The 56716-nt window shown below is 63.9% G+C and carries 55 protein-coding genes, 1 pseudogene and 1 riboswitch (1 of these 57 cut by a window edge); of the genes and pseudogenes, 37 read left to right on the forward strand and 19 right to left on the reverse strand.

The genetic code is table 11. The annotated features are described in order from the left end of the window. The first annotated feature begins 270 nt into the window (after positions 1–270). Complete coding sequence (locus IAE33_RS15890; protein ID WP_028631902.1) at positions 271–663, forward strand: DUF1090 domain-containing protein; 393 nt, start codon at positions 271–273, stop codon at positions 661–663. Between the two features lie 56 nt (positions 664–719). Here the strand turns inward: IAE33_RS15890 and IAE33_RS15895 are convergent, their stop codons facing one another. Continuing rightward, a complete protein-coding gene (locus IAE33_RS15895) occupies positions 720–1169 on the reverse strand; it encodes a c-type cytochrome (protein ID WP_028631903.1) in 450 nt (149 codons plus the stop codon). A 119-nt stretch (positions 1170–1288) separates the two neighbouring features. On the opposite strand from IAE33_RS15895, the gene mltA reads away from it, so the two are divergent. Beyond that, a complete protein-coding gene (gene mltA, locus IAE33_RS15900) occupies positions 1289–2440 on the forward strand; it encodes a murein transglycosylase A (RefSeq protein ID WP_028631904.1) in 1152 nt (383 codons plus the stop codon). Positions 2441–2458: 18 nt separating this feature from the next. Here the strand turns inward: mltA and IAE33_RS15905 are convergent, their stop codons facing one another. Next, complete coding sequence (locus tag IAE33_RS15905) at positions 2459–2845, reverse strand: MAPEG family protein (protein ID WP_028631905.1); 387 nt, start codon at positions 2843–2845, stop codon at positions 2459–2461. A gap of 281 nt (positions 2846–3126) precedes the next feature. Between IAE33_RS15905 and IAE33_RS15910 the strand changes: the two genes are divergently transcribed. Continuing rightward, positions 3127–4362 (forward strand): cation:proton antiporter, encoded by a 1236-nt coding sequence (locus IAE33_RS15910; RefSeq protein ID WP_028631906.1) that lies wholly within the window; start codon positions 3127–3129, stop codon positions 4360–4362. A gap of 46 nt (positions 4363–4408) precedes the next feature. Here IAE33_RS15910 and IAE33_RS15915 read toward each other — a convergent pair whose 3' ends face one another. After that, positions 4409–4810 (reverse strand): acyl-CoA thioesterase, encoded by a 402-nt coding sequence (locus IAE33_RS15915; RefSeq protein WP_028631907.1) that lies wholly within the window; start codon positions 4808–4810, stop codon positions 4409–4411. A 178-nt stretch (positions 4811–4988) separates the two neighbouring features. Beyond that, positions 4989–5085, forward strand: a riboswitch (S-adenosyl-L-homocysteine riboswitch). A 21-nt stretch (positions 5086–5106) separates the two neighbouring features. Between IAE33_RS15915 and ahcY the strand changes: the two genes are divergently transcribed. The 5 genes from ahcY to IAE33_RS15940 all read left to right on the forward strand — a co-directional run bounded on the left by ahcY (position 5107) and on the right by IAE33_RS15940 (position 11658). Further along, positions 5107–6516, forward strand: a complete 1410-nt coding sequence (gene ahcY / locus IAE33_RS15920) for an adenosylhomocysteinase (protein ID WP_201164225.1) — start codon at positions 5107–5109, stop codon at positions 6514–6516. 188 nt (positions 6517–6704) lie between these two features. Next, on the forward strand, positions 6705–7550 hold the full coding sequence (gene metF, locus IAE33_RS15925) for a methylenetetrahydrofolate reductase [NAD(P)H] (protein WP_201164226.1): 846 nt from the start codon (positions 6705–6707) through the stop codon (positions 7548–7550). A gap of 92 nt (positions 7551–7642) precedes the next feature. After that, the gene (locus IAE33_RS15930) at positions 7643–8713 is read left to right on the forward strand and encodes a hypothetical protein (RefSeq protein WP_201164227.1); all 1071 of its coding nucleotides are present in this window, start codon (positions 7643–7645) and stop codon (positions 8711–8713) included. 63 nt (positions 8714–8776) lie between these two features. Next, positions 8777–9565 (forward strand): substrate-binding periplasmic protein, encoded by a 789-nt coding sequence (locus IAE33_RS15935; protein WP_201164228.1) that lies wholly within the window; start codon positions 8777–8779, stop codon positions 9563–9565. Between the two features lie 218 nt (positions 9566–9783). Then, positions 9784–11658, forward strand: coding sequence for a DEAD/DEAH box helicase (locus tag IAE33_RS15940; protein WP_201164229.1), 1875 nt, complete (start codon positions 9784–9786; stop codon positions 11656–11658). Positions 11659–11706: 48 nt separating this feature from the next. On the opposite strand, the gene IAE33_RS15945 is transcribed toward IAE33_RS15940, so the two are convergent. From IAE33_RS15945 to IAE33_RS15955, 3 genes are all read right to left on the reverse strand, one after another. Then, positions 11707–12285, reverse strand: a complete 579-nt coding sequence (locus IAE33_RS15945; protein ID WP_201164230.1) for a YceI family protein — start codon at positions 12283–12285, stop codon at positions 11707–11709. A 33-nt stretch (positions 12286–12318) separates the two neighbouring features. After that, complete coding sequence (locus IAE33_RS15950; protein WP_028631914.1) at positions 12319–12870, reverse strand: cytochrome b; 552 nt, start codon at positions 12868–12870, stop codon at positions 12319–12321. Positions 12871–13078: 208 nt separating this feature from the next. After that, complete coding sequence (locus IAE33_RS15955) at positions 13079–14986, reverse strand: flavin monoamine oxidase family protein (RefSeq protein ID WP_201164231.1); 1908 nt, start codon at positions 14984–14986, stop codon at positions 13079–13081. A 208-nt stretch (positions 14987–15194) separates the two neighbouring features. Between IAE33_RS15955 and IAE33_RS15960 the strand changes: the two genes are divergently transcribed. Both IAE33_RS15960 and IAE33_RS15965 read left to right on the forward strand, forming a co-directional pair. After that, positions 15195–16601 (forward strand): adenosylmethionine--8-amino-7-oxononanoate transaminase, encoded by a 1407-nt coding sequence (locus tag IAE33_RS15960; protein ID WP_028631916.1) that lies wholly within the window; start codon positions 15195–15197, stop codon positions 16599–16601. A gap of 65 nt (positions 16602–16666) precedes the next feature. Further along, the gene (locus IAE33_RS15965) at positions 16667–17386 is read left to right on the forward strand and encodes a 16S rRNA (uracil(1498)-N(3))-methyltransferase (protein WP_201164232.1); all 720 of its coding nucleotides are present in this window, start codon (positions 16667–16669) and stop codon (positions 17384–17386) included. On the opposite strand, the gene trhA is transcribed toward IAE33_RS15965, so the two are convergent. Genes trhA through IAE33_RS16000 form a run of 7 tightly spaced genes read right to left on the reverse strand, consistent with a single transcriptional unit; the run spans position 17383 to position 26956 of the window. Next, positions 17383–18000, reverse strand: a complete 618-nt coding sequence (gene trhA, locus IAE33_RS15970; RefSeq protein WP_201164233.1) for a PAQR family membrane homeostasis protein TrhA — start codon at positions 17998–18000, stop codon at positions 17383–17385. The genes IAE33_RS15965 and trhA overlap by 4 nt on opposite strands. A 52-nt stretch (positions 18001–18052) precedes the next feature. Beyond that, positions 18053–18547, reverse strand: a complete 495-nt coding sequence (locus IAE33_RS15975) for a chemotaxis protein CheW (RefSeq protein ID WP_201164234.1) — start codon at positions 18545–18547, stop codon at positions 18053–18055. After that, a complete protein-coding gene (locus IAE33_RS15980) occupies positions 18540–23489 on the reverse strand; it encodes a hybrid sensor histidine kinase/response regulator (RefSeq protein WP_201164262.1) in 4950 nt (1649 codons plus the stop codon). The genes IAE33_RS15975 and IAE33_RS15980 overlap by 8 nt, the downstream gene beginning before the upstream one ends. 14 nt (positions 23490–23503) lie before the next feature. Continuing rightward, positions 23504–25528 (reverse strand): methyl-accepting chemotaxis protein, encoded by a 2025-nt coding sequence (locus IAE33_RS15985; RefSeq protein ID WP_328804884.1) that lies wholly within the window; start codon positions 25526–25528, stop codon positions 23504–23506. A 47-nt stretch (positions 25529–25575) separates the two neighbouring features. Beyond that, positions 25576–26130, reverse strand: coding sequence for a chemotaxis protein CheW (locus tag IAE33_RS15990; protein WP_028631922.1), 555 nt, complete (start codon positions 26128–26130; stop codon positions 25576–25578). Then, positions 26127–26492, reverse strand: a complete 366-nt coding sequence (gene pilH / locus IAE33_RS15995; RefSeq protein WP_028631923.1) for a twitching motility response regulator PilH — start codon at positions 26490–26492, stop codon at positions 26127–26129. The genes IAE33_RS15990 and pilH overlap by 4 nt, the downstream gene beginning before the upstream one ends. Positions 26493–26539: 47 nt before the next feature. Beyond that, positions 26540–26956: a response regulator gene (locus tag IAE33_RS16000; protein WP_028631924.1), complete on the reverse strand. Its 417-nt coding sequence runs from the start codon at positions 26954–26956 to the stop codon at positions 26540–26542. 239 nt (positions 26957–27195) lie between these two features. Between IAE33_RS16000 and gshB the strand changes: the two genes are divergently transcribed. From gshB to IAE33_RS16075, 15 genes are all read left to right on the forward strand, one after another. Next, positions 27196–28149: a glutathione synthase gene (gene gshB, locus IAE33_RS16005; protein ID WP_201164236.1), complete on the forward strand. Its 954-nt coding sequence runs from the start codon at positions 27196–27198 to the stop codon at positions 28147–28149. 110 nt (positions 28150–28259) lie between these two features. After that, positions 28260–29162: an energy transducer TonB gene (locus IAE33_RS16010; RefSeq protein WP_201164237.1), complete on the forward strand. Its 903-nt coding sequence runs from the start codon at positions 28260–28262 to the stop codon at positions 29160–29162. A 101-nt stretch (positions 29163–29263) separates the two neighbouring features. Beyond that, the gene (locus tag IAE33_RS16015) at positions 29264–29854 is read left to right on the forward strand and encodes a hypothetical protein (RefSeq protein ID WP_201164238.1); all 591 of its coding nucleotides are present in this window, start codon (positions 29264–29266) and stop codon (positions 29852–29854) included. Positions 29855–29941: 87 nt separating this feature from the next. Then, complete coding sequence (locus IAE33_RS16020) at positions 29942–30511, forward strand: YqgE/AlgH family protein (RefSeq protein ID WP_028631928.1); 570 nt, start codon at positions 29942–29944, stop codon at positions 30509–30511. Beyond that, on the forward strand, positions 30511–30948 hold the full coding sequence (ruvX, locus tag IAE33_RS16025; RefSeq protein WP_028631929.1) for a Holliday junction resolvase RuvX: 438 nt from the start codon (positions 30511–30513) through the stop codon (positions 30946–30948). The genes IAE33_RS16020 and ruvX overlap by 1 nt, the downstream gene beginning before the upstream one ends. A gap of 50 nt (positions 30949–30998) precedes the next feature. Next, the gene (gene pyrR / locus IAE33_RS16030; protein ID WP_028631930.1) at positions 30999–31517 is read left to right on the forward strand and encodes a bifunctional pyr operon transcriptional regulator/uracil phosphoribosyltransferase PyrR; all 519 of its coding nucleotides are present in this window, start codon (positions 30999–31001) and stop codon (positions 31515–31517) included. A 12-nt stretch (positions 31518–31529) separates the two neighbouring features. After that, positions 31530–32534 carry an aspartate carbamoyltransferase catalytic subunit gene (locus tag IAE33_RS16035; RefSeq protein WP_060480747.1) on the forward strand — a complete coding sequence of 335 codons (1005 nt, stop codon included), beginning with the start codon at positions 31530–31532 and terminating at the stop codon, positions 32532–32534. Beyond that, positions 32531–33802 carry a dihydroorotase gene (locus IAE33_RS16040; RefSeq protein ID WP_201164239.1) on the forward strand — a complete coding sequence of 424 codons (1272 nt, stop codon included), beginning with the start codon at positions 32531–32533 and terminating at the stop codon, positions 33800–33802. The genes IAE33_RS16035 and IAE33_RS16040 overlap by 4 nt, the downstream gene beginning before the upstream one ends. Before the next feature lie 175 nt (positions 33803–33977). Beyond that, complete coding sequence (hslV, locus tag IAE33_RS16045) at positions 33978–34508, forward strand: ATP-dependent protease subunit HslV (RefSeq protein ID WP_023533032.1); 531 nt, start codon at positions 33978–33980, stop codon at positions 34506–34508. A gap of 76 nt (positions 34509–34584) precedes the next feature. Then, entirely contained in the window at positions 34585–35928 is a 1344-nt protein-coding gene (hslU, locus tag IAE33_RS16050; RefSeq protein WP_201164240.1) for an ATP-dependent protease ATPase subunit HslU, read from the forward strand. A gap of 193 nt (positions 35929–36121) precedes the next feature. Then, positions 36122–36499, forward strand: a complete 378-nt coding sequence (locus IAE33_RS16055) for a gamma-butyrobetaine hydroxylase-like domain-containing protein (protein ID WP_028631934.1) — start codon at positions 36122–36124, stop codon at positions 36497–36499. 268 nt (positions 36500–36767) lie between these two features. Continuing rightward, a complete protein-coding gene (gene phaC, locus IAE33_RS16060; protein WP_201164241.1) occupies positions 36768–38447 on the forward strand; it encodes a class II poly(R)-hydroxyalkanoic acid synthase in 1680 nt (559 codons plus the stop codon). A gap of 61 nt (positions 38448–38508) precedes the next feature. Next, positions 38509–39360, forward strand: a complete 852-nt coding sequence (phaZ, locus tag IAE33_RS16065) for a poly(3-hydroxyalkanoate) depolymerase (RefSeq protein ID WP_060480751.1) — start codon at positions 38509–38511, stop codon at positions 39358–39360. A 44-nt stretch (positions 39361–39404) separates the two neighbouring features. Next, the gene (gene phaC / locus IAE33_RS16070; RefSeq protein WP_201164242.1) at positions 39405–41087 is read left to right on the forward strand and encodes a class II poly(R)-hydroxyalkanoic acid synthase; all 1683 of its coding nucleotides are present in this window, start codon (positions 39405–39407) and stop codon (positions 41085–41087) included. A gap of 13 nt (positions 41088–41100) precedes the next feature. After that, positions 41101–41730, forward strand: a complete 630-nt coding sequence (locus IAE33_RS16075; RefSeq protein ID WP_201164243.1) for a TetR/AcrR family transcriptional regulator — start codon at positions 41101–41103, stop codon at positions 41728–41730. A 125-nt stretch (positions 41731–41855) separates the two neighbouring features. Here the strand turns inward: IAE33_RS16075 and IAE33_RS16080 are convergent, their stop codons facing one another. Both IAE33_RS16080 and IAE33_RS16085 read right to left on the reverse strand, forming a co-directional pair. Continuing rightward, on the reverse strand, positions 41856–42518 hold the full coding sequence (locus IAE33_RS16080) for a phasin family protein (protein ID WP_201164244.1): 663 nt from the start codon (positions 42516–42518) through the stop codon (positions 41856–41858). A 168-nt stretch (positions 42519–42686) separates the two neighbouring features. Continuing rightward, a complete protein-coding gene (locus IAE33_RS16085; RefSeq protein WP_028631940.1) occupies positions 42687–42962 on the reverse strand; it encodes a polyhydroxyalkanoic acid system family protein in 276 nt (91 codons plus the stop codon). A gap of 124 nt (positions 42963–43086) precedes the next feature. On the opposite strand from IAE33_RS16085, the gene ubiE reads away from it, so the two are divergent. The 12 genes and pseudogenes from ubiE to IAE33_RS16140 all read left to right on the forward strand — a co-directional run bounded on the left by ubiE (position 43087) and on the right by IAE33_RS16140 (position 53203). Further along, complete coding sequence (gene ubiE, locus IAE33_RS16090; RefSeq protein WP_028631941.1) at positions 43087–43857, forward strand: bifunctional demethylmenaquinone methyltransferase/2-methoxy-6-polyprenyl-1,4-benzoquinol methylase UbiE; 771 nt, start codon at positions 43087–43089, stop codon at positions 43855–43857. Beyond that, positions 43857–44480 (forward strand): ubiquinone biosynthesis accessory factor UbiJ, encoded by a 624-nt coding sequence (locus IAE33_RS16095; protein WP_201164245.1) that lies wholly within the window; start codon positions 43857–43859, stop codon positions 44478–44480. Before ubiE ends, IAE33_RS16095 begins: the two co-directional genes overlap by 1 nt. Next, entirely contained in the window at positions 44477–46096 is a 1620-nt protein-coding gene (gene ubiB / locus IAE33_RS16100) for a ubiquinone biosynthesis regulatory protein kinase UbiB (protein WP_201164246.1), read from the forward strand. Before IAE33_RS16095 ends, ubiB begins: the two co-directional genes overlap by 4 nt. A gap of 71 nt (positions 46097–46167) precedes the next feature. Continuing rightward, positions 46168–46560 (forward strand): phosphoribosyl-AMP cyclohydrolase, encoded by a 393-nt coding sequence (hisI, locus tag IAE33_RS16105; protein ID WP_201164247.1) that lies wholly within the window; start codon positions 46168–46170, stop codon positions 46558–46560. A gap of 1 nt (position 46561) precedes the next feature. After that, positions 46562–46897: a phosphoribosyl-ATP diphosphatase gene (locus IAE33_RS16110; RefSeq protein ID WP_028631945.1), complete on the forward strand. Its 336-nt coding sequence runs from the start codon at positions 46562–46564 to the stop codon at positions 46895–46897. A gap of 49 nt (positions 46898–46946) precedes the next feature. Continuing rightward, on the forward strand, positions 46947–47219 hold the full coding sequence (locus IAE33_RS16115) for a twin-arginine translocase TatA/TatE family subunit (RefSeq protein ID WP_201164248.1): 273 nt from the start codon (positions 46947–46949) through the stop codon (positions 47217–47219). 3 nt (positions 47220–47222) lie between these two features. Beyond that, positions 47223–47600, forward strand: a complete 378-nt coding sequence (gene tatB / locus IAE33_RS16120) for a Sec-independent protein translocase protein TatB (protein ID WP_028631947.1) — start codon at positions 47223–47225, stop codon at positions 47598–47600. Beyond that, on the forward strand, positions 47597–48385 hold the full coding sequence (gene tatC, locus IAE33_RS16125) for a twin-arginine translocase subunit TatC (RefSeq protein WP_028631948.1): 789 nt from the start codon (positions 47597–47599) through the stop codon (positions 48383–48385). The genes tatB and tatC overlap by 4 nt, the downstream gene beginning before the upstream one ends. After that, entirely contained in the window at positions 48382–49089 is a 708-nt protein-coding gene (locus tag IAE33_RS16130) for a 16S rRNA (uracil(1498)-N(3))-methyltransferase (protein WP_201164249.1), read from the forward strand. Before tatC ends, IAE33_RS16130 begins: the two co-directional genes overlap by 4 nt. Positions 49090–49306: 217 nt before the next feature. Further along, positions 49307–50251: pseudogene (locus IAE33_RS24975) on the forward strand (methyl-accepting chemotaxis protein); the annotation flags it as partial. Between the two features lie 141 nt (positions 50252–50392). Next, positions 50393–51106, forward strand: coding sequence for a methyl-accepting chemotaxis protein (locus IAE33_RS24980; RefSeq protein ID WP_442967382.1), 714 nt, complete (start codon positions 50393–50395; stop codon positions 51104–51106). 153 nt (positions 51107–51259) lie between these two features. Then, complete coding sequence (locus IAE33_RS16140; RefSeq protein WP_201164251.1) at positions 51260–53203, forward strand: methyl-accepting chemotaxis protein; 1944 nt, start codon at positions 51260–51262, stop codon at positions 53201–53203. A gap of 133 nt (positions 53204–53336) precedes the next feature. Here the strand turns inward: IAE33_RS16140 and IAE33_RS16145 are convergent, their stop codons facing one another. The 4 genes from IAE33_RS16145 to mdoH all read right to left on the reverse strand — a co-directional run. Next, positions 53337–54071: an amino acid ABC transporter ATP-binding protein gene (locus IAE33_RS16145; protein ID WP_201164252.1), complete on the reverse strand. Its 735-nt coding sequence runs from the start codon at positions 54069–54071 to the stop codon at positions 53337–53339. Then, positions 54064–55026: an amino acid ABC transporter permease gene (locus tag IAE33_RS16150; RefSeq protein ID WP_201164253.1), complete on the reverse strand. Its 963-nt coding sequence runs from the start codon at positions 55024–55026 to the stop codon at positions 54064–54066. The genes IAE33_RS16145 and IAE33_RS16150 overlap by 8 nt, the downstream gene beginning before the upstream one ends. A gap of 99 nt (positions 55027–55125) precedes the next feature. Further along, a complete protein-coding gene (locus IAE33_RS16155) occupies positions 55126–55926 on the reverse strand; it encodes a transporter substrate-binding domain-containing protein (protein ID WP_201164254.1) in 801 nt (266 codons plus the stop codon). Between the two features lie 278 nt (positions 55927–56204). Continuing rightward, positions 56205–56716 carry the 3' end of a glucans biosynthesis glucosyltransferase MdoH gene (mdoH, locus tag IAE33_RS16160; protein ID WP_201164255.1) on the reverse strand. It continues 2056 nt past the right edge of the window, so 512 of the gene's 2568 nt are visible here — the last part of the coding sequence; its start codon lies beyond the right edge, outside the window; the stop codon is at positions 56205–56207.

The following is a 56716-nucleotide window of genomic DNA, read 5'->3' on the forward strand; positions in this document are numbered from 1 at the left end:
GTAGGAGCGAGCAAAGCTCGCGATGCGCCGCGCGGGCGGCGCTCGATTTCACAAGCGCTGCATCCTTCAAGGCGAACACTCTGCGCCCCAACCGAATTCTTCGTTAAAGCCCCCCGCTCCATCACCAAGCAATGAATTCTTACCAATTTCCCTGTCGGAAAAACCCGATAGTTGCAGTGAAATTTCCGGTTAGGGTTTCTTAATCCGCAAAACCAAGGCAGGATTTCCGTCTTACTTTTTCGCTACTACGCCCCGTCCTGGAGGCTTTTCATGAAACGCGCTTCAACTTTCATCCTGCTCGCCACCCTTGGCCTGGCCGCCAGCAACCTGCAGGCAGCCCAGCCCGATGCAGGCCTGACCGGTTGCGCCGCCAAGCGCAGCGCCATCGAGAACCAGTTGAAGATCGCCCGCGACCAAGGCAACAGCGGCCAGGTTGCCGGGCTGGAAGAAGCACTGCGCGGCGTTGCCAACTGCACCGACGCCAGCCTGCGCAAAGAGCGTGAGCAAAAGGTGCTCGATGCACGCCACGAAGTGGCCCAGCGGGAAAAAGACCTGAAAAAAGCCGAGAAAAAGGGCGACGCAGAAAAGATCAACAAGCGTAAAGACAAGTTGGCCGAGTCGCGCAAAGAACTGCAGGAAGCGGTAGACGACCTGGACCGCTGACAGCGGGCGACGCCAGCATGCGCCGCCCGCCCAGGCCCCTGAGCAGGCGCGGGCAATCAGTGGTTACGAAACTCGGTATGACAGGCCTTGCACGCCGCCTCCACCCTGTCCATCGGCGCTTTGAGCGGCGCTGCTTCCAGGGGCTGGGCGCGGGTAACGGCCACCAGTTCGCCAGTGGCGTGTTCCAACTGCCTTGCCAAGTCGTGGAAACGCGCCTGGCGCTCCCACACCTCGGCCCGGGCGCTGCTGTCAGCGGCATCGTCGCGCGCCTGCGGGAAGTGCTGCCACGGCTTGTGGGCCAGTTCATCCAGCTGCACCGCGCCGGCAGCGAATTTTTCGCTGTTGAACGGCAAGCGCCCCCTCAGCATGCCGCCCAGGTCTTCGCTGGTCTTCATCATGTCCTTGAAAATGACCTTGCGCTGGCCCAGCGGCGAGTTCGGGTCAACCCGATCGCAACCGCCCATGGCCAGGGTTACCAGCACTACTACCGTCAATCGCTTGTACATCACGCTCACTTCGGCCTCGGCAAATGGGCGTGCAGTATCGCGTTGCCAGGCACAAACACCAATAGCCACATGAAAAACAGGGCGAATATTCATGTTCGCCCTCTCTAGGAATGCAACCCATGACACATGCCCTGCGCCACCTGGCCTGGACGCTCCCGGTACTGGCCCTGCTGGCCGGTTGCAATGGCGGCGACAACGCAAAACCCGAACCCCACGCCGTCGCCACCTACGCCCCGGCCACTTGGCAAGACCTGCCTGCCGTCAGTGATGAAGACTTGCTGGCGGGCTTTTATGCCTGGCGCAGTGGCTGTGAAAAACTCAGGCGTGACCCGGTGTGGGCAGCCACCTGCGAAGCCGCCGGCAGCGACAGCGCAAGCGCTGCCCAGGTGCGTACATTCCTTGAGCAGAACCTGCAGGTGTATGGCTTGCGCTCTGCCGAAAACAGCGCCACCGGCCTGATCACCGGCTACTACGAGCCTGTCTACCCCGGTAGCCTGAGCCCGTCGGCCACCAACCATGTGGCTGTTTATGGGCCGCCGGACGACATGATCGTGGTGGACCTGGCCAGCATCTACCCCGAGCTCAAGGGCAAGCGCCTGCGCGGGCGCCTGGACGGCCGGGTACTCAAGCCCTACGACACCGCCGAGGTGATCAACCGGGACGGCGTGAAAGCACCGGTACTGGCCTGGCTCACCGACCCGATGGACCTGCAGTTCCTGCAGATACAGGGTTCCGGCAGGGTGCAACTGGAGGATGGCCGCCAGCTGCGCCTGGGCTATGCCGACCAGAACGGCCACCCCTACCGCCCCATTGGCCGCTGGCTGGTGGAACAGGGCCAGTTGAAAAAGGAAGACGTGAGCATGGGCGCCATCCATGCATGGGCCCAGGCCAACCCGCAGCGTGTGCCTGAACTGCTGGCCAGCAACCCCAGCTACGTGTTTTTCAGCACCCGCCCGGACAGCAATGAAGGCCCGCGCGGCTCGCTGAACGTGCCGTTGACTGCAGGGTACAGCGTGGCCATCGACCGCAAGGTGATCCCCCTGGGCAGCCTGCTGTGGCTATCCACCACACGCCCTGACGGCACCCCCGTGGTACGGCCGGTGGGCGCCCAGGATACCGGCGGGGCCATCACCGGCGAAGTACGCGCAGACCTGTTCTGGGGGACCGGGCCAGCGGCAGGCGAGCTGGCCGGCAACATGAAGCAGCAAGGGCAGATCTGGATGCTGTGGCCCAAAGGCATGCCATTGCCAGAAGTACCCAAGGTGCCGTGACACCCACCGCGCCTGGCGTCAGGCAGAGACCACGAAAAACGCCACGATGATCGCCAGGCCCGCGAACCACACCAGCGAACGCAATATTGCCCAGTCGGCCAGGTAGCAGATGATGTAGAGCAAGCGGCTGGTGATGTACATCACCCCCAGCACGTCCTGGGTGACCTGCTCGGCATTGCCGACGATGTCAGCCACCAGCACCGCGGCGGCGAACGCCGGAAACGCCTCGTAGCCGTTCTGCTGCGCGGCGTGCGCGCGGCGCGGCAGGCCGGACAGGGTGTCGAGGAAGGCACGCGGGTCATGGTTGTGCTTCGCGCCGAAACGGCCACTGGCAAGTTTGGCGATCAGCGCGCAGAGCGGCGGCAGGATCATCGCGATCAGGATGCACCACAGGGCAACGGTCATGGACAGGGTTCCTCGTTCAGTTGTCGGTTCAGAGCTTCATCACCAGCTTGCGGGCCAGTACCCGCCCGCAAGCTAGGAGTCCCGGCCGGCTGAAAGGTTCTTCGAGGCAGCGCGTGCCCTCACGCTTGCACAGCCGTTGACCATAGAGCAATGGGACCACGGCCTGGAACGTTTTCCAGCAATCCGGTCAAACCCTGTGTCCCGAACCCCTCGCCAGGTCATCAAAGAACTGCCCGAGCCATTCGGGTAAAGACTTGGAAGCCACTTTTACAGGAATTGGGATGCTCGAATTAGTTGCCGCGTTTATCTGCCTGACCACCCTGCTTACGTACGTCAATTATCGTTTCATCGGCCTGCCCCCCGCCATCGGCGTGATGGTGACGGCGCTGCTGTTCTCACTGCTGCTGCAGGGCCTGAGCCTCATCGGCTTCCCTGGCCTGGAAGCCCGCGTCGAAGGGCTGATGAACCAGATCGACTTCAATGACCTGCTGATGCACTGGATGCTGGCGTTTCTGCTGTTTGCCGGCGCCCTGCACGTCAACCTCTCCGACCTGCGCAACTACCGCTGGCCCATCGGCCTGCTGGCCACCGTCGGCGTGCTGATCGCCACCGTGGTGATCGGCTACCTGTCACACTGGGTGTTCGCCCTGTTCGGCTGGCAGGTACCGCTGATCTACTGCCTGCTGTTCGGTGCACTGATCTCCCCCACAGACCCTATCGCCGTGCTGGGTGCGCTGCGTACCGCCAATGCACCCAAGCCGCTCAAGACCACCATCGTGGGCGAGTCGCTGTTCAACGACGGCACGGCCGTGGTGGTGTTCACCGTGCTGCTGGGCATCATTCAGCTGGGCGAAACGCCGAGCATGGGCGACACGGCGATCCTGTTCGCCCGCGAGGCCATCGGCGGCGTGCTGTTCGGCGGCCTGATCGGCTACGCCACTTACCGCATGATCAAGAGCGTCGAGCAGTACCAGGTGGAGGTGATGCTGACCCTGGCGCTGGTGATTGGCGGCTCGGCCATGTGCTACGAACTGCACGTGTCGGCACCGATCGCCATGGTGGTCGCGGGCCTGATCATCGGCAACCTAGGGCGCAACCTGGCGATGAACGACATGACCCGCCGCTACATGGACGGCTTCTGGGAACTGATCGACGACATGCTCAATGCACTGCTGTTCGCCCTGATCGGCCTGGAGCTACTGCTGTTGCCGTTCAACTGGATGCACCTGGCGGCTGGCAGCGTGCTGGCACTGGCGGTGCTGCTGTCGCGGCTGCTCACCGTGGCCCCGGCGATCGTCCTGCTGCGCCGCTGGCGCCCGGTACCCAAGGGCACGGTGCGGGTGCTGACCTGGGGCGGCCTGCGCGGCGGGGTATCCGTGGCCCTGGCGCTGTCGCTGCCACTGGGCGAGGAACGTGACCTGCTGCTGTCGATTACCTACATCGTGGTGCTGTCGTCGATTCTGGTGCAGGGGTTGAGCATCGGGCGCGTGGTACGCAAAGTCAGCGCGCAGCCCTGACCTGAACTGACCTGAAGAACATCGCCGGCTTGCCGGCGATGGCCAGCTATTCCACCGCAGAGTCGGGGAACTGGTCCTGCACGTACTTGATCTCGGTACGCCCGTGCGCCGCCGGCAGGCCATCTTCGCCCAGGTTCACGAACACCATGCGCTCGACCGTGAGGATGCTCTTGCGGGTGATCTTGTTGCGCACTTCGCAGCGCAGGGTGATGGAGGTACGGCCAAACTCGGTGGCGGTGATGCCCAGCTCGATGATGTCACCCTTGCGCGAGGCGCTGACGAAGTTGATCTCCGACATGTACTTGGTCACCACCCGCTGGTTACCCAGCTGGACGATGGCGTAGATCGCGGCCTCTTCGTCGATCCAGCGCAGCAGGCTGCCGCCGAACAGGGTGCCATTGGGGTTGAGGTCTTCGGGTTTAACCCACTTGCGGGTGTGAAAGTTCATCTGTACTCCTGAACACACTGGCTTACGTGCAGCCATCATGGCAGAGCGGCCGGCGCCGCTCCATTGAACATCGACTATCGTCTCGATTAATCGACAGAAAACCTTGGGGATGGTGCCGCTCGCGGCTATAATCGTCGCCGTTTCACATGGCTGCCCACAGCGGGGCCATGCCCGCCACCTGTCCGAGGGGCGCTGCAGCAGGCTAGGCCTGTCAGGCTCGGATGGGGCGTTGTCCGCTCCTGCGGACGCTCAACGCACAACGGCGCCCATTCGCACACTACGAATGGAGGCTCTTGATGAGCGCTGCAAACATGCCTGCTGGTTTCACCGACTACAAAGTCGCCGACATCTCCCTGGCCGCCTGGGGCCGTCGCGAAACCATCATCGCCGAATCGGAAATGCCTGCACTGATGGGCCTGCGCCGCAAATACCAGGCCGAACAGCCGCTCAAGGGCGCGAAGATCCTGGGCTGCATCCACATGACCATCCAGACCGCCGTGCTGATCGAAACCCTGGTCGCCCTGGGTGCCGAAGTGCGCTGGTCGTCCTGCAACATCTTCTCCACCCAGGACCAGGCCGCCGCGTCCATCGCCGCCGCCGGCATCCCTGTATTCGCCTGGAAAGGCGAAACCGAGCAGGAATACGAGTGGTGCCTGGAGCAGACCATCCTCAAGGATGGCCAGCCATGGGACGCCAACATGGTGCTCGATGACGGTGGCGACCTCACCGAACTGCTGCACAAGAAGTACCCGCAAGTGCTCGAGCGCGTCCACGGCGTGACCGAAGAGACCACCACCGGCGTGCACCGCCTGCTGGACATGCTGGCCAAAGGCGAGTTGAAAGTGCCGGCCATCAACGTCAACGACTCGGTCACCAAGAGCAAGAACGACAACAAGTACGGCTGCCGCCACAGCCTGAACGATGCCATCAAGCGCGGCACCGACCACCTGCTGTCGGGCAAGCAGGCGCTGGTCATCGGCTACGGTGACGTGGGCAAGGGTTCGGCGCAGTCGCTGCGCCAGGAAGGCATGATCGTCAAGGTCACCGAAGTGGACCCGATCTGCGCCATGCAGGCCTGCATGGATGGCTTCGAGCTGGTTTCGCCGTTCATCGACGGTATCAACGATGGCACCGAAGCCAGCATCGACAAGGCCCTGCTGGGCAAGATCGACCTGATCGTCACCACCACCGGTAACGTCAACGTCTGCGATGCCAACATGCTCAAGGCCCTGAAGAAGCGTGCTGTGGTGTGCAACATCGGTCACTTCGACAACGAAATCGACACCGCTTTCATGCGCAAGAACTGGGCCTGGGAAGAGGTCAAGCCGCAGGTGCACAAGATCCACCGCACCGGCGCTGGCAACTTCGACCCGCAGAACGATGACTACCTGATCCTGCTGGCCGAAGGCCGCCTGGTGAACCTGGGCAACGCTACCGGTCACCCAAGCCGCATCATGGATGGCTCGTTCGCCAACCAGGTACTGGCACAGATCTTCCTGTTCGAGCAGAAGTACGCCGACCTCTCGGCCGAGAAAAAGGCCGAGCGCCTGACCGTTGAAGTACTGCCGAAAAAACTGGACGAAGAAGTGGCCCTGGAAATGGTCCGTGGCTTCGGCGGCGTGGTTACCCAGCTGACCAAGCAACAGGCCGACTACATCGGCGTCACCGTCGAAGGCCCATTCAAGCCTGATGCTTACCGGTATTAAGCGGCAAGCTTGAAGCTTCAAGCGGCAAGTAAAGGCAGACCGTGCCGTTGCTGCTTGCAGCTTGCAGCTTAAAGATTGACGAACGATGCCCAAGCCAGATCGGCCATAACCGATCTGGCTTTTACTTGCAGCTTGCAGCTTGCCGCTTGCCGCTTTCGGCTTGCCGCTCGCTGCCTGAGGAACGAGTGATGTCACAGGAACGCCGTTACAGTTTCGAGTTCTTCCCGACCAAGACCGACGCCGGTCATGAAAAGCTGATGGGCGTTGCCCGCCAGCTGGCTACCTACAACCCGGACTTCTTCTCCTGCACTTACGGTGCAGGGGGCTCCACGCGCGACCGCACGCTCAATACCGTGCTGCAACTGGAAAACGAAGTGAAGGTACCTGCCGCACCGCACCTGTCGTGCGTGGGCGACACCAAGGCCGAGCTGCGCGCACTGCTGGCCGAATACAAGGCGGCGGGTATCAAGCGCATCGTTGCCCTGCGCGGTGACCTTCCCTCGGGCATGGGCATGGCCAGCGGCGAACTGCGCTACGCCAGCGACCTGGTCGAGTTCATCCGCCAGGAAACCGGCGACCACTTCCACCTGGAGGTAGCCGCCTACCCCGAGATGCACCCCCAGGCGCGCAACTTCGAGGCCGATGTGGCCAACTTCGTGCGCAAGGTCAAGGCCGGTGCCGACAGCGCCATCACCCAGTACTTCTTCAACGCCGACAGCTACTTCTATTTCGTTGAGCGGGTACAGCAGCAGGGTGTGGATATCCCGGTGGTGCCCGGCATCATGCCGATCACCAACTACAGCAAGCTGGCGCGCTTCTCCGACGCCTGCGGTGCCGAGATCCCGCGCTGGATCCGCAAGCAGCTCGAAGCCTATGCCGATGACACTGCCAGCATCCAGGCGTTTGGCGAAGAGGTGATCACCCGCATGTGCGAAGAGCTGCTGCAAGGCGGCGCGCCGGGCCTGCACTTCTATACCCTGAACCAGGCCGAGCCGAGCATGGCGATCTGGAACAACCTGAAGCTGCCTCGCTGACACGTTTTGTCATAGCGGCTTAAGAAAAGATTAAGGCTTTGGCCATAGGCTGAAGCCTTCTTCTTTTCCGGGTTAAACAGGTCCTGCCTGCCATGCCGTATGCCCAGCCGCCACGCCCCCAACTCGTCTACCTGGCCTTCGGCCCCGCCACCTACCATCAGGAAGCCTGCTTCAGCATCGTCAGTGCCCTTGCCTGCCTGAACGCTGCCGCTGGCGAGTGCCTGGATATCCAGGTGTACACCGACAACCTGCAGCCCTACAGCGGGCTACCCATTACCACCCACTTCATCGACGACGCCACCCGCCAAGCCTGGAATGCACCGCACGGGTACCACTTTCGCAGCAAGCATGTGGTCTTGCGCCAGGTCTTGCAGCAGCACCCACTGGCAGTACTGATCGACACTGATACGTTTTTCCGCCAGTCGCCCATGCAGTTGTTCAACTGCGTGGCTTCGGGCCGCCTGCTTTGCAATGCCATCGGCCCGCGCTACGGCGCCGACAGGCACAGCGTGCTGTACCGCAAGCTGCACGCTACCCTGGCAGAACGCGGGCTGGCTGACGACAGCATGCCCATGGTCAATTCGGGTGTCATCGGCCTGGCCCGGGGCGATGCCGGCACCCTCGACCATGCGCTCGCGTTGATGGACGAACTGCACCCCGTGGCACCAGAAGCCTACGCACTGGAAGAATTCTGCCTGGCGGTGGCCGCCTACCGCAGGCTGGCAGTGCATGAATGCACCGACGTGATCCACCACTACTGGAGCCACAAGGCGCAGTTTCGCGCCAAGATCCAGGCCTGGCTGCGCAAGCATGGCCACGACCTGCTGAGCGCTGCTGCGCTGGCGGATGTGGCGAAGGTGAATGACCAATTGCCCCGCCCGCCAGTACTGCACCGCCTGGGCTACAAGGCCCTCACCCTCACCCTGCCCAGCCGTGAGCGCCAGTTCGCACGCGAGCTGCTGTACGGCTGTTACCCCTACCCCAACGAATTCGACCGGGCGTGCGCACCGGCGTGGTGGGACAAGGCACTGGAGAACCTCACCGGCCGGTGCGGCCACGTGGCGCCCGAGCATGTGCGCCAATGCCTGCGCCACCCGGGGCTGCGCCTGTCGCTGGGCGAGCGGCGCAAGGATGTCGAGGCCCACCTGACGAGGGCGCGTTAGAGCGCGCCGGGGGCTTGCCATCGGGTACTGGCCTTGGCCTGGCCGAGCGCGTAATCTCCGGCCATGCGCCATTACGCCTGCCTGTTCTGGACCCTGCTGCTTACCTGCCTCAGCCCTCTGGCGCTGGGCGAGCGGCTGCGTCTGGTAAGTGATGACTGGGCACCCTACGTGTATGAACAAGAGGGCCAACCACGCGGCATCGACGTCGAAGTTACCACCCAGGTGTTCGCACGCCTGGGGGTACAGGTTGAATGGCAGTTCATGCCCTGGAAACGCTGCCTGGCGATGGTCGAACAGGGCCAGGCCGATGGTGTCATGGATATTTTCCAGTCAGACGCGCGTCACCCCTACCTGCTGTTCCCGGCAGAACCCATGTCGGTGGTGGAATTCGTGCTGTTCCAGGCGAACGCACGCCGGCACTCGGTCGACAACCTCAACGACCTCGGCAACCTGCGTATCGGTACCTCACCTGGCTATGACTACGGAGCCGCGTTCAACCAGGCGTCGGCCTTTCAACGCGAGGCGGCACCCACCCATGAAGCCAACTTCGGCAAGCTGGTGCTGGGGCGAATCGACCTGGCGATCACCGACCGCAGGGTGGGCCAGTACCTGATCCAGCACATGGGCCTGCAACATCAGGTCGAACCGCTGCCCCTGGTGATCAGCCGCAAGGCGCAGTACCTGGGCCTGGTGCGCAAACCCGGCCGCGAGGCCCTGGCCCAGGCTTTTGCCGAGGAGTTGCGGCGTTTCAAGCAGGAGCCGGCCTATGCGGCCATCATCGCGCGTTACATAAACGACCCCAACAACATTCTTGACGCCGTTGAGCAGCAGGAAAGCAGCACAGCGCGCTAGCTCTGTTATACTCGGGCCTTCCCGCCCGGCTCACGCCCGGACGCTCGGCCTCGCAACAGGCATCCCGATCGGCATAGACGCACCCTGGCGTCAGCCTTCCGTTTCCCGGATGTGCAGTGAAAGCCCAGCTGGACCGGACGCGATCGCATCCTATAGATGCCCGTCGCGCCAGGCAGAACATCCCTACGGGCCCAGCCCACACGAGAACAGGATTGCCCATGTCCTTTGCTTCCCTCGGTCTCTCCGAGGCTCTTGTCCGCGCTATCGAAGCTGCGGGCTATACCCAGCCGACCCCCGTGCAACAGCGGGCCATTCCCGCCGTGTTGCAAGGCCGTGACCTGATGGTTGCCGCACAGACAGGTACGGGTAAAACCGGCGGTTTCGCCCTGCCGATCCTCGAGCGCCTGTTCCCTGCCGGCCACCCCGACAAGTCGCAGCGCCACGGCCCGCGTCAGCCCCGCGTACTGGTACTTACCCCAACCCGCGAGCTGGCAGCCCAAGTGCACGACAGCTTCAAGGTGTATGCCCGTGACCTGCCACTGGTCAGCGCCTGCATCTTCGGCGGTGTTGGCATGAACCCGCAGGTCCAGGCCATCGCCAAGGGTGTCGACGTACTGGTCGCCTGCCCAGGCCGCCTGCTCGACCTGGCAGGCCAAGGCAAGGTCGACCTGGCCCACGTTGAAATTCTGGTCCTCGATGAAGCCGACCGCATGCTCGACATGGGCTTCATCCATGACGTGAAGAAGGTGCTGGCACGCCTGCCGTCCAAGCGCCAGAACCTGCTGTTCTCAGCCACGTTCTCCAAAGACATCACCGACCTGGCCGACAAGCTCCTGCACAACCCGGAGCGTATCGAGGTCACCCCGCCCAACACCACCGTCGAGCGTATCGAGCAGCGCGTCTACCGCCTGCCCGCCAGCCACAAGCGGGCCCTGCTGGCGCACCTGATCACCCTCGGCGCGTGGGAGCAGGTTCTGGTGTTCACCCGCACCAAGCACGGCGCCAACCGCCTGGCCGAGTACCTGGAAAAGCACGGCCTCACCGCCGCGGCCATCCACGGCAACAAGAGCCAGAACGCCCGCACCAAGGCATTGGCTGACTTCAAGGCCAACACCGTGCGCGTACTGGTTGCCACCGATATTGCAGCGCGTGGCCTGGACATCGACCAACTGCCCCATGTGGTCAACTTCGAACTGCCCAACGTAGAAGAAGACTACGTACACCGTATTGGCCGTACTGGCCGTGCCGGCCGTTCGGGTGAAGCGATTTCCCTGGTTGCACCCGACGAAGAGAAGCTGCTCAAAAGCATCGAGCGGGTAACCCGGCAGAAAATCGCCGACGGCGACCTGATGGGCTTCGACGCCAGCCAGGTAGAAGCCGAAAAGCCGGAAGTGCGCGAGCGCCAGCAGCCCAACGGCCGCGGCGGGCGCAACCAGCAGGCCCGTGGTGAAGGCAGCAAGGACGCCAACGGCGGCCGCAAGGACAAGGGCAAGGACAAAGGCCGGACACGCCAGCAGGCTGCAGACAAGCCCGCCGAAAAACAGGCCAGTGGTGAGCGCCAGCAGCAGCCACGCAAACCGCGTGACAACAAGCCGCGCCAGCAGCAGGCCAGCAACGGCAGCACCCAGAAGGCGCCTGCCGACCGTGACCCGGAAGTGTTCCTGGATGACGATGTGGACAACTTCGGTAACCGTGCCGACTATGTCAGCCCTTACCAGAACGGCAAGGGCCAGGGCCGCAACCGTCGCCCTGGCGGTCAGGGCCAGGGGCAAGGCAATGGCCAGCAGCGCAGCAACGGAGGCGGCGGCGGCCAGGCCCGCAATGGCGGCCAGCCACGTTCCGGTGCCGGTGAAAAGCGCCCGCCCCGTGCCAACAATGGTGGCGGTGCCCGCCGTGATGGTGGCGCAGGCCGTGGCCGCCCAGCCCGCGAAGACGCCGAGCCGGCCGTACGCAGCCCTCGTCAGCCGCAGAGCCAGCCGGTGATCATCCGCAAGGAATCCAAGCTCGACCGTTTCCCGACGCCTGAGCAACTGGAAGACCTGCCCGCCCGCCCACGCGGTGAGCGGCCTGCGCTGTTGACGCGCAAGGGCTGACAACAAAAAAGGGGCCGCTTAGCGGCCCCTTTCTCATTCACACAGCAATTACTTCTGCTTCACGCCTTCAACACTGATATCCAGATCCAGGGTCTGCGAAGTCGGGCCTGGGCCTTTGATACCGAAGTCGTTCAGGTCAAGGGTAGTGGTGGCATTGAAGCCTGCGCGCTCGCCGCCCCATGGGTCCTTGCCCTCACCATTGAAGGTGGCCTTGAAGGTGACCGGCTTGGTCACGCCATGCAGGGTCAGGTCGCCGGTCACGTCAGCGGTTTTGTCACCCGTGGACTTGACGCTGGTGGAGACGAACTTGGCATCCGGGTATTTCTTCACATCCAGGAAATCGGCGCTGGCGATGTGCTTGTCACGCTCAGCGTGGTTCGACCACAGGCTGGCGGTTTTCAGATCGACGCTGATCTTGCTGGCTTCAGGCTTGGCGCTGTCCCAGCTGAAGTTGCCGTCGAAGTCCTTGAACGTGCCGTGAATGAAGCTGTAGCCCAGGTGGCTGATCTTCCAGTCAACGAATGCGTGCTGGCCTTCCTTGTCGATCTTGTACTCGGCAGCCATGACCTGGCCGGCGGAGAGCAGAGCGGTACCGAGCGCCAGAGCGGCAAAAGTCTTTTTCAACATCGTCACTTCCTTCCTTTGCAATTGAGTTGAGGATCAAGCTTTGCGGCCCAGCATGCGGGTGAGGGTCGCGTCACGGTCAATGAAATGGTGCTTGAGTGCAGCAAGGCCATGCAACCCCGCGAAGATCACCACGCCCCACGCCAGCCACAGGTGTACCACCCCAGCCACGTCGGCCTGGTCCGGCAGGTTGCTGACCAGTGCAGGCACTTCGAACAAGCCGAACACCGGAATGCCAACGCCATCGGCGGTGGAGATCAGGTAACCGGCAGTCATCAGCGCAAACAACCCCAGGTACAAGCCCAGGTGCCCAAGCTTTGCAGCCACCCGGGTAAGCGGGCCGTGGCTGGCAGGTGCCGGAGGCGGCGGGCTGACGAAGCGCCACAGTACCCGCAGCAGCATGACGGCCAACAACACCAGGCCGATGCTCTTGTGCAGGTCAGGGCCTGCCTTGCGCCACGGGCTGTAGTAGTCGAGACCGACCATCCAGAGGCCCAGACCGAACAACCCGAAAACGGTGAGCGCCACGCCCCAATGCATGACCATACTGACAACGCCGTAGCGTGAAGGTGAATTGCGCAGTTGCATGATGACCTACTTCCCCGTGAAAGCTGTGCACAGACTAGCGCGAAACGTATCGAATAAAAGCGGAAAAAATTGCTACGGATTATCGAGAAATCCGATAGCAATTGTTACGAGCCGTTATTAAGGAAACGTTAACGGAAGGCGTTGAATTACGGCTGCCAGCGCCGGCCCATCGCCGCTCACGGGCGATGGCACCGGCGCTGACTGCAGGTCAGCCCGCTTTGGCCTGGGTATCAGTCACTGCTTTCTTCGCAGGTGCTGCCTTGGCGGGGGCTTTTTTGGCGTCAGCAGGCTTGTGGGCCGGCTTGTGTGCAGGGGTGTGCTTGGCGGGCGCCGGCTTGCTTGCGGCAGGCTTGGCCGCAGCAGGCTTGGCCGCAGCAGGCTTGGCAGGCGCGGGCTTGGCCACCGGTGCGGGGGCCGCCGGCTGCGCGGGGGCAGGTGCTGGCGCAGGCGCATGCGCAGGGGCTGGAGCCGGCGCTGGCGCTACCTCATCCGCCTTGGCAGCTGGCTCGGGCGCTTTGTCGCCACCGCCAAACAGCCGCGAGAAGAAGCCTGGCTTGCCCTGCTCGGCCTTGTCAGCAGGTTTTGCGTCTGCCTTGGCCGGCGCCTTGTCCGCTGCATCGGCCTTGTCGGAGGAGCCACCGAACAGGTTGGAGAAGAACCCACCCTTGCCCTGCTTGGCTGCAGCAGCCCCGGCAGCCGCCGTCGCGGCCACTGGCGCAGCCTTGACCGGGTCGAACGACTTGCCGGCCAACAGGTCCTGCACCTGGCTGGCGGCCCGCTGGCCGCTGCGCAGGGCACCTTCCAGGGTGCCTGGGTACAGCGCATCGGTATGCTCACCGGCAAACGCCACGCGCTGCACCGGGCGCTCCCACAGCCGCCAATACTTGCTGATCTGGCCTGGGCCATAGGCCAGGTACGCGCCGCCGGTACCCACATCTGCGCTGTAGCGCTTCACTTCGTACCCGGTAAAGGCGCCACGGGCCTGCGGGTAGAAGGCATGCAGGCGGATCAGCACCTGGTCGGCCATCTGCTTGTCGCCGAAGGCCTGCAACAGGCGGGCATTGTCACCCGACAGGTTGATCACCACGTTGGCACCGCCTTTCAGGGCCGGCTCGATCCACAGCATGCCAAGGCCAGTGTTGCTGTAGATTTCGCCCGACATGCGCGCGCGGCTTTCCCATACCGGCTTCTTGAATTTGAGCATCAGCTGGTCGCGCCAGCCGTAGTTGGTGCCCTTGATCGCCGCCAGGTGTTGGTTGTCCAGGCCGGGGGTCATCTGGATCTTGGCCAAGGCACGCAGCGGCACGGCCATCACCAGGTAGTCGGCACGGTAGCCCACGCTGCCCACCTTCACGGTGACGCCGTCCTTGTCCTGCACGATGGCGGTGACTGGCGAGCTGGTCTTGATGGTTTTCAGTTGCTTGACGAAAGCCTGGGCCAGTACCGGGCTGCCGCCTGGCAGGCGTGCCGCGCGCAGGTCGCGGTCGCTCACATCACGGTACACGCGGTTCTGCTGGGCGAAGTACAGCAGCGACAGGCGCGACGGCTCGTCGTAACGGGTACGGATCTGCTGGTTGACCAGCTGGCGGGCGGTGGCGGGCAACTGCAGCTTGTCCAGCCAGGAAGACACGGTGATCTGGTCCAGGGCGAACAGCGTGCTGGTCGCCTGTGGCTTCAGCGGGTCGTCGATGGAGCGCGCCAGGTCATCGACGGTTTTTTCGTAGCGCTTGAGCGCCTCGGCGGTGGCCGGCTGCTTCACGGCGAGGTCGGCGGCACTGAAATATTCGCCATCGATCAGGTAGCCAGGGGTACGGACAAACTCGGGCGCGGGCAACGTGTCGAGCTTGAAGCGGTCCAGGTACTGGTTCAGTACCGGCTGCGCCTTGGTATTGCCGATCCATTCGCTGGTGGCCAGGCCCGAGCGCCCGCCCATGCCAGGCTTGGCTTCCAGCACAGTCACCTGCCAGCCTTTGTTCTGCAACTCGTAAGCGGCCGTGAGGCCCGCCATACCGCCGCCCACCACAATCGCCGTGGGCGTCTTGTCACTCGCCAGCGCGGCGCCGCTGGACACACCAATCAATACCAGCGCGCACAGGCGCACCCAAGCAGCAGCCATATCGGCAAACTCCGAGTCAGGGGTTACAAAAAACGGGGAGAGGCGGAATGCCCCGAGAGAGGCGCTAGAATACGTCAGCGCCGCAAGGCCTGCCAGCGTAGTGATATCAAGTGCTTCAGGTAAATCACTTTTTCTGCCGGGTTGTCCTGCACCGCGCCTTTGCTTAGGCTTACCCGCCGAACCACGCCGCAAACCAGGAGAAGTGCCCATGGGCCTCAACGATCAGTGGATGCAACGCGACCTCAAGGTGTTGTGGCACCCCTGCACGCAGATGAAAGACCACGAGCACCTGCCCCTGATACCGATCAAACGCGGCGAAGGCGTATGGCTGGAAGACTTCGAGGGCAAGCGCTACCTGGATGCGGTAAGCAGTTGGTGGGTGAACGTGTTCGGCCACGCCAACCCGCGTATCAACCAGCGCATCAAGGACCAGGTGGACCAGCTGGAGCATGTGATTCTGGCGGGCTTCAGCCATCAGCCGGTGATCGAGCTGTCGGAGCGCCTGGTGGCCATGACCCCGGCCGGGCTCGACCGGGTGTTCTACGGTGACAACGGTTCGTCGTGCATCGAAGTGGCGCTGAAGATGAGCTTCCATTACTGGCAGAACGTCGGCAAACCGGACAAAAAGCGCTTCGTCACCCTCACCAACAGCTACCACGGCGAGACCATTGCCGCCATGTCGGTAGGTGATGTGCCGCTGTTCACCGAAACCTACAAGGCCTTGTTGCTCGATACTCTCAAAGTGCCGAGCCCCGATTGCTACCTGCGCCCCGAGGGCGTCAGTTGGGAAGAACACTCCCGCACTCTGTTCGCCGTCATGGAACAGACCCTGGCCGAGCACCACGCCACCATCAGCGCGGTGATCATCGAGCCGCTGATCCAGGGCGCGGGCGGCATGCGCATGTACCACCCGGTGTACCTCAAACTGCTGCGCGAAGCCTGCGACCGCTACGACGTGCACCTGATCCATGACGAGATCGCCGTCGGCTTTGGCCGCACCGGCAGCATGTTCGCGTGTGAACAGGCCGGCATCCGCCCCGACTTCCTGTGCCTGTCCAAGGCCCTGACCGGCGGTTACCTGCCGCTGGCTGCCTGCCTGACCACCGACAAGGTGTACCAGGCGTTCTACGACGACTACTCGACCCTGCGCGCGTTCCTGCACTCGCACAGCTACACCGGCAACCCGCTGGCCTGTGCAGCGGCCCTGGCCACCCTGGATATCTTCGAACAGGACAACGTGATCGAAGCCAACAAGCCCCTGGCCAAGCGCATGGCCACGGCCACGGCGCACCTCGCCGACCACAAGCATGTGGCGGAGATACGCCAGACCGGCATGGCGCTGGCCATCGAGATGGTCCAGGACAAGGCCGGCAAGGTCGCCTACCCGTGGCAGCAGCGCCGTGGCCTGAAGGTGTTCGAGCATGCACTGACCCGCGGCGCCCTGCTGCGCCCGTTGGGCAGCGTGGTGTACTTCCTGCCACCGTACGTGATCACGCCAGAGCAGATCGACTTCCTGGCGGAAGTGGCCAGCGAAGGCATCGACATTGCCACCCGCGACAGCGTCAGCGTTGCCGTACCGAGCAACTTCCACCCCGACTTCCGCGACCCCGGCTGACAGCGCTCGGGGGCGATGCCCTCGTTCGCCACCCGCCCTGTGCCCCTTTCATCAGAGCCTGACCCATGAGATTGTCCCGCTTCTTCATCGACGCCCCCCTGAGCATCGGCGAGCACGACCTGCCCGAAGCCCAGGCCCACTACATTGGCCGCGTACTGCGCATGGCCCCCGGCGATGCCGTGCAATTGTTCGATGGCAGCGGCCAGGAGTACCGCGGGCAGCTGCTGGAAGTGGGCAAGAAGACCGTGCGTGTCACCCTGGACCAGGCCGTTGCAGGCCAGGCCGACTCCCCCTTGCAGGTTCACCTGGGCCAGGGCCTGTCACGGGGCGAACGCATGGACTGGGCGATCCAGAAGGCCACCGAACTGGGTGTCAGCCAGATCACACCGATTGTCAGCGAACGCTGCGAAGTGCGCCTTAAGGACGAACGCGCCGACAAGCGCCTGGCCCACTGGCGCCAGGTGGCGATCAGCGCCTGCGAGCAATGCGGGCGCTCCACGCTACCTGTCATTCACCCCCCTCAGACGCTTTCAGAGTGGCTGGCCAACACCGCAGCCGACCTCAAGCTGGTGTTGCACCCGGTGGCCGAGCCACTCGCAAGCCATGCCAGGCCCGCTACCCTGGCCTTCCTGATCGGCCCAGAGGGCGGCCTGAACGACCACGAAGTCGAGCAGGCAAAGGCGGCCGGTTTCCAGGCCGCACGCCTTGGGCCGCGTGTGCTGCGCACCGAAACCGCGCCGGTGGTGGCACTGGCCGTGGCGCAGCAACTGTGGGGCGACTTCTAACGCACGTAGAACGAAATCGCCACGAAGTGCATGAGGCTGCCGGCGATCACGAACAGGTGCCAGATGCCGTGCCAGTGACGGAAGCGCCGGTCGAAGGCGAAGAAGATGATACCCACGGTATAGAACACCCCGCCTGCGGCCAGCCAGGCAAACCCGGCGCTGCCCAGCGTATGCAGCAGCGGGTTGACAGCCACTAGCACGATCCAGCCCATCACCGCGTAAATGATGATGGACAGTACCCGCGCTTCGGAGCGTGGCTTGATCTCCTGCAGCATGCCCAGCACGGCCAGCCCCCACACCACGCCAAACAGGCTCCAGCCCCAGGGGCCACGCAGGCTCACTAGGCAGAACGGTGTGTAACTGCCGGCAATCAGCAGGTAGATGGACAGGTGATCGAGCTTGCGCATGATCACCTTCGCCCGCCCACGGGTGCTGTGGTAAAGGGTGGAGATGCTGTACAGCAGCAGCAGCGTGCCGCCGTAGATCGAGAAGCCGACGATCTTCCATGGGTCGCCTTGCAGCCCCGCGCTGACGATCAGCCAGATGGCACCGATACAGGCCAGAACCGCACCCACCAGGTGGGTCCAGGCATTGAAACGTTCACCGTAATACATGTGCTAGAAGACCTTTCATCAAGCGGCAAGTTTCATGCGCCAAGCGGGTCGCTCAGTCATCCAGGCTACTGGACTGGCCTAGCTTGCCGCTGCGCTGGGCATCACGCACCAGGCGCTCCAGCCCTACCAGGTCGGGTACCCGGGCAACCTGGTCGCCCACCTGCACGGCTGCAAGTTCCAGCGGGCTCAACGGTACATCCACGTAGTTGAGCTGGCTGTCGAGCTTGCACGAACGCGGAATGTCCTGCAGCAGCAATGCCAGGTAGCGCAGGCCGGTGTCGCCCAAAGCATTGAGCACCACCACGCGCGCACGGTCGCCACATGGGGTCTCGGTGCCGCATGCGGCCTCGAAGCCAATCAGCGGCAGCCGCTGCTGACGCCAGTCCACCCAGCCCAGGTGCCAGGGCGGGTCGCCACGCTGGCACACCAGGTTGCGCTGCCCGCTCAGTTCCGCCACCGCCACGTTGGGCAGCACCAGGGTGCGGTCACCCAGGGTCAGCAGCAGGCCAGTCAGGCTGCTGCGCTGCCCGGCGATCAGTTCAAGCATGGGGCTGGCTCCAGTGGGCAATGCTTTGCAGCAGCAGCGACTCCTGATACGGCTTGCCCAGGTACTCGTTGACGCCGATGGCCATGGCACGGTCGCGGTGCTTTTGGCCGGTGCGTGAGGTGATCATGATGATGGGCAATTGTTGCATGCGTTCGTCACGGCGAATGCGGGTGGCCACCTCGAAACCGTCCATGCGCGGCATTTCGATGTCCAGCAGCAGCACGTCGGGGCGATGCTCTTCAAGCAGGGCCATGGCGTCCACCCCATCCTTGGCGGTGATCACACTCATGCCATGGCGCTCGAGCAGGCGGCTGGTGACCTTGCGCACGGTCACCGAGTCGTCCACCACCATCACCAGCAAGGCCTTGCGCGGTGCCGGGCCCAGCAACTGCAACTGCGGTACGCCACCCGGCAACCGCGCCAGGCGCCGCTGCTGGCCGCGCAACTGGCCAAGCAGGTCCAGAATCAGCACCACCCTGCCATCGCCCAGCAATGTCGCCCCGGAAAGGCCGGCGACCGCAGCAAACTGCGGCCCCAGGCTCTTGACCACGATCTCGCGGCTGGGCGACAGGCTGTCGACCTGGATCGCGAACGACTGCTCCTGGGAATGCACCAGCAGCACCGGCAACGGCACGCTCTGCCCCAGCAGGGCCGGGCGTGCACCGCCCTGCAGCAGTTCACCCAGGTAACGCAGCTGGTACTCGTGGCCGGCGTACACATACTGTGGCGGTTCTTGCTCGTAGCACGCGGCCAGCTCGGCGGGCGGTACGCGCACGATGCCCTCGATGGTATTGAGCGGGATGGCGTACTGCTCATCGCCCAAATGCACCATCAGCGCACGGTTGATCGACACGGTGAACGGCAGGCGGATCAAAAACCGCGCGCCCTTGCCCGGCGCCGACTCGATACTCATCGAGCCACCCAGTTGCTTGACCTCCTCGTGCACCACATCCATGCCCAGCCCGCGCCCGGAAATCTGCGTGATTTTCTCGGCAGTGGAAAAACCGGGCCGCAGGATGAACTGCAGGATCTCGTGGTCGCTCAACTGTGCCTGCGGGTCGAGCAGGCCACGTTTGATCGCCTTGAGTCGTACGGCTTCCAAGGGTACGCCGGCGCCGTCATCGGTCATCTCGATGACAATGTCGGCGCCTTCGTGCAGCAGGTTCAGGTGAATGGTGCCCTGCTCAGGCTTGCCGGCTGCCAGGCGGGCTGCCCGGCTTTCCAGGCCGTGGTCCACGGCATTGCGCAGCATGTGCTCCAGCGGCGCCACCATGCGTTCGAGCACGCTGCGGTCCAGTTCACCCTCGGCATTGCCCACCACCAGTTCCACATGCTTGCCCAGCTCGCTCGCCACCTGCCGCACCACCCGCTGCAAGCGCGGCACCAGGCGCTCGAACGGCACCATCAGGGTGGCGGTGAGGCCCTCCTGCAACTGGCTGTTCACGCGCGCCTGCTGCTGCAACAGCCCGTAGGCTTCCTGGGCACGCTGGGCCATGGTTTCCTTGAGGTCGAGCAAGTCGGAGGCGGATTCGAACAAGGCCCGGGACAGCTGCTGCAACTGCGAATGGCGGTCCATTTCCAGCGGGTCGAAGTCGTCATAGATGTCGCTTTCAATCTGCTGACGGCTGGAAATACGCCCCTGGGTTTCGATATCCAGCCGCAACAGCTGGTCGCGCATACGCTCCAGGGTGGTTTCCATTTCGTTGAGGGTGAACTGGGCATCGTTCACTTGCTGCTCGATACGCCCACGAATGACGGAGTGCTCACCGGCCAGGTTGCCCAGGTCGTCCAGCAGCTCGGCATCGACCTTGACCATGTCGCCCGGCGCGCGCTCCGGGGCAAGCGCGGGCACCTCGCTGCTCAACGCTTCAACAGGCCCCTGGCGCGCTGCGTTATCGGCCAGGGCGGCACCGCTGAAATTGCGGATGTAATCGATCAGTGCCGTGGCGGCATGCAGCGGCTGGCCAAGGCGCACGGCATCGAGCATCTGCGCCAGGCGATCATGGCAATTTTGCAACAGGGCGAACAATGCCCCGCCAGGTGGCAGGCGCCCTGCGGCCAGCAGCTCGTACAGAAACTCCAGTTCATGGGCCAGGTCACCGATGGGGCCGATCTCGACCATGCGCGCAACGCCCTTGAGGGTGTGCAGGTCGCGCATCAGGTTGTCCACCTCGGCGGTGTTGCGCGGGTCCGCCTGCCAGCGGGCCAGTGCGGCGGCGGCACTCTCGACGATATCCGAGCTTTCTTCGAGAAATACCTCGAGCAACTCTTCGCCGGGGTTATCCGGGCCCTGAGGCGGCAACTGCGATGGCTCAGCCAGTGCCGGCGCAGGCACCTGCCCAAGGCCGAGGGTATCGCTCAAATCCATGTCCGGGTGCAACGGGGTGACCGTGTCCAGGCCGACCAGGCCGGTAGCACCCGGCGCCAGGCCTTCACCCAGCAGGTCACGCAGGCTTTGCACCAGCTCCAGGCGGGCGACCACGTCCTGGCCGGCCGCCAGTTCGTCCAGCATGTCGAGCAACGCTTCGTGGGCCTGGTGCGCCTGGGCGAAGAAGCGCGGGTCGGCCGGCAGGCTGCCCTCCTCCACGGCGCCGTACAGGTCGAGCAGCGCCTCGCACACCTCGTCCACCTGCCACAGGTCGGCCTGGTGCGCGGCATGGCCAAGCTGGGTCATTTCGTCCAGCAGGGTTTCGAGCCCGTCTCGCTGGCCGGGCTGTTGCTGCCAGCCAGACAACAGCGCTTCGGCATCCATCAGGCTGTCCATGGCCTGGCTAAGAAACGCGGCCACCGCCTGCGGGTCACGGGCACGTCGCCGCGTGGTCGGCAAGCTGGCGTGGGCGCCAGCCAGGCGTTCGTCCACCGCTACGCCCACCTGCTCGATCAGCGCGGTAGCGCCCGGCAAGGGTGCCAGGGGGCTGCTGCCCAGTTGCGCCAGGGCCTGCAGAAACAGGCCGTGGGCCGCGTGCAGCCATTCAACCTCGGCGGCCTGCAGGGGCAATTGGTGGCCTTTGTATTCACGTACAAGCCGGTCGAAAGCCGTGGCCAGCTCGGCCACGGGCATCACCCCGGCCATGGCAGCGCTGCCCTTGAGCGTATGCAAGGCCCGCTGCAAGGCATCGCTGACCGGCACCTCGGGGCCCACTGCGCTGTGAAGAAAACTTTCAATGCTGGCCAAGTGGCCCTGGGCTTCGCTGCGGAAGACCTCCAGCAACTGCGGGTCCAGCCCATCGACCTTGGCCGCTCCGGCAGCCTTGCCTTCAGCCAGGGCGTGCAGGCGCCCGGCCAACTGCTCGATCTCGGTCAGTTGCGGCAACTGGCCTGCAGCAAAGTCGGCCAGCAGGTCCGGCAGGTGAACGAACGCCTGCTGCATCGCCAGCTGGCTGTCCGGCCCCAGCACGCCACGGCCTTCCAGTACGCGGTTGAGCAGGTGCTCGGCCCCCCAGGCCAGCTCTGCAACTGCCTCGGCATGCACCATGCGGCCGCTGCCCTTGAGCGTGTGCAACGCCCGGCGCATGTCCAGCAAGGCTTGCCGCTGCTGGTTGTCGGCGCGCCAGCGCAGCCAGTGCCGCTCTATTTCCGGCAGCAGTTCACCGGCTTCTTCAAGAAACACCTCGCGCAGCTCATCGTCCACGCCATCGCCGTCAACACGGCCAACAGGGGCATCCTGGGCTTGCTTGCAGTGCACACCCAGCGCGGCCAGGCTGGCGCGCGCCATGTCGATGAAGGGCTGGCCGTCGGCCAGGGGGTCGGCCACGCGCCATTGCAGGTAGCCCTCGGCAGCGCTCAGGGCATCGGCCAGCTGGGCCAGATCGTCGGCAGGGGGCTCGGCCTCCAGGTGCTGCAACCAGCCTTGCACGTAGCTGGCGCTGCCTTCGAACAGTTCGGCGGCGGCCGGCAACATCAGCATCGCCAAGGCGCCCCGCACCTGCTGCAGCAACCCCGGCAGGGCCTGCAGGCGCTGCCGCGGCCAACCCGATTCCAGGCAATCACCGATCAGGTCCTTGGCCTGCTGCAGCACGTTCAGCGACTCTTCAAACACCACCTGACGGATCTCGGCCAGGTCTGAACCTGGCAGGCCGCCGTGGCCGCTTTCTTCCAGGGGCCCGACCATGCCGTTCAGGCTGGCCTCGACATACAGCAACGCGCCGGCCACATCCATCAACACACTGTCGTCCGCCGCTTGCCCGCCCTGGGCCAGGCCCTGCAACGCCAGCACCTGGTCGATGATCACCCGCCGAGGCTGCTGAAAGCCCAGCACGGCCAGGGTATCGGCAACGTGGCGCAGCGGCGCCAGCAACCCGTCGAGCTGTTCGCTGTGCTCACGGTCGCTGCGCACGAACTGGTCCAGGCGCTCCTTGATGCGCATCAGGTCGTCACACAGCGCGCTTACCACCGAACGCAGCGCATCGCGCCCCGGCCCGGCCTGCACCTGGTCGCGCCAGTTAGCCAGCGACAGGTCGAGGTTGGCGAGGTCGTCTGGCCCGGCGAACCGCTGCGCGGCGCCGCCGATCAGGCTACCTTGGGCCACAGGCTCGGCGCCCCGGCAGGCGCGCAGCTGGTTGAGCAGCGGTAACATCACCAACGGCAGGTCGTGGCGCGCACCCCGTAGCCGCTCCAGGTACGACGGCAGTTGCTCCAGGCCGCGGAACAACACACCCAGGCAGTCCCCGCGTGGGCTGACCTGGCCGTCGGCAAGCGCCCTGGCGAGCAGCTCCAGCTCTTCGGCCAGGCGGGTTGCACCGGGCAGTTCGAGCATGTGCAGGCAGCCATGCACCTGGTGCAGGTTGTCCACCACAAAGGCCATCATGGACAGGTCGCCGGGTTCGCCGGCAAAGCGTTCCAGCGCCTGGCGTGCCTGCCCCAGGCAGTCAAGCAGGGCAGGCTTGGCCCAAGCCAGCGCTACCGTATCGTGGCGGGCCGGGCTTGCAGCAGCACCAGACATGGGCATGGGCATCCTCACTGGGGCTCGGCAGGCGGCGGCAGCGTGAAGCCCGACACCGACCGGCGCATTTCGCTGGCCATGCGCGCCAGGTGGCGGATGCTGTCGGCGGTCGCACCGGAGCCTGCGGAGGTTTGCGCGGTAATCTGCTGGATCACCGCCATGGTATGGGATATCTGCCCGGCCGAAGACGTCTGCAACTGGGCTGCGTCGGAGATGCTGTGGATAAGGTCGGCGAGGTTCTGCGACACGCCTTCGATCTCGGCCAGCGCCACCCCGGCGTCCTGGGCCAGGCGGGCACCGCGCACCACCTCGGCAGTGGTCTGCTCCATGGAGATGACAGCTTCGTTGGTGTCGGCCTGGATGGTGCGCACCAGGGCCTCGATCTGCCGGGTGGCCGAAGAGGAGCGTTCGGCCAGGCGCTGCACCTCGTCGGCGACCACGGCAAACCCGCGCCCGGCCTCGCCGGCGAGGGAAGCCTGAATGGCCGCGTTGAGGGCCAGGATGTTGGTCTGGTCGGCAATGTCGTCGATCAGGCTGACGATGTCGCCAATTTCCTGGGAGGACTCACCCAGGCGCTTGATGCGCTTGGCCGTGTCCTGGATCTGCTCACGGATGTTGTTCATGCCGTCGATGGTGTTGTGCACCACCTCGTTGCCCTTGTTGGCGATGGCCACCGAGCGCTCGGCGACCTTGGCCGACTCGTAGGCATGGGCCGACACCCGGTCGATGGATTCGACCATGTCGCCTACCGCCTCGGACGCTTCGCTGATCTGCTCGGCCTGCTGCTCGGAGGCCTTGGCCAGCTGCCGTGCGGTGTTCTGGGTATCCTGCACCGCCGCTGCCACCTGTACCGCGCTGTGGTTGATGGTAGCGACCAGGTCGCGCAGCTGGTCCACGGAGTAGTTGATCGAGTCGGCAATGGCGCCGGTGAAGTCCTCGGTTACCGAGACGGTCACGGTGAGATCGCCGTCAGCCAGTTCCTCGATTTCGTCCAGCAGGCGCATGATCGCCTGCTGGTTGCGTTCGTTCTTTTCAGCCGTCTCGCGCAGCTGCCGGTTGGTGGTGCGCACCATCACCAGGCCGATGAGGATGATCGACGCCAGCGCCAGCAGGCCCAGGGCATAACCGCCAACGGTATCCAGGGTACGGCCGCTGGCCAGGTTCTCGAACCCGTTGGCCAGGTGCGAAGCTTCGTCCAGCAGGGTTTGCGACAGGCTGAAGATATTGCCGGCAGCCTCACGCACCTTGAACAGCTCAGGCGAGGTTTCAAGAATTTCGTCCACCGAGCCTGCCACGAACTGGAACAGTTCGGCGATATCGGCCAGGCGGGCACGGGCATCGGCATCCTCGACCCGGGTCACATCGATGCTGGCATCGCCTTTGAGCATGCCCTCGAGCACCTGACCGAAGCGGCCGGCATCGCGGCCGAACGCGTCCGCCGCCTGGGCTGCAGCGTCGTCACCGGCAAGCACCGTGTTCACCGAACCCAATATACGCTCGGCCAGCAGCAACTGGCGCTGGGCAACGGCAACCTGGCTGGCAGGCGCGCCGCTTTTCAGCAGGATTTCGACCACCTTCTCGTACTCCACCTGCAACTGGGGCACCGTTTCGGCAAGCGTTGCCGCCACCTGGTGCAACGACAGCACGGTCTGCTCGCTGGCCAGGATGGTGTCGGTGCTCTTGCGCAGGTTTTCCCAGTCGTCACGCACCGCCTCCATTTCGTCGCGCACCTTGGGTGGCGCCGGCGGGAGCCCGGTAGCCTTGTCGCCGTGGCGCAGGTAGCCCCAGCGCCGCTCGAAGTCGTTGCGCGCGTCGGACAGCAAGCGGAACGCCAGCGCCTTGCCGGTCGCCGCTTCGGTCGCATTCTTGGCAATGCGCTGGGACAGCACCCGCAGCTCGCCTGCATGGCCGATGTACTGTTTGTCGTAGTTGGACTGGGTGTTGAGGTAGGCGAAATTGGCGAACAGCAGGATGATCGACAGGATCAGGATCAGGAACAGCACGGTGATCTGCGCGATGCTGCGCGTGCGGGGCGTCACGGTGGTGGCGGTGACCGGGGTAGCTGGGTTGTTCACGTTCGCACGTCCTATAACGCCACATCGAGAAAGCCCGGCGCCTGGGCCAGGGCGAAGGGGCTGAAGATTGCCCAGTCACGTGCGCGGTGAAAATGCCCTTGCACGAAGGGGGCGGCCGTTTCGGCCAGGGGGAACGGCGGCGCCAGTTGCAGGCTGTCCAGGGCAAAGTGCTGCAGGCCGAGTACCTCGTCCACCAGCAGGCCGACGAACAGGTCTTCATGGTCCAGCACCAGCACGCGCCGCTGCTTGCCCGCCGTAGCGTGGCCCAACCCCAGAAAGCGGCCCAGGTCCATCACCGGCAACAGCCGGCCGCGCAGGTTGGCCACGCCGCACACCCACGGCTGCACCCCCGGCACGCGGCTGCTGCGGGGCTCGCGCAGCACTTCGGCCACTTCACCCATGGGCGCCACGAACCACTGCCCAGCGATGCGAAAACCGATGCCGCTCCATTGCTGCAGGCGGGTGCCTTGGGCGGGCTGGTCGGCGACCAGCAGGCGGCAACGCCGGTCGATGTCCAGCAACAGCTCGAAGGCGGTCAGCGACGCGCCCTGCGGGCGGGTGGTCAAGCGCCCAGCACTTCTTGAAGCTTGGCGATCAGCGCATCCTCTTCCACCGGTTTTATCAGGAAGTCGCGGGCGCCCTGCCGGGTTGCCCAGATGCGGTCGGTTTCCTGGTCCTTGGTGGTCACCACGATCACCGGAATGTCGCGGGTTACCGGGTCCTTGCTGAGCTGGCGGGTCGCCTGGAAGCCGTTCATGCCGGGCATGACGATGTCCATCAGCACCGCGTCGGGCTTGTCCTGCCTGGCCAAGGCCACGCCGTCGGCACCATTGTTGGCCTTGAGCACTTGGTGGCCGTGTTTTTCAAGCCACTCGGTCAAGCGGTACATCTCTGTCGGCGAGTCGTCGACAATCAGAACTCGGGCCATGCTGGCTCCCCATCAGAAAAATAAGACCGTGCCATGGCTGGGCGCGGTCAGGGTGCGTGTTGTGGGTCTGTGGCAGGTTGCTCCACGGCGAACCCGGGCACGTGGGCACGGATTGCCTCGAGCAGTTCGTCCTTGCTGAACGGCTTGGTCAGGAACTGATCGGACCCGACCACCCGGCCGCGGGCCTTGTCGAACAGGCCGTCGCGGGACGACAGCAAGATGACCGGGACGTCCTTGAAGGTACTGTTGTGCTTGATCACGGCGCAGGTCTGGTAGCCGTCCAGCCGTGGCATCAGCACGTCGACGAAGATGATGTCCGGCCGGTGATCGACGATCTTGGCCATGGCGTCGAAACCATCGCTGGCGGTAATCACCTCGCAGCCCACCTCGCCGAGCAACATCTGCGCGGTGCGGCGGATCGTGCGCGAATCGTCGATCACCATCACCTTCAGGGGTTGTTCCATAAACGCCTACCCGTGGGAATTAGCTGCAAGTTGCACGCGTGCGCCACGACAATGGCGGCCCGGAGCAGGGATGCTCGTCGCTTGAGGCTTGTAGCTCAAGGCTTGCAGCTGCATTTTTAGCACAGTACGCAGCCCCGTTCCATCTGCCATGCCCCTTGACCGGCGGCGTCGGCAGCGCCACCCTGAGCCACTTTTCTTTCGATCCATCGCGGCAGCGTGCCGCCAAGAGGAACCACCCCATGAGCGTTCGCCTCGGCATTGTCATGGACCCCATCGCGTCCATCTCCTACAAAAAGGACAGTTCGCTGGCCATGCTGCTGGCTGCCCAGGCGCGCGGCTGGAGCTTGTTCTACATGGAACAGCCCGACCTTTACCTGGGTGCCGGCCAGGCCCGCGCGCAGATGCGCCCGCTGAAGGTATTCGCCGACCCGTCCCGCTGGTTCGAGCTGGGCGATGAGCAGGACAGCGCCCTGGCCGACCTGGACGTGATCCTGATGCGCAAGGACCCGCCCTTCGACATGGAGTTCGTCTACAGCACCTACCTGCTGGAGCAGGCCGAGCGTGAAGGCGTGCTGGTGGTCAACCGCCCGCAGAGCCTGCGCGACTGCAACGAGAAACTGTTCGCCACCCAGTTCCCGCAGTGCATGGCGCCAACCCTGGTAAGCCGGCGCGCCGACATTCTGCGTCAGTTCGCCGCCACCCATGGCGACGTGATCCTCAAACCGCTCGATGGCATGGGCGGCGCTTCGGTGTTCCGCCACCGCCAGGGCGACCCGAACCTGTCGGTGATCCTCGAAACCCTGACCCAGCACGGTGCCCAGCAGATCATGGCGCAGGCCTACCTGCCGCAGATCGTCGATGGCGACAAGCGCATCCTGATGATCGATGGCGAGCCGGTGCCTTATTGCCTGGCACGCATCCCGGCCAGTGGTGAAACCCGGGGGAACCTGGCTGCCGGCGGGCGTGGCGAGGCGCGCCCGCTGACCGAGCGCGACCGCTGGATCGCGGCCCAGGTGGGCCCGGTGCTGCGTGAAAAGGGCCTGCTGTTCGTGGGCCTGGACGTGATTGGCGACTCGCTCACCGAAATCAACGTCACCAGCCCTACCTGCATTCGCGAAATCGACGCGGCCTACAACACCGACATCGGCGGCCAGCTGATGGACGCCATTGATCGCCAGCTCAAGGCCCGCTGACCGCGGGCACGAAGTACAAGCGCCGAGTGCGGTATGATGCGCAGCCGCTCGCCGGGAGCCACTCACCTGCACAGGCGTGGCTCAAGCTTGACGCTGACCGTGGATAACCGATGACGCTGCCCGCTGACATCCCTGCCGACCTGCTGCCGCCGCGCGTACGCCCGGTGGACCGCCTGGGCTTTACCCTGTTCCTGGCTGCGCTCGTGCACCTGGCGTTGATCCTTGGCGTGGGTTTCAGCGTGGTCAAGCCCGCCCAGGTCAGCCACACCATGGATATCACCCTGGCCACCTTCAAAAGCGAAAAGCCGCCGCAAAAGGCGGATTTCCAGGCCCAGGACAACCAGCAGGGCAGCGGTACGCTGGACAAGAAAGCAGTGCCCAAGACCACCGAACTTGCGCCCTTCCAGGACAGCAAGATCAACAAGATCACCCCGCCCCCGGCCGCCAGGCCGGAAGTGGCGCCACCGCCCAAGCCGCAAAAATCTGCAGTGGCCACCAAGGCCGCCAAGCCGCAGAAGGTCGAGCCCAAGCCCAAGGAAAGCAAACCCCAGCCCAAGGCAGCGCCGGCTCCGGCGTTCGACAGTTCGCAGTTGTCCAGCCAGATCGCCAGCCTGGAGGCGGAGCTGGCCAACGAACAGCAGCTGTATGCCAAACGCCCGCGCATTCACCGGCTCAATGCTGCCTCCACCATGCGCGACAAGGGCGCCTGGTACAAGGAGGAGTGGCGCAAGAAAGTGGAACGGGTGGGCAACCTCAACTACCCCGACGAAGCGCGTCGGCAGCAGATCTACGGCAACCTGCGCATGATGGTTTCGATCAACCGCGACGGCTCGCTGTACGAGGTGCTGGTGCTTGAATCGTCCGGGCAGCCCGTGCTCGACCAGGCCGCGCAGCGCATCGTGCGCCTGGCGGCACCGTTTGCGCCGTTTACCGGGGACCTGGCTGAATACGACCGGCTTGAGATTATCCGCACCTGGCGCTTTGCTAGAGGGGACCGGCTTTCCAGTAATTGATGCCTGAGCCAGGCGCAGATTATCTAGCAGTTTTGCCAGTTGTGGCTGCAGCCAAAGCGACGTGCAATTGCGGTACATCCAACCGCGAGGAATTACACGCCATGAACAGCCCATTGCCCCTAAATAAACTCCAAGAGCAATTCAAAGAAAACGTGCAGCGCTTTTGGGCAGATTTAACAAAAGCCGAAGGCCACTCCCCCAGCGCCGACATCCTCACGGAGACTGTAAAAACGCAGGTTCGCTTGAAGCGAGGCGATAAGATAATCCAGTACACGTCTGCCAAAGGCGCATTTCATGCATTGGCATCCGATAAAACGGCACTGCTGACCTGTGTCTACGATGACCAATTGCCTGTCAACAAGGAAGGTGATTTGCCAGCATTGCAAATACTTTTCCGTAACCTTCGATCAGGGCGTGCTGACGTCACCACTTCGCCCAATGCCGACATCATGGTAGCGCTCGGCTGGGGACAGTGGTTTCGAGAGAAGTACGGCTTCGCATTCGTGTACTTCGATCAAGCGCAGCAAGGCACCGCCGACGTAAAGTTTGAACCCAGCGAAGACAACATCGGTGACAGCCGTAAATCAATCATCAAAGTTTCCGCGACTTTCGACTTGGTGGGTCACCCCTCTAAGGAAAAGGTGTCAATTGACGTGAACGCGGAGGGCAAATTGATTTTTATTAACGAATGATTACAGGCATGCGCAGGTCGAAACCAGGTGCTGCCTCTTCACGGCAGCACCTTGCCAGCCTCGCTGCCTGGCGCCACACTACCCCCCATGAAGACCCTCACGCCGAGCTACCTCAAGCACCAGTTCCTGATCGCCATGCCGCACATGGCCGACCCGAACTTCGCCCAGACCCTCACGTACATCGTCGAGCACAACGCCCATGGCGCCATGGGGCTTGTGGTGAACCGGCCGCAGGAGCTGAACCTGGCCGACATCCTCGAGCAGTTGCGCCCGGATGAAGTGCCCGCAGCCAGCACCCTGCAGGTGCCCATTTACCAAGGCGGGCCGGTGCAGACCGACCGTGGGTTCGTGCTGCACACCAGCGAGTGCACCTACCAGGCCACTGTCGAGCTGGAGGGCGTTTCGCTGTCCACCTCCCAGGATGTGCTGTTTGCCATCGCCGAGGGCGTGGGCCCGCAAAAAAGCCTGATCACCCTGGGTTATGCCGGCTGGGAAGCAGGCCAACTGGAGGCCGAGCTGGCCGACAACGCCTGGCTCAACTGCCCGTTCGACCCGGAAATCATCTTTGGCCTGGCCAGCGACCTGCGCCTTGAAGCGGCCGCTGCCAGCCTGGGCATCAACCTGCACCTGCTCACCAGCCAGGCGGGGCACGCCTGATGGCCGAGCAGCCTGCCGAACCCCGCCTGCTGCTGGGTTTCGACTACGGCAGCAAGCAGATTGGCGTTGCAGTGGGCCAGGTCGTTACCGGCCAGGCCCGCGAACTGTGCACCCTGAAAGCGCAGAACGGTGTGCCGGACTGGGCGCAGGTAGAACGCCTGATCGCCGAGTGGAAACCTGATGCCATCGTCGTCGGCCTGCCCCTGAACATGGACGGCACCCCCAGCGAAATGAGCGCTCGCGCCGAGAAATTCGCCCGCCGCCTCAATGGCCGTTTCAACCTGCCCGTGCATACCCACGACGAGCGCCTGACCACCTTCGAAGCCAAAGGTGAACGCATGGCCCGGGGCGGCCAGCGCGGCAGCTACCGCGACAACCCGGTCGATGCCATTGCCGCTGCGCTGCTGCTGCAGGGCTGGCTGGAGGCCAATACCTGATCACTTCTGCTGCCGGCCACCCACCGGCGCACCCTTGCGAGGAGCCTGTTATGAGCCTACCCGATCCCGCCGCGCTGATTCGGCAGATGGCGGTCGACCTGCGTGCCCATCTGGCACGCCGCGGCATCACCGAGCCGCGCTATATCGGTATCCGTACGGGCGGCGTCTGGGTTGCCCAAGCCCTGCAGGAAGCCATGGGCGACGCCAGCCCCATGGGTGCCCTGGACGTTTCGTTCTACCGCGATGATTTCAGCCAGAACGGCCTGCACCCGCAGGTACGCCCCTCCGAGCTGCCGTTCGAGGTCGAGGGCCAGCACCTGGTGCTGGTGGATGACGTGCTGATGAGCGGCCGCACCATCCGCGCCGCCCTGAACGAACTGTTCGACTACGGCCGCCCGGCCAGCGTTACCCTGGTCTGCCTGCTGGACCTGGATGCCGGCGAGTTGCCCATTCGCCCGAATGTGCTGGGTGCCACCCTGTCACTGGCGGCCCATGAACGGGTAAAATTGTCCGGACCCGCACCGCTCGCCCTCGAGCGCCAGGACCTTGCCCCCGCTTCCGCCCTTTAAGAGTCCCCCGCGATGACGCCAATCGACGCCAAGCGCCCGCTGCAGCTCAATGATCAGGGCCAGCTGCGCCACTTTCTCTCGCTCGACGGTTTGCCCCGCGAACTGCTCACCGAAATCCTCGACACCGCCGACTCCTTCCTCGAAGTGGGCGCCCGGGCGGTGAAAAAAGTCCCGCTGCTGCGCGGCAAGACCGTGTGCAACGTGTTCTTCGAAAACTCCACCCGTACCCGCACCACCTTCGAACTGGCGGCCCAGCGCCTGTCGGCCGACGTGATCAGCCTGAATGTGTCGACCTCCTCGACCAGCAAGGGCGAAACCCTGTTCGACACCTTGCGCAACCTGGAGGCCATGGCCGCCGACATGTTCGTGGTGCGCCATTCCGACTCTGGCGCTGCGCACTTCATCGCCGAACACGTGTGCCCGGAAGTTGCCGTGATCAACGGTGGCGACGGTCGCCATGCGCACCCGACCCAGGGCATGCTCGACATGCTCACCATCCGTCGGCACAAGGGCAGCTTCGAGAACCTGTCGGTGGCCATCGTCGGCGACATCCTGCACTCGCGCGTGGCCCGCTCCGACATGCTGGCGCTCAAGGCGCTGGGTTGCCCGGACATCCGCGTGATCGGCCCGAAAACCCTGATCCCCATCGGTATCGAGCAGTACGGCGTCAAGGTTTATACCGACCTCGCCGAAGGCCTGAAGGATGTGGACGTGGTGATCATGCTGCGCCTGCAGCGTGAGCGCATGGCCGGTGGCCTGCTGCCCAGCGAAGGCGAGTTCTACCGCCTGTTCGGCCTGACCACCGCACGCCTGGCCGGCGCCAAACCCGACGCCATCGTCATGCACCCCGGGCCGATCAACCGTGGCGTGGAGATCGAGTCGGCAGTGGCCGACGGCAAGCATTCGGTGATTCTGAACCAGGTTACCTACGGCATCGCCGTGCGCATGGCCGTGCTGTCCATGGCAATGAGCGGGCAAAACGCCCAACGTCAATACGACCAGGAGAACGCCCAGTGACCCTCAGCATTCTCGGCGCACGGGTCATCGACCCTGTCAGTGGCCTGGACCAGGTCACCGACCTGCACCTGGACGGTGGCCGCATCGCCGCCATTGGCGCAGCACCGGCCGGCTTCACCGCCAGCCGCACGATCCAGGCCGATGGCCTGGTCGCCGCACCGGGCCTTGTCGACCTGGGCGTGTCTCTGCGCGAGCCGGGCTACAGCCGCAAGGGCACCATCGCCAGTGAAACCCGGGCCGCCGTGGCTGGCGGCGTCACCAGCCTGTGCTGCCCGCCGCAAACCAAGCCGGTACTGGACACCTCGGCCGTGACCGAGCTGATCCTGGACCGTGCCCGGGAAGCGGCCAACAGCAAGGTGTACCCTATCGGTGCCCTGACCAAGGGTCTGGAAGGCGAGCAACTGGCCGAACTGGTCGCGCTGCGCGACACCGGCTGCGTGGCGTTCGGCAACGGCCTGAAGGAAATCCCCAACAACCGCACCCTGGCGCGGGCGCTGGAATATGCCGCCACGTTCGACCTGACCGTGGTGTTCCACTCCCAGGACCGCGACCTGGCCCAGGGCGGGCTGGCCCACGAAGGCGCCATGGCCAGTTTCCTTGGCTTGCCGGGTATCCCGGAAACCGCCGAAACCGTGGCCCTGGCGCGCAACCTGTTGCTGGTGGAGCAGACCGGTGTGCGTGCCCACTTCACCCAGATCACCAGCGCCCGTGGCGCACGCCTGATCGCCCAGGCTCAAGGCCTGGGGCTGCCGGTGACCGCCGATGTGGCGCTTTACCAGCTGATCCTTACCGACGAATCGCTGCGCGAGTTTTCCAGCCTCTACCACGTGCAGCCACCGCTGCGCACCGCTGCCGACCGCGATGGCCTGCGCGAGGCGGTAAAGGCCGGGGTGATCCAGGCGATTTCCAGCCATCACCAGCCCCATGAGCGTGATGCCAAGCTGGCGCCGTTCGGTGCCACAGAGCCCGGCATCAGCAGCGTAGAGCTGTTGCTGCCGCTGGCCATGACCCTGGTACAGGACGGCCTGCTCGACCTGCCGACCCTGCTGGCACGCCTGAGCAGCGGCCCGGCGGCGGCCATGCGCCTGCCGGCCGGGCAGTTGCAGGTTGGGGCTGCAGCCGACCTGGTGCTGTTCGACCCGCAAGCCTCCACCTTGGCCGGTGAGCAGTGGTACTCCCGTGGCCAGAACTGCCCGTTCATCGGCCACTGCCTGCCAGGCGCGGTGCGTTACACGTTGGTCGACGGCCATATCTGCCACGAAGCCTGAACAGCAGCCGCAAGCTGCAAGCCATAAGTGGCAAGCTGCAAGCTGCAAGAAAAAGCCGGCACGGCGCCGAACCGCTTTTTCTTGCCGCTTGCCGCTTAAAGCTTGAAGCTCAGCCAACCCACCCCCATATGAGTCTGCATCAGGCACTTTCGCCCCGCTGCGTGGAGACTCTCCCTTGACCACCATCGTTTCTGTTCGCCGTAATGGCAAAGTCGTCATGGGCGGCGACGGCCAGGTATCGCTCGGCAATACCGTGATGAAAGGCAACGCCAAGAAGGTGCGCCGCCTGTACCACGGCCAGGTCATCGCAGGCTTCGCCGGTGCCACCGCCGATGCCTTCACCCTGTTCGAGCGCTTCGAAGGCCAGCTGGAAAAACACCAAGGCCACCTGATACGCGCCGCCGTCGAGCTGGCCAAGGAATGGCGTACCGACCGCTCGTTGAGCCGCCTGGAAGCCATGCTGGCTGTGGCCAACAAGGACGCCTCGCTGATCATCACCGGCAATGGTGATGTGGTCGAGCCCGAAGATGGCCTGATCGCCATGGGTTCCGGCGGTGCCTACGCCCAGGCTGCAGCCCGCGCCCTGCTGAACAAGACCGACCTCTCGGCGCGTGAAATCGCCGAAACCGCCTTGAATATCGCCGGTGACATCTGCGTGTTCACCAACCACAACCTGACCATCGAGGAGCAGGACCTGGCCGAGTGATCAGCTGTTCTGGCGCCCTGCCCCGGTGGCAGGGCTTTTCCACGCTGATCCCATTCGCCCGAGGACCGTACCCATCATGTCCATGACCCCCCGCGAAATCGTCCACGAACTCAACCGCCACATCATCGGCCAGGACGACGCCAAGCGCGCCGTGGCCATTGCCCTGCGCAACCGCTGGCGGCGCATGCAACTGCCTGCCGAACTGCGCGCCGAGGTAACGCCCAAGAACATCCTGATGATTGGCCCAACCGGTGTCGGCAAAACCGAAATCGCCCGCCGCCTGGCCAAGCTGGCCAATGCGCCGTTCATCAAGGTCGAAGCCACCAAGTTCACCGAAGTGGGCTACGTTGGCCGCGACGTGGAGTCCATCATCCGTGACCTGGCCGATGCCGCGCTGAAAATGCTGCGCGAGCAGGAGATCATTCGCGTACGCCACCGTGCCGAAGACGCCGCCGAAGACCGCATTCTCGATGTCTTGCTGCCGCAGGCGCGCCCTGGCAGCTTCAGCGAGGAAGCCGCACAGACCAGCAACGATTCCAACACCCGCCAGCTGTTCCGCAAGCGCCTGCGCGAAGGCCAGCTGGACGACAAGGAAATCGAGATCGAAGTGGCTGACGCCGTCGGTGTCGAAATTGCTGCACCACCCGGCATGGAAGAAATGACCAATCAGCTGCAGAGCCTGTTCGCCAACATGGGCAAAGGCAAGCGCAAGACCCGCAAGCTGAAGGTGAAAGAAGCGCTGAAAATGGTCCGCGACGAAGAAGCGGGCCGCCTGGTCAACGAAGAAGAGCTCAAGGCCAAGGCCCTGGAAGCTGTCGAACAACACGGCATCGTGTTCATCGACGAAATCGACAAAGTGGCCAAGCGTGGCCACGTAGGCGGTGCTGATGTATCCCGCGAGGGCGTGCAGCGCGACCTGCTACCGCTGATCGAAGGCTGCACGGTCAATACCAAGCTGGGCATGGTCAAGACTGACCATATCCTGTTCATCGCCTCGGGCGCGTTCCACCTGAGCAAGCCGAGCGACCTGGTGCCGGAGCTGCAAGGCCGCCTGCCGATCCGTGTGGAACTCAAGGCGCTGACCCCGGAAGACTTCGAACGCATCCTGCGCGAACCACACGCCTCGCTGACCGAGCAGTACCAGGCGCTGCTCAAGACCGAGGGGCTGAACATCGAGTTCGTCGCCGACGGCATCAAGCGCCTGGCCGAGATCGCCTACCAGGTCAATGAAAAGACCGAAAACATCGGTGCCCGCCGCCTGCATACCCTGCTCGAACGCCTGCTGGAGGAAGTTTCGTTCAGCGCCGGCGACCTGGCCAGCACCCATGACGAAGCGCCGATCCTGATCGATGCCGCCTACGTGAACGGCCACCTCGGCGAACTGGCACAAAACGAAGACCTCTCCCGCTACATCCTCTGAAGCGGCAAGCGGTAAGCTGCAAGCGACAAGCTGATCTGCGCTCAGAGCTGCTAGTGGTTAGCTGCAAGCGACAAGCTGAGATGCGTCGCTTGCAGCGGCTGTTTTCTTCAGGTCGATAACGGATGGCTTGAATATCACCGCTCGAAGCTTGTAGCTTGAAGCTTGCCACTTGAAGCTCAAAAAGAGAGATGTTATGGCTCGCATGCCTACCGCCATCAACCTGCATAAAGCCTCGAAAACCCTCAGCCTTACCTACGGGCCTGACGAGGTTTATCACCTGCCTGCCGAATTTTTGCGCGTGCACTCGCCTTCGGCCGAGGTGCAGGGGCATGGCAACCCTATCCTGCAATTCGGCAAGATCAATGTCGGCCTCAGTGGCCTGGAGCCTGCCGGGCAGTATGCCCTGAAGCTCACGTTCGACGACGGCCACGACAGCGGCCTGTTCACCTGGGAATACCTGGAGCAACTGTGCCTGCGCCAGCAAGCGCTGTGGGCCGAGTACCTCGACGAACTGCACAGGGCCGGCAAGTCCCGCGACCCCGCCGAGTCCGTCGTCAAGATCATGCTCTAGGCTGCACCTCCCAGCCTTTTCTGCGCACCCTCCCTACTCATCTGCTTGACTGTAATGCAGGCCGCCCGGTGCAGGGCTGTCTTGCGCATTACATGAAACTGGGGTAACCAATGTAGGTGGCCATTTACCTGCACACCCCCTGCCGGCAAGCAGAATGCTTGCAGCACCGCTGATCCTTATCACTGGTTACCCGAGCAGGCGTACCGGGCTCAGGGCTGTGCTTGCCCTACAGCAGCGGTACTCGTCTCAGGACAACGGAGCGTCGTAGATGAGTAGCAAGAACAATGATGATCTGCAGCGGCAGGCCTCGGAAAATACCCTTGGCCTGAACCCGGTGATCGGCATCCGGCGCAAAGACCTGCTGAGCTCGGCGCGCACTGTGCTGCGCCAGGCCATACGCCAACCGCTGCACAGTGCCAAGCACGTGGCCCACTTCGGCCTGGAACTGAAAAACGTGCTGCTGGGCAAGTCGAGCCTGGCCCCGGAGCAGGACGACCGCCGCTTCAACGACCCGGCATGGAGCCAGAACCCGCTGTACCGCCGCTACCTGCAAACCTACCTGGCCTGGCGCAGCGAGCTGCAAGACTGGATCGCCAGCAGCGACCTGTCGCCTCAAGACATCAGCCGAGGGCAGTTCGTCATCAACCTGATGACCGAAGCCATGGCCCCCACCAACACCCTGTCCAACCCGGCTGCGCTCAAGCGCTTCTTCGAAACCGGCGGCAAGAGCCTGCTCGATGGGCTGTCGAACCTTGCCCGCGACCTGGTGCATAACGGCGGCATGCCCAGCCAGGTGAACATGAAGGCCTTCGAGGTGGGCAAGAACCTGGGCACCAGCGAAGGCGCCGTGGTGTACCGCAACGATGTGCTCGAGCTGATCCAGTACAGCCCCATCACCGAACAGGTGCATGCGCGGCCCTTGCTGGTGGTGCCCCCGCAAATCAACAAGTTCTATGTGTTCGACCTGAGCCCGGAAAAAAGCCTGGCGCGGTTCTGCCTGCGCTCGCAACAGCAGACCTTCATCATCAGCTGGCGCAACCCGACCAAAGCCCAGCGCGAATGGGGCTTGTCCACCTACATTGATGCGCTCAAGGAAGCCGTCGACGCGGTGCTGGCCATCACCGGTAGCAAGGACCTGAACATGCTCGGTGCCTGCTCTGGTGGCATTACCTGCACAGCCCTGCTGGGCCACTACGCCGCCCTGGGCGAGCACAAGGTCAACGCCCTGACGCTGCTGGTGAGCGTGCTCGACACCACCGTCGATACCCAGGTGGCGTTGTTCGTCGACGAGCAGACCCTGGAGGCCGCCAAGCGCCACTCCTACCAGGCCGGCGTGCTGGAAGGCAGCGACATGGCCAAGGTGTTCGCCTGGATGCGCCCTAACGACCTGATCTGGAATTACTGGGTCAACAACTACCTGCTGGGCAACGAGCCTCCGGTCTTCGACATCCTGTTCTGGAACAACGACACCACGCGCCTGCCGGCAGGCTTTCATGGTGACCTGATCGAGATGTTCAAGAACAACCCGCTGACCCGCCCCGGTGGCCTGGAAGTCTGCGGCACGGCCATCGACCTCAAGCAGGTGCAGTGCGACATTTTCAGTGTGGCTGGCACCGCCGACCACATCACCCCTTGGCAGTCGTGCTATCGCTCGGCGCACCTGTTCGGCGGCAAGGTAGCGTTCGTGCTGTCCAACAGCGGGCATATCCAGAGCATTCTCAACCCGCCGGGCAACCCCAAGGCGCGCTTCATGACCGGGGACGACCGCCCCGGCGACCCGGTGGCCTGGCAAGAGAACGCCACCAAGCATGCCGACTCCTGGTGGCTGTACTGGCAGGGCTGGCTGGCCGAACGGGCCGGCGAGCTGAAAAAGGCCCCCACCCGCCTGGGCAACCGCACCTACCCAGCCGGCGAGGCCGCACCCGGCACCTACGTTCACGAACGTTGAGCCATTGCCCGTGGCGCGCTGCATGGCGCCACGGTGTCTCCTTCACCCAAGAGCCACGCGCATGCCGCAACCCTATATTTTCAGAACGGTCGAGCTGGACAACCAGTCCATCCGTACCGCCGTTCGCCCGGGCAAACCCCACCTCACACCCCTGCTGATCTTCAACGGGATTGGCGCCAACCTGGAACTGGTCTTTCCGTTCATCGAAGCGCTGGACCCGGACCTGGAGGTGATCGCCTTCGACGTTCCCGGTGTCGGCGGCTCATCGACACCGCGCCATCCCTACCGCTTCCCGGGGTTGGCCAAGCTCACCGCACGCATGCTCGACTACCTCGATTACGGCCAGGTCAACGTCATCGGCGTGTCCTGGGGCGGCGCGCTGGCCCAGCAGTTCGCCCACGACTACCCCGAGCGCTGCAAGAAGCTGGTGCTTGCCGCCACCGCAGCCGGCGCGTTCATGGTGCCGGGCAAGCCCAAGGTGCTGTGGATGATGGCCAGCCCCCGCCGCTACATCCAGCCGTCTCACGTGCTGCGTATCGCCCCGCTGATCTACGGCGGCGGGTTCCGCCGTGACCCGGACCTGGCCCTGCATCACGCCGCCAAGGTGCGTTCCGGCGGCAAGACCGGCTATTACTGGCAACTGTTCGCCGGGCTTGGCTGGACCAGCATCCACTGGCTGCACAAGATCCGCCAGCCTACCCTGGTGCTGGCCGGCGACGACGACCCGCTGATCCCCCTGATCAATATGCGCCTGCTGGCCTGGCGTATTCCCAATGCCCAGCTACACATTATCGACGACGGCCACCTGTTCCTGATTACCCGGGCCGAGGCAGTGGCCCCGCTCATCATGAAGTTCCTGGAGCAGGAGCGTCAGCGCGCCGTGATGCACCCGCGCCCTGCCTCGGGCGGTTGATCGCCACACGCTAGCCGCAAATGGAGTGCACAAGGAGTGTTGCCATGACAGACAAACCGGGCGCAGGCACCCGGGCGCCCCACACCGTCGAACTGCAGATGGAAAATGCCATGGTCGGTCTGCGCGGCCGGGACCTGGTATCGACCCTGCGCAGCGTTGGCCGCCATGGGCTGCGCCACCCATTGCACACCGCCGGCCACCTGCTGGCGCTGGGTGGCCAGTTGGGCCGGGTGCTGCTGGGGGACACACCCCACCAGCCCAACCCGCGCGATGGCCGTTTCAGCGACCCCACCTGGCGCGAGAACCCGCTTTACCGCCGCGGCCTGCAAGCGTGGCTGGCGTGGCAGGGGCAGACCCGGGCGTGGATCGACGAAAGCCACCTGGACGAGGACGACCGGGCCCGGGTCCACTTTCTGTTCAACCTGCTCAACGACGCCCTGGCACCGAGCAATTCGCTGCTCAACCCCCAGGCCGTGAAAACCCTGTTCGATACCGGCGGCCAGAGCCTGGTGCGCGGCGCCGCTCAACTGCTCGAGGACCTGCGCCACAATGGCGGGCTGCCGCGCCAGGTGGACGAGCGCGCCTTCGAAGTGGGCGGCAACCTGGCGACCACCCCTGGCAGCGTGGTGTTTCGCAACGACATGCTGGAGCTGATCCAGTACCAGCCCATGAGCGAAAAGCAGCACGCGCGCCCGCTGCTGGTGGTGCCGCCCCAGATCAACAAGTACTACATCTTCGACCTCAGCCCGGCCAACAGCTTCGTCCAGTACATGCTCAAACACGGTTTGCAGGTGTACATGGTCAGTTGGCGCAACCCCGACGCCCGTCACCGCGAATGGGGGCTGTCCAGTTACGTGGCGGCGCTTGAAGCAGCGCTCAACGCCTGCCGCAGCATCAGTGGCAGCCGTGACCCCAACCTGGTTGGCGCCTGTGCAGGCGGCCTGACCATGGCCGCGCTTCAGGGCCACCTGCAAGCCAGGCAACAATTGCGCCGGGTGCGCAGTGCCACCTACCTGGTCAGCCTGCTGGACAGCGCGTTCGACAGCCCCGCCAGCCTGTTCGCCGACGAGCAAACCATCGAGGCTGCCAAACGCCGCTCCTACCAGCGAGGCGTGCTCGACGGTGCTGAAGTGGCGAGGATATTCGCCTGGATGCGGCCCAACGACCTGATCTGGAACTACTGGGTCAACAACTACCTGCTGGGCAAGACGCCCCCGGCCTTCGACATCCTCTACTGGAACGCCGACAACACCCGCCTGCCGGCCGCGCTGCATGGCGACCTGCTGGACTTCTTCAAGCTGAACCCGCTGACCCGGCCCGGGGGGCTTGAGGTGTGTGGTTCGTCCATCGACCTGCAACAGATCAACATCGACAGTTTCACAGTGGCCGGCAGCAACGATCACATCACCCCGTGGGACGCGGTGTATCGCTCGGCAACCCTGCTGGGCGGCAAGCGCCGCTTCATACTCGCCAACAGTGGGCATATCCAGAGCATCATCAACCCCCCAGGCAACCCCAAGGCGTATTACCTGAACAACCTGCAGCTGCCGGGTGACCCACGTGCCTGGTTCCATGATGCCCAGCGCAGCGAGGGCAGCTGGTGGCCGCTATGGATGACGTGGATAAAGGCGCGCTCAGGCCCGCTCAGGCCGCCCAAAGGCCTACCGGGCAACGCCACCTACCCGGCGCTGGGCCCTGCACCCGGTACTTACGTGTTGACCCGATGAGCGTACCGACCGCATGAAAACCCGCGACCGTATCCTTGCCTGCGCCCTGGCGCTGTTCAACGGCAAAGGCGAGCCTAACGTTTCCACGCTGGAAATCGCCAACGAGCTGGGTATCAGCCCGGGTAACCTCTATTACCACTTTCACGGCAAGGAGCCTTTGGTACTGGGGCTGTTCGAACGCTTCGAGGAAGCGTTGATGCCCTTGCTGGACCCGCCTGTGAACCTGCGCCTGGAGGCCGAGGACTACTGGTTGTTCCTGCACCTGATCGTGGAGCGCATGGCCGAGTACCGTTTCCTGTTCCAGGACATGTCCAACCTGGTGGGGCGCCTGCCCAGGCTGGCCCGTGGCATGCGCCGCCTGATCAACGCGCTTAAGCATACATTGGCGGCGCTGCTGGCGAGCCTCAAGGACCAGGGGCTGGTAGAGAGCGATACCCAGGCGTTGGGGCAGTTGGTGGAACAGATCACCCTGGCCCTGTTGTTCTCGCTGGATTACCAGCGGGTGCTGGGCCGCGAGGGGGATGTGGGGGTTGTGGTGTATCAGGTGATGCTGCTGGTGGCCCCGCACCTGCAGCCTGCTGCCCGTGCTGCGGCTGAACAACTGGCGCAGGGTTATCTCAGGGGTTACAGGTGCCCGCCTTGAGGCTGGTCTCGCCTGTAAGACAGAGCGCCGCCAGCGCGGCGCTCGATCTACGCCCCCATACAACCCAAGGCATACGCCTGGTGACCATCACGCGGCCCCGGTCACTCCATACAAACTGACTTGCGTCAGGCCTGTGGGCCATCGCCAGCGGCAGCGGACGCCGTGGTGGTAGATGCCGCCGGGGCAGCCGCTGGCTCGGCCGGGGCTTTTCGGGTTGCAGGCTTTTTCGCAGCGGTGGTTTTTGCAGCAGCCGGCTTGGCGGCTGCAGGTTTGGCCGCCGCCGTCCTGGTCGCAGGCTTGGCCGCTGTGGCCTTGGCCAGTGGCTTGGCGGCAGTGCCGGAAGCCGGTTTGGCGGCAGCGGCACGGGTAGAAGCTGGCTTGGCCGAAGCGCCGGTGAGCTTCTCGATCTGCTTGGTAAGGGCCTCTACCTGGCCTTGGAGGGCCTTGATCTCATTGCGGCTTGGCACACCCAGGCGCGAGATTGCACTGTTCAGGCGCTTGTCGAAGGCCTCTTCCAGTTCGCTCCATTTGCCCAGGGCCCGGTCCTTCACCCCTGCCACACGCGAAGAAGCAGACGACTTGGCGGAGTCGGCCACGTCATCGGCAGCTTTCTTGGCCTTCTTTTCGGCCTTCTCACCATCCTTGACCAGCGAGTCGAACAGCTTGGGGCCGTCCTGATCGATTTTGGAATAGATGCCCAGCCCCGCCAGCCAGATCTTGCGGGAGTACTTCTCAACCCCCCCGACCCAGGAGCTACCGTCTTTTTCAGCGTTCTTCTTGCCAGCCATCCTGCTCTCCTTGTGGTTTACGCGCGCCTCAACGGAAGGTGTAGACGCAATACCCAAGCGCTTCAAGGCGCCACGTACCCGTGCGTCGTAACCGTGGGCCAAACCATCAAGGTAGGAGGTGAATTTAGAAACGTCACCCTAAGGTGAACGGCACATGCGCACGCTGACTCACACCAGTGCCTTGTCCAGGGCGCGTTCGATCTCGCCCTTGATGGTGCCGCTCATCATCGACAGCATCATGCCCAGCTTCAGGTCGACACGAATGCTGTCTTCACCAATGTGCACACTACCGTTGGCGCCACTGCGGGCCACATCGACCCGGTCGCCGTTCCAGGTGGCCTTCAAGTCGTACTCGCGGCTGAGCTTGTCGACCAGCGCCTGCGCCTTGGCACGGGCGGCCTCACGGCCGAGGGTGTGTTTGCGTTCGACGCTGATCTGGGTCATGCAGGTGTTCCTGGAGATGTAGACATAATTGGCATTATGCCCGCCCCTGCCCAACGGCACACCCCGCCAAGACAAATCCGCGCGTTCGCCCTAGAATGGCGGTAATTTTTTTCGGTGAAGCGATATGAACGACCAGCGCAAAGGCGACCACGCCGAACCCACCACCCATTTTGGCTATCAGGACGTGCCTGAAAGCCAGAAGGCGAAAAAAGTCGCCGAAGTGTTCCATTCGGTAGCCGCCAAGTACGACCTGATGAACGACGTACTGTCCGGCGGCATGCACCGCCTCTGGAAGCGCTTCACCATCGAGCTGTCGGGCGTACGCACCGGCAACCGTGTGCTGGACATCGCCGGCGGCACGGGGGACCTGGCCGCCAAGTTTTCGCGCCTGGTCGGCCCGACTGGCCAGGTTGTATTGGCTGACATCAACGAATCGATGCTCAAGGTGGGTCGCGACCGCCTGCTCGACCGTGGCGTGGCAGGCAATATCGAGTTCGTCCAGGCTGATGCCGAAAAGCTGCCCTTCCCCGACAACCACTTCGACTGCGTGACCATCGCCTTCGGCCTGCGCAACGTCACCCACAAGGAAGACGCCATCCGCTCGATGCTGCGGGTGCTCAAGCCTGGCGGGCGTCTGCTGGTGCTGGAATTCTCCAAGCCGACCAACAAATTCATGTCCAAGGCCTACGACGCCTACTCGTTCGCCTTCATGCCCCTGGCCGGCAAGCTGATCACCAACGATTCGGAAAGCTACCGCTACCTGGCCGAGTCCATCCGCATGCACCCGGACCAGGAAACCCTCAAGGCAATGATGGTTGCAGCCGGCTTTGACCGCGTTACCTACCACAACATGACCAGCGGCATCGTTGCCGTGCACCGGGGGATCAAACCCTGATGCTGCTGGCCGGGCTGCTCGCCAGCGTGGAGCACGGGCTCAACCGCATCCTGCGCATGGACAGCACGGCCATGCCGCGCCTGGCTGCACTGGAGGGCAAGGTCATCGAGATCGACTGCCGCCAACCGGCCTTGCAGGTGTTCATCCTGCCGGACGAGCAGGGGCTGATGCTCGCCAGCAGTTGGGAAGGCAGCGTTGACTGCAGCCTGCGCGCCCCCGCCGGCAGCCTCGCCCAACTGGCCCTGGCCCGGGACAAAACCGCCGTGCTGCATAGCCCTCAGGTGGAGCTGCACGGTGATACCGCTGCACTGCTCGACCTGTTCGGCATCCTCCAGGATCTGGAACTGGACTGGGAACACGAGCTGCAGAACTGGCTGGGCCCCGTGCCCACCGCGCTGCTTGCAGGCCATGTTCGCCTGCGTGCCCACTGGACACGCCAGAGCCTGGCCCGCTTGAGCCAGAGCCTGTCCGAATACCTGGCAGAAGAGTCACGTACACTGGTGGGCAAGCGCGAGGCCGAAGCGGCCTTCAGCGAAATAGACACCCTGAAGCTCGACACCGAACGCCTCGAGGCGCGCCTCAAACGCCTCTCCCGATCCCTTGATACCAGCGATAACGCATGAAGTTGCTCGCCGTCCGCCGTCTTTTCCGTATTCAGCGTGTCGTCATCCGGTACCGGCTGGACGACCTGCTGTTCGACTACCCGTTGCCTTGGTGGCTGATGAGCCTGCGCCTGCTGATGCCCTGGCGCTGGCTGCCACGCCGCGCCAGTGAGCTCAGCCGCGGTGCACGCCTGCGCCTGGCATTGCAGGACCTGGGGCCTATTTTCATCAAGTTCGGCCAGCTGCTGTCCACCCGCCGCGACCTGCTGCCCACCGACATCGCCGACGAGCTGATGCTGTTGCAGGACCGGGTACCACCCTTCGACCCGCAGAAGGCCGTGGCACTGATCGAGGCGCAACTGGGCGCCACGGTTGCCGAGGTGTTCAGCCGTTTCGACGTGGAGCCCCTGGCGTCTGCTTCGGTGGCCCAGGTGCATGCCGCACGCCTGAAAAGCGGTGAGGAAGTGGTCGTAAAGGTGGTGCGCCCCGGCCTCAAACCGGTAATTGCCGCCGATATCGCCTGGCTGTTCCTGATCGCCAAGGGCGCCGAGCGCATCTCTGCCGATGCCCGCCGCCTGCACCCGGTGGACGTGGTGTGCGACTACGAAAAAACCATCTACGACGAGCTCGACCTGCTGCGTGAGGCGGCCAACTCCAGCCAGCTGCGGCGCAACTTCGAAGGCTCCGACCTGATGTACGTGCCCCAGGTGTACTGGGACTGGTGCCGCCCCAAGGTGCTGGTGATGGAGCGCATCTACGGCGTGCCGGTCACCGACATGGCCACCCTGGCCGACCAGGGCACCGACATGAAGATGCTGGCCGAACGGGGTGTGGAGGTGTTCTTCACCCAGGTGTTCCGGGACAGTTTCTTCCACGCCGACATGCACCCGGGCAACATCTTCGTCAGCACCGTCAAGCCGTGGAGCCCGAAGTACATCGCCATCGACTGCGGCATCGTCGGCAGCCTGACCGACGAGGACCAGGACTACCTGGCGCGTAACCTGATCGCCTTCTTCAAGCGCGACTACCGCCGTGTCGCCCAGTTGCACATCGACTCCGGCTGGGTGCCTGCCAACACCAAGGTCAACGAATTCGAAGCAGCAATCCGTACGGTGTGCGAGCCCATCTTCGAAAAGCCGTTGAAGGACATTTCGTTCGGCCAGGTATTGATGCGCCTGTTCCAGACCGCGCGCCGCTTCAACATGGAAGTGCAGCCGCAACTGGTGCTGCTGCAAAAGACCTTGCTCAACATCGAGGGCCTGGGTCGCCAGCTTTACCCCGAGCTGGACCTGTGGAGCACTGCCAAGCCCTACCTGGAACGCTGGATGCGCGACCGCATGAGCCCCAAGGCCGTGCTCGGCAACCTGCATAGCCAGGTCGAACAGCTGCCGCACCTGGCCAACATGACCCGCGACCTGCTGGAACGGCTCTCGCAACCGCACCTGCACGACCCACAATTGCCTGAGCGGCGCCGCCAGGGTGACCACTGGGCGCTGCGGCTGTTGGGTGCAGGCCTGTTGGGCGGCGGGGCGGTGCTGGCTGCCACTGCGGCCCAGGCCGGCAGCCTGGCGGCCCCTGGGGCGTGGCCGGCCTGGCTGATGCTGGCCGCAGGCCTTTACCTGGTCGTGCGCCAATAGCCAGCCGCGCCTGCGGCTGGCACACTAGCGCAAGGGCCCGGGACAGAAACGGGCCGGCTTTGGAGTCAACGATGAAAGACTGGCTGGACGAGATCAAGTGGAACAGCGATGGCCTGGTACCGGCCATCGCCCAGGACCACAAGACCGGACGCGTACTGATGATGGCCTGGATGAACCGCGAAGCGCTGGCCCTGACGGCCGCCGAGGAACGGGCTATCTACTGGTCGCGTTCGCGTGGCAAGCTGTGGCGCAAGGGTGAGGCGTCCGGCCACGTGCAGAAGCTGCATGAAATGCGCCTGGACTGCGATGCCGACGTGATCATCCTGATGGTCGAGCAACTGGGCCATATTGCCTGCCATACCGGTCGCGAGAGCTGCTTCTACCGCGTGTATGAAGGCGGCCAGTGGAAAACCGTCGACCCGGTCCTGAAAGACCCCGATGCCATCTACAGCGCAGGACACTGACATGAGCGACACCCTCAACCGCCTGGCCGAAGTGCTAGAAGAACGCAAGCAAGCGGCTCCAGACAGCTCCTACGTGGCCAGCCTGTACCACAAGGGTTTGAACAAGATCCTTGAAAAGCTCGGTGAAGAGTCGGTGGAAACCATCATCGCCGCCAAGGATGCCGCCATCAGCAAAGACTGCAGCGATGTCATCTACGAAACAGCCGACCTGTGGTTCCACAGCCTGGTGATGCTCAGTGCCCTGGGCCAGCACCCCCAGGCTGTGCTGGATGAACTGGAGCGGCGCTTCGGCTTGTCCGGGCACGACGAGAAGGCTGCGCGTCAGCCGTCTGCCTGATGGAAACACGGTCCGCACAGGGCCAATACACATTGTTCAGGAGTACGAAATGGGTATCTTTGACTGGAAACACTGGATCGTCCTGCTGGTCGTCGTGGTGCTGGTCTTCGGCACCAAGAAGCTGAAGAACTTCGGCAGCGACCTGGGCGAGTCGATCAAGGGCTTCCGCAAGGCCATGAGCGAAGAAGAGAACAAGCCGGCCGAGCCTACGCCACCGCCAGCCCAGCCTGTTCCCCCGGTGCAGAACACCGCCCAGGCCAACCAGGGCCATACCATCGATGGTCAGGCACAGCCGGTCCACGAGCCGCAGCGGAAAGACTGACCTATGTTCGGCATCAGTTTCAGCGAGCTGCTGCTCGTCGGCCTGGTCGCGCTGCTGGTGCTCGGCCCCGAGCGCCTGCCGGGGGCGGCGCGCACGGCCGGCCTGTGGATAGGCCGCCTAAAGCGCAGCTTCAACAGCATCAAGATGGAAGTTGAGCGCGAAATCGGCGCCGACGACATCCGTCGCCAGCTGCATAACGAGCACATTCTGCAGATGGAAGAGGAAGCCAAGCGCATCCTCAACCCGAACGCCACACCCACGCAGCCCACGGTCACCACCGCCACCGTGCAGCCACCTGCGGGCCTGGAACCCAAGCCCAGCGAGCCGCCGGCCGCCCCGGCCACACCCTCCGAACCGCCACAACCGCCGCGAGTACCATGAGCGAGAACCCGGAACACGATCAGCCCATGCCGCTGGTTTCGCACCTTACCGAACTGCGCACCCGCCTGCTGCGTTGCGTGGCGGTCATTTTCCTGATTTTTGCCGGGTTGTTCTCCTTCGCCCAGCAGATCTACACCCTGGTGTCGGCGCCGCTGCGTGACCACCTGCCGGCCAACGCCACAATGATCGCCACCGACGTGGCTTCGCCGTTCCTGACCCCATTCAAGCTGACCATGATCGTGTCGCTGTTCCTGGCGATCCCGTTCATCCTGCAGCAGATCTGGGGCTTTATCGCGCCGGGCCTGTACCGTCACGAAAAGCGCATCGCCATCCCGCTGCTGATTTCCAGCATTCTGCTGTTCTATGCCGGCATGGCCTTTGCGTATTTCCTGGTGTTTCCGCTGATATTCGGCTTCTTTGCCAGTGCAACCCCAGAAGGCGTGTCGATGATGACCGACATCGCCAGCTACCTGGACTTCGTGATGACACTGTTCTTCGCCTTCGGCGTGGCCTTCGAAATCCCCGTGGCCGTGGTGCTGCTGGTGTGGATTGGCGTTGTGGATGTGAAGTACCTGAAAAAGATCCGCCCCTACGTGATCATCGGCTGCTTCGTGGTGGGCATGGTGCTGACACCGCCCGACATCTTCTCCCAAACGCTGCTGGCAGTGCCCATGTGGCTGTTGTTCGAAATCGGCGTGCTGTGCGGCAGCCTGATTCGCAAGCGAAGCGCAGGTGAGCCAGACGCAGGCGACCACCAAGACCAGCCGCCTGCGACCCAACCGTGAACCTGTTGCTGCTTGAGGAGGCCGACTTCGTGTCGGCCGACCGTGTGGTACTCGCCGACCGGCGCTTTACCCACATGCAGCACATCCACGGCGTGGTGGAGGGTGATTCGCTGCGCGTGGGCCGCATCAACGGCATGATGGGCAAGGCCACGGTGGTGCGGCTGGCGCCGCACGAGGCTGAGCTTGAGGTCAGCTTCGACCAGCCGCCGCCGGCCAAACTGCCGCTGACCCTGGTGCTGGCCGTGCCGCGCCCGAAAATGCTGCGCAGGCTGTTCCAGACAGTTGCCACCCTGGGCGTGCCCAGGCTCATTCTGGTGAACAGCTACAAGGTCGAGAAGAGCTTCTGGCAAACGCCGTTCCTGCACCCTGACGCCATTCGCGAAAACCTGGTACTGGGGCTGGAACAGGCACGTGACACCGTGCTGCCCGAGGTCATCATCGAAAAGCGCTTCAAGCCGTTCGTGGAAGACCGCCTGCCCGCCATCGCAGCCGGCACCCTCGGGCTCGTCGGCCACCCCGGCCCCTACCCCGCCTGCCCACGGGCAGTGGAACAAGCAGTGACCCTGGCCATCGGCCCGGAGGGCGGCTGGATACCCTACGAGGTCGACCTGCTTGCCAACGCCGGCCTGGCGCCGGTGCAACTGGGGGATCGCATACTGCGGGTGGAAACGGCGGTCACCGCGCTCTTGTCGCGAATTTTCTGACAAGTTAGTCAGCATTTTCCACCATCAAGTTTCCCTCTCCCGGGCCGATGGCCTTGGCAACAACAATGAATCGTGCTGCCAAGCCGCCAGGGAGTTACCTATGAATCGATGGTTAACCCAGCTACTGGGAAACGTGAGCGTCATCCGCAAACTGGGGCTAGGTTTCGGCCTGGTCCTGCTGTTGACGCTGAGCACTACCCTGACTGGCTGGCACGGCATGGACAGCATCATTGGCCGCGGTGACAAGCTGGGCAACATCTCGCTGATCCAGCAATACACACAAGAACTGCGCATCGCCCGGCAGCAGTACGAGCGCCAGCGCGACGAGGCCTCCATAGGCGAGCTGGACAAGGCCCTGGCCAACCTCGACCGGCAGGTGCAGTTGATGCTGGGGCAGATCGAGCAGCCCGCCGACCACCAGCGCCTGGAGCAGCAGCGCGATGCGGTTGCCGGTTATCAGCAGGCCTTCGTCGCGTTGAAACAGGCCGGGCAGCGCCGCGAAGCCAGCCGCCAGGTACTGGGCGACAGTGCCGACAAGGCTGTGGAACTGATCGGCCGCGTGCAACAGCGGTTGCTCGAAGCCGGTGACATTACCCCGTACAACCAGGTGGTCACGGTCAGCAGCCTGCTGCAGCAGGCGCGCTTCCAGGTGCGCGGTTACACCTACAGCGGTAATGCCGAGTACCAGCAAACCGCGCTCAAGGCCATCGACCAGGCGGTGACAGAGCTGCGCGCACTGCCGGCTAGGCTGCCGGCCGAATACGCCGCTGGCCTGGACGACGCTGCGACCGCCATGGGCGGCTATCGCGATGCGGTGCTGCAGTTCGGCCAGGCCCAGGCTGCCAGTGCCCAGGCGTTGCAGGGCATGGTCGAACAAGGCGCCGTGCTGATGCAGACCAGCCAGGCCATGACCACCTCGCAGACAGCCGTGCGTGACGCAGCCGCCGCCCAGGCCAAAATGCTGCTGGCCGCGGCCACCGTGCTGGCGCTGGCCCTGGGTTTGCTGGCCGCCTGGGCTATCACCCGGCAGATCATCGTGCCCCTGCGCGAGGTGCTGCGCAGTACCGAACGCGTAGCCAGCGGTGACCTCACCCTGGACGAGCAGCGCCCTCGCGGTGACGAACTGGGCCAGTTGCAAGCCAGCGTTCAGCGCATGACCCGCGGCCTGCGCGAGCTGATTGGCGGCATTGGCGACGGTGTTACCCAGATCGCCAGTGCGGCAGAGGAGCTGTCTGCAGTGACCGAGCAGACCAGTGCCGGCGTCAGCAACCAGAAGGTCGAGACCGACCAGGTCGCCACCGCCATGAACCAGATGACCGCCACCGTTCACGAAGTGGCGCGCAATGCCGAGCAGGCCTCGGAGGCCGCCCTGATGGCCGACCAGCAGGCCCGTGAAGGGGACCGGGTGGTGAACGAGGCGGTGGCGCAGATCGAGCGCCTGGCCCGTGAAGTGGTCAACTCTAGCGAGGCGATGAGCCAGCTCAAGGGCGAGAGCGACAAGATCGGCAGCGTGCTGGATGTGATCAAGTCGGTGGCCCAGCAGACCAACCTGTTGGCGCTCAATGCGGCCATCGAGGCAGCCCGGGCCGGTGAAGCCGGGCGCGGGTTCGCCGTGGTGGCCGACGAAGTACGCAGCCTGGCGCAACGCACCCAGCAGTCGACCGAAGAGATCGAAGAGTTGATCGCCGGCCTGCAAAGCGGCACCCAGCGCGTGGCCAGCGTGATGGACAACAGCCGCCAGTTGACTGACAACAGTGTGGAGTTGACCCGCCGCGCCGGCACTTCGCTGGATACCATCACCCGCACCGTGTCGTCGATCCAGGCCATGAACCAGCAGATTGCCACCGCCGCGGAGGAACAGACCGCCGTTGCCGAGGAAATCAACCGCAGCGTGATCAATGTGCGGGATATCTCCGACCAGACCTCGTCGGCCAGTGAGCAGACGGCCAGCTCCAGCGTGGAGCTGGCGCGGTTGGGCACCCACCTGCAGGGCCTGGTAGCCCGGTTCAGGCTATGATCCGGCAACGAGCATAGGTAATTCTTCGTACAGCACAGGGTGAAGATTCCTACCTGATTATCAGGTCAAGTCCTACACCTGCTCCGCCGATTGGCAAGGGTGTGATGCGCGCAAAGCGCCTGCATCCCCTTTCCAACCGAACGGAGACTCACCATGCTCGGCTACCTGAACCGCAAGCTCGGCAATATCAGCGTCGCAGCCAAGCTGGCCCTCGGCTTTGCCGTGGTCCTGCTGCTGACGCTGATCACCACCATCAGCGGATGGCGCGCCCTCGATGGCGCGATCGTCCGCTCACAGCAGCTCAGCGAAATAGGCCGCATCAACGACCTGACCAAGGACCTGCGCGCTGAACGCATCACTTACCGTGTGCTGAACGACGACACCAGCAAGGCACGCATCGCCAGCATTCTGGAGCAGCTGGACACCATGCTGACCACCCTGCAACAACGCAGCAGCGTGGAAGAATCGCGGCAGATCCTCACGGACAAACTCGCCCTGCTGCAGCAACTGCGCGGCGATTTTGCCGAGTTGCAACGCACAACGGCCAGCCGCAGCACACTGCGTGAAGCCATGCAGGCGCAACAAGAACGGCTCAATGCTGCCATCGACGAGCTGGAAACCCAGGCCCTGCTGAAGATGCCAGCGGACGGCCAGCAAGGCGGCGTACTGGGCATGATGGACACCCTCAGCCGCCATGTGGAAAGCGCCAACCAGCAGAGCCTGATGCCCGCCTACACCTTTTCGCCCATGGAGGATTTCGCCAAGGTGGGCGACAAGTCGCTGGACGCCGCTGACACCAGCCTTGGCCAGTTGATCAAGGCCGTGGCCCCACTGGGCCTGCCCCGCACCGTGACGGAGCTGCCAGGCAGCGAGCTGGCCAGGTATCGGGCCGCCGTTGAGCAATACAGGCGTGCAGCTGTACGCGCCGAGCAACTGCAGAACAGCATGGAGAAAAAAGGCGACGAAATGCGCGCGGTCAGCCTGGAGCTGGGCAAGCGTAAGGTGGAGCAGCGGGACCGTGAGGCGCTGGCTGCGCGCTCACTGCTTACCAGCGTCGCCCTGCTGGCACTGGTAGTGGGGGTGATTGCCGGGTGGCTGATAACCCTGCAGATCACCCAGCCGCTGCGCCAGACCCTGGTGGTGGCGGCGCGCATCGCCAAAGGCGACCTGAGCCAGGTAGAAACCGTGCAGCGGCGTGACGAGATGGGCCAGTTGCAGACCAGCATGCGCGAAATGACCCTGAGCCTGCGCGAGCTGATTGGCGGCATCGACAAGGGTGTGGGGCAACTGTCCCAGGCTGCTACGCAACTGGCCGCCAGCAGCGAGGACACCAAGCTGCGGATCAGCCAGCAACGCGAAGAAACCGACCAGGTGGCCACCGCCATGAACCAGATGAGCGCCACGGTACAAGAGGTGGCGCAGAACGCTGAACAGGCCTCGATGGCCGCGACCAACGCTGACCAGCAGGCCCAGGAGGGCGACCAGGTAGTGGCTGAAGCCATCGGTCGTATCGAACAGCTAGCAGGGCAAATGGACCATTGCCTGGCAGCCATGCAGCACCTGGCCGGCGAAAGCCAGCGTATCGGCAGCATTCTGGACGTGATCAAGTCGGTGTCCGAACAGACCAACCTGCTGGCCCTCAATGCCGCCATCGAAGCGGCAAGGGCCGGTGAAGCCGGGCGCGGCTTCGCCGTGGTGGCCGATGAAGTACGCGGCCTGGCCCAGCGTACGTCTACCGCGACTGAAGAGATTGGCCAACTGATAGACAGCCTGCACAACGGTACCGATGAAGTGACCCGGTTGCTCGACAACAGCAAGAGCCTCACCGAACAGAGCGTGGAACTGAGCCGCAGGGCCGGGCATGCGTTAAGCCAGATCACCGATACGGTGTCGAGCATCCAGGGCATGAACCAGCAGATCGCCACGGCCAGCGAGCAACAAAGCGTGGTGGCCGAGCAGATCAACCGGAGCGTGCTGAATGTGCGCGACGCGTCCGACCAGACCAGTGTCGCCAGCGAGCAGACGGCCGAATCCAGCGGCGAGCTGGAACAGCTCGGCCAGCAACTACGCGGGATGGTGGGGCGTTTCAACATCTGAGGGGGTGAGGCAGCCCAGGTATGGGAGCAACTGTCTTACACAAAAACTCGAGGTCGTCGCAATTCTTGTGGGAGCGGGTTTACCCGCGAATGCTCTGCCTCCGCGTTCGCGGATAAACACGCCCCCACCGGCCTCACAGTACCTGACGCAGAAACGCCTGGGCGCGCGGGTCTTTCGGGGCTGCAAAGAACGCTGCCGGCGCCGAGTCTTCCAGCAGCTTGCCATGGTCGAAGAACAGCACCCGGTCCGCCACTTCGCGGGCAAAGCCCATTTCGTGGGTGACGCAGACCATGGTCATGCCTTCCAGGGCCAGGGTTTTCATCACATCCAGCACCTCGCCGACCATTTCCGGGTCCAGCGCCGAGGTCGGCTCGTCGAACAGCATCACCTTGGGGTCCATGGCCAGGGCCCTGGCAATGGCCACCCGCTGCTGCTGGCCGCCCGACAGCCGCGAGGGATACTCGTTGGCCTTCTCCGCAATACCCACCTTTTGCAGCAGCGCACGGGCCTTGGCTTCGCGTTCGGCCTTGCTGCGCTTGCGCACCACCTTCTGTGCCAGGCAGAGGTTTTCCAGCACGGTCATGTGCGGGAACAGGTTGAAGTGCTGAAACACCATGCCGACTTCACGGCGGTAGGCGTTGATATCGGTTTTCGGGTCAGCCAGCGGCAGCCCATCGATGGCTACATGGCCCTGGTCGAAATGCTCCAGGCCATTAAGGCAGCGCAGGAAGGTGGACTTGCCAGACCCCGACGGGCCCAGCACCACCACTACCTCGCCCTTGGCCACTTGCGTGGAAACGTTATCCACAGCGCGCACCACGTGGCCACGGGTGTCGAATACCTTCAGCAGGTCACGAACTTCAATCACTTTGCGCAAGCCTCCGCTCAAGCCGGCTGGCGATATGCGACAGCGGCAGGTTGATCAGCAGGTACAGGCCTGCCACGCAGAACCAGATCTCGAAGGTGGAGAACGACGTAGTAATGGCTTCGCGACCACTCTTGGTCAGCTCGGTGATGGCGATTACCGATACCAGCGAGGTGTCCTTGACCAGGCTGATGAACTGCCCGGCCAACGGGGGCAGTACACGCTTGAACGCCTGCGGCAGGATGACATGGCGCATCGACTGCGCGCCGTTCAGGCCCAGCGAGCGGGCTGCTTCGTTCTGGCCCTTGGCGATCGACTGCACACCCGCGCGGACAATTTCTGCCACGTAGGCGCCGGTGAACAGCGCCAGCGCGGCGACACCGGCGAACTCGCGGGACAGGTTGAGCACCGTGCCGATGAAGAAGTAGAAGATGAAGATCTGCACCAGCAGCGGCGTGCCGCGTACCAGCTCTACGTAGACAGTCGACAGGTCATGCAGGGTGGGGTTTGTGGACAACCGGCACAACCCGGCGAGCAGGCCGATTACCAGGCCTAGCGCCCCGGACACCACCGAAATCCACAAGGTGGTCCACAAGCCCCAGGCCAACGGGCCGGCAGCCCAATGGCGGGTGACACCAATCTGGTCGCCTTCGGCGACATCGTCGCCCCGGCTCAATTGCAGGCTGTCCCTGGCCACGTCCAGCACCTGCTGGTCGCCGTTTTCATCCTTGAGGGTAACGCGGGCGTTGTCGCCAGCCACGACGATATCCTGCACGGTGCCATAACCGGCCGCGCGCTGTACGTCTTCGGCCTGGTAGGCGAAGTACTGCGGCACGCGGTTCCAGCGCCACTCGTAGGAAATCATCGAGGTGGCCATGTACAGGCTGAACGCCAGGCCCACCAGCACCAGCGCGGTCAGGCTATGCCAGGGCCACCGGGCTTTGTTGTGTTTGATCACGGGGTTACTCCAGAAAACGGCAAGCCGCAAGCCACAGGTTGCAGGCAGAAACGGTCGGCTTCTGCCTGTAACCTGCAGCTTGCGGCCTGGGGATGCCTCTTATTCCATGTCCTTCAGCCAGCCCTTGTTCTTGAACCACTTGTCGTGGATACGATCGTAGGTCCCGTCATGCTTGATCTGGTGCAGGAAGTTGTTGATGAAGTTGATGCTGTCGTAGTCGCCCTTCTTCAGGCCAAAGGCCAGCGGCTCGTAGGTGAAGGGTTCTTCGAGGAACAGCAGCTTGCCAGCACCGGCCTTCTCCACAGCCACCACGTTGTACGGTGCGTCGTAGACGAAGGCATCCGCCTTGCCGTTGACCACGTCCATGACCGCTTCCTGCTCGTTGTCATAGCCATGGTACTTGGCTTTGCCGATCAGCTTCTTGGCGACCATTTCGCCGGTGGTGCCCAGCTTGGAGGTGAGGCGATACTTCTCGTTGTTCAGGTCTTTGTACGACTTGATCTCGCCGGCCAGCTCCTTGCGAATCAGCAGGGTCTGGCCCACGACGATGAAGGGTTCGCTGAAGTTCAGGCGCAGGTTGCGCTCCTGGGTCAGGGTCATGCCGCTGCCGATCATGTCGAACTTGTCGGTCAGCAGGGCTGGGATGATGCCGTCGTAGGCCGTGGAAACCGCCTCGAACTTCACGCCCATCGACTTGGCCATGGCCTTGAGGATGTCCACCTCGAAGCCGATGATCTCGCCGCGCTTGTTGGTCATCTGGAACGGCATGTAGGTTGGGTCCATGCCCACCCGCAAGGTACCGCGCTTGACCGCTTCGTCGATGGCGCCTGCCTGTACGGCCGTCACGGCGACCAGGGCGGTAACACCCACCAGCAGTCGCGAAAGGTATTTCTTGAACATCACCAAGTCCCCTGGAAATAAAAGTAGCGAATCTTTTTTATTGGCACGGCCGTACTGGCCGCTGCGTACTGTCGGAGAGGGATGCTAACGCATGGTGGGCTGGGGACCTAGAGCTGGCGGGGACTTTGTTGGCCAAAATCAGCCTGGGCCCTGAAAAGCTTCGCAGGTAAACCCGCACCTACAGAATTGCGCCAGCATTTGGATTTTGTGGAAGACAGTTGCCCCCACAGGGTGTATGCACAACCCTGTGGGAGCGGGTTTACCCGCGAAGAGGCCTGTCAGGCGAGTGCCGGTTGGCCTTCGTTCTCCGGGTGCAGCGGCAGCAGCGGCGAATGCGGGTCGTTCTTGATCGACGCACGCCATGCATCGATCCAGGCCGCATTGTGTTCGGCCCATACCTGCTCGTGCAGGCGGGTCAACGCCACCGGGTCGCTGAGCAACGCCAGGCGGGTGTTGAGGTCCAGCCCTTTCGGGCCAACCTCCATCGCCTTGGCCACCCGCTCAACGCGCAACGCTTCGATGGGCGCTGCCTGGCCGTGGCGCGCGGTGGCCATGGCGCAGGCCAGGGCATTCTGGCGTGGGTCGACCACGGCCCGCACGAAGCCGTCATGCAGGGCATGCCAGCGGTTCTCGTGGGTGTACTGGTCAGTGGCCAGCAGCTCCTGCGGCGTGGCGTATTCTTCCGGGATGAGGAACAGCTTCTCATCCTTGGCCGCCAGGCCCAAGCGCGTGCGGCTGGAAATCACCGACACAGGGATCGACAGCACCAGCGAACCGACGATTGGCGCCA

It is taken from the genome of Pseudomonas sp. S60 (genome assembly GCF_016647865.1).
Taxonomy (GTDB): Bacteria; Pseudomonadota; Gammaproteobacteria; order Pseudomonadales; family Pseudomonadaceae; genus Aquipseudomonas; species Aquipseudomonas parafulva.

Excerpts from the sequence above, each read along its gene's own strand:
- IAE33_RS15890 (WP_028631902.1), top strand. The coding sequence starts at position 271 with ATGAAACGCGCTTCAACTTTCATCCTGCTCGCCACCCTTGGCCTGGCC.
- IAE33_RS15895 (WP_028631903.1), bottom strand. The coding sequence starts at position 1,169 with ATGTACAAGCGATTGACGGTAGTAGTGCTGGTAACCCTGGCCATGGGC.
- mltA (WP_028631904.1), top strand. The coding sequence starts at position 1,289 with ATGACACATGCCCTGCGCCACCTGGCCTGGACGCTCCCGGTACTGGCC.
- IAE33_RS15905 (WP_028631905.1), bottom strand. The coding sequence starts at position 2,845 with ATGACCGTTGCCCTGTGGTGCATCCTGATCGCGATGATCCTGCCGCCG.
- IAE33_RS15910 (WP_028631906.1), top strand. The coding sequence starts at position 3,127 with ATGCTCGAATTAGTTGCCGCGTTTATCTGCCTGACCACCCTGCTTACG.
- IAE33_RS15915 (WP_028631907.1), bottom strand. The coding sequence starts at position 4,810 with ATGAACTTTCACACCCGCAAGTGGGTTAAACCCGAAGACCTCAACCCC.
- ahcY (WP_201164225.1), top strand. The coding sequence starts at position 5,107 with ATGAGCGCTGCAAACATGCCTGCTGGTTTCACCGACTACAAAGTCGCC.
- metF (WP_201164226.1), top strand. The coding sequence starts at position 6,705 with ATGTCACAGGAACGCCGTTACAGTTTCGAGTTCTTCCCGACCAAGACC.
- IAE33_RS15930 (WP_201164227.1), top strand. The coding sequence starts at position 7,643 with ATGCCGTATGCCCAGCCGCCACGCCCCCAACTCGTCTACCTGGCCTTC.
- IAE33_RS15935 (WP_201164228.1), top strand. The coding sequence starts at position 8,777 with ATGCGCCATTACGCCTGCCTGTTCTGGACCCTGCTGCTTACCTGCCTC.
- IAE33_RS15940 (WP_201164229.1), top strand. The coding sequence starts at position 9,784 with ATGTCCTTTGCTTCCCTCGGTCTCTCCGAGGCTCTTGTCCGCGCTATC.
- IAE33_RS15945 (WP_201164230.1), bottom strand. The coding sequence starts at position 12,285 with ATGTTGAAAAAGACTTTTGCCGCTCTGGCGCTCGGTACCGCTCTGCTC.
- IAE33_RS15950 (WP_028631914.1), bottom strand. The coding sequence starts at position 12,870 with ATGCAACTGCGCAATTCACCTTCACGCTACGGCGTTGTCAGTATGGTC.
- IAE33_RS15955 (WP_201164231.1), bottom strand. The coding sequence starts at position 14,986 with ATGGCTGCTGCTTGGGTGCGCCTGTGCGCGCTGGTATTGATTGGTGTG.
- IAE33_RS15960 (WP_028631916.1), top strand. The coding sequence starts at position 15,195 with ATGGGCCTCAACGATCAGTGGATGCAACGCGACCTCAAGGTGTTGTGG.
- IAE33_RS15965 (WP_201164232.1), top strand. The coding sequence starts at position 16,667 with ATGAGATTGTCCCGCTTCTTCATCGACGCCCCCCTGAGCATCGGCGAG.
- trhA (WP_201164233.1), bottom strand. The coding sequence starts at position 18,000 with ATGTATTACGGTGAACGTTTCAATGCCTGGACCCACCTGGTGGGTGCG.
- IAE33_RS15975 (WP_201164234.1), bottom strand. The coding sequence starts at position 18,547 with ATGCTTGAACTGATCGCCGGGCAGCGCAGCAGCCTGACTGGCCTGCTG.
- IAE33_RS15980 (WP_201164262.1), bottom strand. The coding sequence starts at position 23,489 with ATGTCTGGTGCTGCTGCAAGCCCGGCCCGCCACGATACGGTAGCGCTG.
- pilH (WP_028631923.1), bottom strand. The coding sequence starts at position 26,492 with ATGGCCCGAGTTCTGATTGTCGACGACTCGCCGACAGAGATGTACCGC.
- IAE33_RS16000 (WP_028631924.1), bottom strand. The coding sequence starts at position 26,956 with ATGGAACAACCCCTGAAGGTGATGGTGATCGACGATTCGCGCACGATC.
- gshB (WP_201164236.1), top strand. The coding sequence starts at position 27,196 with ATGAGCGTTCGCCTCGGCATTGTCATGGACCCCATCGCGTCCATCTCC.
- IAE33_RS16010 (WP_201164237.1), top strand. The coding sequence starts at position 28,260 with ATGACGCTGCCCGCTGACATCCCTGCCGACCTGCTGCCGCCGCGCGTA.
- IAE33_RS16015 (WP_201164238.1), top strand. The coding sequence starts at position 29,264 with ATGAACAGCCCATTGCCCCTAAATAAACTCCAAGAGCAATTCAAAGAA.
- IAE33_RS16020 (WP_028631928.1), top strand. The coding sequence starts at position 29,942 with ATGAAGACCCTCACGCCGAGCTACCTCAAGCACCAGTTCCTGATCGCC.
- ruvX (WP_028631929.1), top strand. The coding sequence starts at position 30,511 with ATGGCCGAGCAGCCTGCCGAACCCCGCCTGCTGCTGGGTTTCGACTAC.
- pyrR (WP_028631930.1), top strand. The coding sequence starts at position 30,999 with ATGAGCCTACCCGATCCCGCCGCGCTGATTCGGCAGATGGCGGTCGAC.
- IAE33_RS16035 (WP_060480747.1), top strand. The coding sequence starts at position 31,530 with ATGACGCCAATCGACGCCAAGCGCCCGCTGCAGCTCAATGATCAGGGC.
- hslU (WP_201164240.1), top strand. The coding sequence starts at position 34,585 with ATGTCCATGACCCCCCGCGAAATCGTCCACGAACTCAACCGCCACATC.
- IAE33_RS16055 (WP_028631934.1), top strand. The coding sequence starts at position 36,122 with ATGGCTCGCATGCCTACCGCCATCAACCTGCATAAAGCCTCGAAAACC.
- phaC (WP_201164241.1), top strand. The coding sequence starts at position 36,768 with ATGAGTAGCAAGAACAATGATGATCTGCAGCGGCAGGCCTCGGAAAAT.
- phaZ (WP_060480751.1), top strand. The coding sequence starts at position 38,509 with ATGCCGCAACCCTATATTTTCAGAACGGTCGAGCTGGACAACCAGTCC.
- phaC (WP_201164242.1), top strand. The coding sequence starts at position 39,405 with ATGACAGACAAACCGGGCGCAGGCACCCGGGCGCCCCACACCGTCGAA.
- IAE33_RS16075 (WP_201164243.1), top strand. The coding sequence starts at position 41,101 with ATGAAAACCCGCGACCGTATCCTTGCCTGCGCCCTGGCGCTGTTCAAC.
- IAE33_RS16080 (WP_201164244.1), bottom strand. The coding sequence starts at position 42,518 with ATGGCTGGCAAGAAGAACGCTGAAAAAGACGGTAGCTCCTGGGTCGGG.
- IAE33_RS16085 (WP_028631940.1), bottom strand. The coding sequence starts at position 42,962 with ATGACCCAGATCAGCGTCGAACGCAAACACACCCTCGGCCGTGAGGCC.
- ubiE (WP_028631941.1), top strand. The coding sequence starts at position 43,087 with ATGAACGACCAGCGCAAAGGCGACCACGCCGAACCCACCACCCATTTT.
- IAE33_RS16095 (WP_201164245.1), top strand. The coding sequence starts at position 43,857 with ATGCTGCTGGCCGGGCTGCTCGCCAGCGTGGAGCACGGGCTCAACCGC.
- ubiB (WP_201164246.1), top strand. The coding sequence starts at position 44,477 with ATGAAGTTGCTCGCCGTCCGCCGTCTTTTCCGTATTCAGCGTGTCGTC.
- hisI (WP_201164247.1), top strand. The coding sequence starts at position 46,168 with ATGAAAGACTGGCTGGACGAGATCAAGTGGAACAGCGATGGCCTGGTA.
- IAE33_RS16110 (WP_028631945.1), top strand. The coding sequence starts at position 46,562 with ATGAGCGACACCCTCAACCGCCTGGCCGAAGTGCTAGAAGAACGCAAG.
- IAE33_RS16115 (WP_201164248.1), top strand. The coding sequence starts at position 46,947 with ATGGGTATCTTTGACTGGAAACACTGGATCGTCCTGCTGGTCGTCGTG.
- tatB (WP_028631947.1), top strand. The coding sequence starts at position 47,223 with ATGTTCGGCATCAGTTTCAGCGAGCTGCTGCTCGTCGGCCTGGTCGCG.
- tatC (WP_028631948.1), top strand. The coding sequence starts at position 47,597 with ATGAGCGAGAACCCGGAACACGATCAGCCCATGCCGCTGGTTTCGCAC.
- IAE33_RS24980 (WP_442967382.1), top strand. The coding sequence starts at position 50,393 with ATGAACCAGATGACCGCCACCGTTCACGAAGTGGCGCGCAATGCCGAG.
- IAE33_RS16140 (WP_201164251.1), top strand. The coding sequence starts at position 51,260 with ATGCTCGGCTACCTGAACCGCAAGCTCGGCAATATCAGCGTCGCAGCC.
- IAE33_RS16155 (WP_201164254.1), bottom strand. The coding sequence starts at position 55,926 with ATGTTCAAGAAATACCTTTCGCGACTGCTGGTGGGTGTTACCGCCCTG.